Source organism: Plesiocystis pacifica SIR-1 (assembly GCF_000170895.1).
GTDB lineage: Bacteria > Myxococcota_A > Polyangia > Nannocystales > Nannocystaceae > Plesiocystis > Plesiocystis pacifica.
On the sequence record NZ_ABCS01000054.1, the window covers coordinates 1 to 57,671 of the forward strand.

45 protein-coding genes (1 of these 45 running past the window's edge) are annotated in these 57,671 nt (G+C 70.7%); 20 read left to right on the forward strand and 25 right to left on the reverse strand.

Translation table 11 applies throughout. The annotated features are described in order from the left end of the window. The first annotated feature begins 314 nt into the window (after positions 1 to 314). Positions 315 to 1,862, forward strand: coding sequence for a hypothetical protein (locus PPSIR1_RS24445; protein ID WP_006973849.1), 1,548 nt, complete (start codon positions 315 to 317; stop codon positions 1,860 to 1,862). Between the two features lie 6 nt (positions 1,863 to 1,868). Here PPSIR1_RS24445 and PPSIR1_RS24450 read toward each other — a convergent pair whose 3' ends face one another. Together PPSIR1_RS24450 and PPSIR1_RS24455 are read right to left on the reverse strand one after the other, a co-directional pair. Beyond that, positions 1,869 to 3,149 (reverse strand): hypothetical protein, encoded by a 1,281-nt coding sequence (locus PPSIR1_RS24450; RefSeq protein ID WP_006973850.1) that lies wholly within the window; start codon positions 3,147 to 3,149, stop codon positions 1,869 to 1,871. Positions 3,150 to 3,165: 16 nt separating this feature from the next. Then, positions 3,166 to 5,859: a LysM peptidoglycan-binding domain-containing protein gene (locus tag PPSIR1_RS24455; RefSeq protein ID WP_006973851.1), complete on the reverse strand. Its 2,694-nt coding sequence runs from the start codon at positions 5,857 to 5,859 to the stop codon at positions 3,166 to 3,168. Between the two features lie 366 nt (positions 5,860 to 6,225). Here PPSIR1_RS24455 and PPSIR1_RS24460 point away from each other — a divergent pair, with 366 nt between their 5' ends. Continuing rightward, on the forward strand, positions 6,226 to 8,094 hold the full coding sequence (locus PPSIR1_RS24460; RefSeq protein WP_232296540.1) for a DUF4215 domain-containing protein: 1,869 nt from the start codon (positions 6,226 to 6,228) through the stop codon (positions 8,092 to 8,094). Between the two features lie 16 nt (positions 8,095 to 8,110). On the opposite strand, the gene PPSIR1_RS24465 is transcribed toward PPSIR1_RS24460, so the two are convergent. Continuing rightward, positions 8,111 to 9,598, reverse strand: a complete 1,488-nt coding sequence (locus PPSIR1_RS24465; protein WP_157595934.1) for a hypothetical protein — start codon at positions 9,596 to 9,598, stop codon at positions 8,111 to 8,113. 223 nt (positions 9,599 to 9,821) lie between these two features. After that, positions 9,822 to 13,340: an amidohydrolase family protein gene (locus PPSIR1_RS24470; protein WP_086001661.1), complete on the reverse strand. Its 3,519-nt coding sequence runs from the start codon at positions 13,338 to 13,340 to the stop codon at positions 9,822 to 9,824. 475 nt (positions 13,341 to 13,815) lie between these two features. On the opposite strand from PPSIR1_RS24470, the gene PPSIR1_RS24475 reads away from it, so the two are divergent. The 5 genes from PPSIR1_RS24475 (at position 13,816) to mdh (ending at position 19,696) form a co-directional block, all read left to right on the forward strand. Next, complete coding sequence (locus PPSIR1_RS24475) at positions 13,816 to 14,559, forward strand: hypothetical protein (RefSeq protein WP_006973855.1); 744 nt, start codon at positions 13,816 to 13,818, stop codon at positions 14,557 to 14,559. 120 nt (positions 14,560 to 14,679) lie between these two features. Next, positions 14,680 to 14,898, forward strand: a complete 219-nt coding sequence (gene infA, locus PPSIR1_RS24480) for a translation initiation factor IF-1 (protein ID WP_006973856.1) — start codon at positions 14,680 to 14,682, stop codon at positions 14,896 to 14,898. Between the two features lie 23 nt (positions 14,899 to 14,921). Further along, positions 14,922 to 15,557 carry an RNA polymerase sigma factor gene (locus PPSIR1_RS24485; RefSeq protein ID WP_006973857.1) on the forward strand — a complete coding sequence of 212 codons (636 nt, stop codon included), beginning with the start codon at positions 14,922 to 14,924 and terminating at the stop codon, positions 15,555 to 15,557. Between the two features lie 76 nt (positions 15,558 to 15,633). Continuing rightward, a complete protein-coding gene (locus tag PPSIR1_RS43680) occupies positions 15,634 to 18,522 on the forward strand; it encodes a serine/threonine-protein kinase (RefSeq protein ID WP_006973858.1) in 2,889 nt (962 codons plus the stop codon). A gap of 226 nt (positions 18,523 to 18,748) precedes the next feature. After that, positions 18,749 to 19,696: a malate dehydrogenase gene (mdh, locus tag PPSIR1_RS24495; protein ID WP_006973859.1), complete on the forward strand. Its 948-nt coding sequence runs from the start codon at positions 18,749 to 18,751 to the stop codon at positions 19,694 to 19,696. 84 nt (positions 19,697 to 19,780) lie between these two features. Here mdh and PPSIR1_RS24500 read toward each other — a convergent pair whose 3' ends face one another. Then, positions 19,781 to 20,272: a GNAT family N-acetyltransferase gene (locus tag PPSIR1_RS24500; protein ID WP_006973860.1), complete on the reverse strand. Its 492-nt coding sequence runs from the start codon at positions 20,270 to 20,272 to the stop codon at positions 19,781 to 19,783. A gap of 74 nt (positions 20,273 to 20,346) precedes the next feature. On the opposite strand from PPSIR1_RS24500, the gene PPSIR1_RS24505 reads away from it, so the two are divergent. Beyond that, entirely contained in the window at positions 20,347 to 21,465 is a 1,119-nt protein-coding gene (locus tag PPSIR1_RS24505) for a hypothetical protein (protein ID WP_045116669.1), read from the forward strand. A 7-nt stretch (positions 21,466 to 21,472) separates the two neighbouring features. Here the strand turns inward: PPSIR1_RS24505 and PPSIR1_RS24510 are convergent, their stop codons facing one another. The 3 genes from PPSIR1_RS24510 to PPSIR1_RS49545 all read right to left on the reverse strand — a co-directional run bounded on the left by PPSIR1_RS24510 (position 21,473) and on the right by PPSIR1_RS49545 (position 25,739). Then, complete coding sequence (locus PPSIR1_RS24510) at positions 21,473 to 22,624, reverse strand: hypothetical protein (RefSeq protein WP_157595935.1); 1,152 nt, start codon at positions 22,622 to 22,624, stop codon at positions 21,473 to 21,475. 951 nt (positions 22,625 to 23,575) lie between these two features. Beyond that, positions 23,576 to 25,330 (reverse strand): serine/threonine-protein kinase, encoded by a 1,755-nt coding sequence (locus PPSIR1_RS43695; RefSeq protein ID WP_006973865.1) that lies wholly within the window; start codon positions 25,328 to 25,330, stop codon positions 23,576 to 23,578. Between the two features lie 88 nt (positions 25,331 to 25,418). Further along, the gene (locus PPSIR1_RS49545; RefSeq protein WP_198154603.1) at positions 25,419 to 25,739 is read right to left on the reverse strand and encodes a hypothetical protein; all 321 of its coding nucleotides are present in this window, start codon (positions 25,737 to 25,739) and stop codon (positions 25,419 to 25,421) included. A 65-nt stretch (positions 25,740 to 25,804) separates the two neighbouring features. Here PPSIR1_RS49545 and PPSIR1_RS24530 point away from each other — a divergent pair, with 65 nt between their 5' ends. The 3 genes from PPSIR1_RS24530 (at position 25,805) to PPSIR1_RS24540 (ending at position 28,961) form a co-directional block, all read left to right on the forward strand. Continuing rightward, positions 25,805 to 26,767, forward strand: coding sequence for a DMT family transporter (locus PPSIR1_RS24530; protein ID WP_006973867.1), 963 nt, complete (start codon positions 25,805 to 25,807; stop codon positions 26,765 to 26,767). A 480-nt stretch (positions 26,768 to 27,247) separates the two neighbouring features. Next, positions 27,248 to 28,183 carry a protein-disulfide reductase DsbD domain-containing protein gene (locus tag PPSIR1_RS24535; RefSeq protein WP_157595936.1) on the forward strand — a complete coding sequence of 312 codons (936 nt, stop codon included), beginning with the start codon at positions 27,248 to 27,250 and terminating at the stop codon, positions 28,181 to 28,183. A gap of 46 nt (positions 28,184 to 28,229) precedes the next feature. Beyond that, positions 28,230 to 28,961 (forward strand): redoxin domain-containing protein, encoded by a 732-nt coding sequence (locus tag PPSIR1_RS24540; protein ID WP_006973870.1) that lies wholly within the window; start codon positions 28,230 to 28,232, stop codon positions 28,959 to 28,961. Between the two features lie 457 nt (positions 28,962 to 29,418). Here PPSIR1_RS24540 and PPSIR1_RS24545 read toward each other — a convergent pair whose 3' ends face one another. The 5 genes from PPSIR1_RS24545 to PPSIR1_RS43700 form a co-directional block, all read right to left on the reverse strand. Beyond that, entirely contained in the window at positions 29,419 to 30,375 is a 957-nt protein-coding gene (locus PPSIR1_RS24545) for an STAS domain-containing protein (RefSeq protein ID WP_006973871.1), read from the reverse strand. Positions 30,376 to 30,550: 175 nt separating this feature from the next. After that, complete coding sequence (locus PPSIR1_RS24550; protein ID WP_006973872.1) at positions 30,551 to 30,991, reverse strand: hypothetical protein; 441 nt, start codon at positions 30,989 to 30,991, stop codon at positions 30,551 to 30,553. 225 nt (positions 30,992 to 31,216) lie between these two features. Next, positions 31,217 to 32,017: a helix-turn-helix domain-containing protein gene (locus PPSIR1_RS24555; RefSeq protein WP_045116678.1), complete on the reverse strand. Its 801-nt coding sequence runs from the start codon at positions 32,015 to 32,017 to the stop codon at positions 31,217 to 31,219. Positions 32,018 to 32,128: 111 nt separating this feature from the next. Further along, positions 32,129 to 32,881 carry a cupin domain-containing protein gene (locus PPSIR1_RS24560; protein WP_006973874.1) on the reverse strand — a complete coding sequence of 251 codons (753 nt, stop codon included), beginning with the start codon at positions 32,879 to 32,881 and terminating at the stop codon, positions 32,129 to 32,131. Next, positions 32,878 to 33,855 (reverse strand): helix-turn-helix domain-containing protein, encoded by a 978-nt coding sequence (locus PPSIR1_RS43700; protein ID WP_086001664.1) that lies wholly within the window; start codon positions 33,853 to 33,855, stop codon positions 32,878 to 32,880. The genes PPSIR1_RS24560 and PPSIR1_RS43700 overlap by 4 nt, the downstream gene beginning before the upstream one ends. Between PPSIR1_RS43700 and PPSIR1_RS24570 the strand changes: the two genes are divergently transcribed. Beyond that, positions 33,854 to 34,483, forward strand: a complete 630-nt coding sequence (locus PPSIR1_RS24570; protein ID WP_006973876.1) for a glutathione S-transferase family protein — start codon at positions 33,854 to 33,856, stop codon at positions 34,481 to 34,483. The genes PPSIR1_RS43700 and PPSIR1_RS24570 overlap by 2 nt on opposite strands. Before the next feature lie 12 nt (positions 34,484 to 34,495). On the opposite strand, the gene PPSIR1_RS43705 is transcribed toward PPSIR1_RS24570, so the two are convergent. Next, positions 34,496 to 35,770: a MopE-related protein gene (locus PPSIR1_RS43705; RefSeq protein WP_006973877.1), complete on the reverse strand. Its 1,275-nt coding sequence runs from the start codon at positions 35,768 to 35,770 to the stop codon at positions 34,496 to 34,498. Between the two features lie 163 nt (positions 35,771 to 35,933). Continuing rightward, complete coding sequence (locus tag PPSIR1_RS43710; protein ID WP_157595937.1) at positions 35,934 to 38,120, reverse strand: serine/threonine-protein kinase; 2,187 nt, start codon at positions 38,118 to 38,120, stop codon at positions 35,934 to 35,936. Positions 38,121 to 38,448: 328 nt separating this feature from the next. Between PPSIR1_RS43710 and PPSIR1_RS24585 the strand changes: the two genes are divergently transcribed. Together PPSIR1_RS24585 and PPSIR1_RS24590 are read left to right on the forward strand one after the other, a co-directional pair. Next, on the forward strand, positions 38,449 to 39,540 hold the full coding sequence (locus tag PPSIR1_RS24585; protein WP_157595938.1) for an L-type lectin-domain containing protein: 1,092 nt from the start codon (positions 38,449 to 38,451) through the stop codon (positions 39,538 to 39,540). Positions 39,541 to 39,564: 24 nt separating this feature from the next. After that, positions 39,565 to 40,419: an MYG1 family protein gene (locus PPSIR1_RS24590; RefSeq protein ID WP_006973880.1), complete on the forward strand. Its 855-nt coding sequence runs from the start codon at positions 39,565 to 39,567 to the stop codon at positions 40,417 to 40,419. 36 nt (positions 40,420 to 40,455) lie between these two features. Here PPSIR1_RS24590 and PPSIR1_RS24595 read toward each other — a convergent pair whose 3' ends face one another. The 5 genes from PPSIR1_RS24595 to PPSIR1_RS24615 form a co-directional block, all read right to left on the reverse strand. Next, entirely contained in the window at positions 40,456 to 41,550 is a 1,095-nt protein-coding gene (locus PPSIR1_RS24595; protein ID WP_006973881.1) for a PEGA domain-containing protein, read from the reverse strand. A gap of 176 nt (positions 41,551 to 41,726) precedes the next feature. After that, on the reverse strand, positions 41,727 to 42,527 hold the full coding sequence (locus PPSIR1_RS24600; RefSeq protein ID WP_232296541.1) for an STAS domain-containing protein: 801 nt from the start codon (positions 42,525 to 42,527) through the stop codon (positions 41,727 to 41,729). Positions 42,528 to 42,587: 60 nt separating this feature from the next. Continuing rightward, complete coding sequence (locus PPSIR1_RS24605; RefSeq protein ID WP_198154604.1) at positions 42,588 to 43,010, reverse strand: inorganic diphosphatase; 423 nt, start codon at positions 43,008 to 43,010, stop codon at positions 42,588 to 42,590. Between the two features lie 61 nt (positions 43,011 to 43,071). Beyond that, positions 43,072 to 43,866: an STAS domain-containing protein gene (locus PPSIR1_RS43715; protein WP_232296542.1), complete on the reverse strand. Its 795-nt coding sequence runs from the start codon at positions 43,864 to 43,866 to the stop codon at positions 43,072 to 43,074. A gap of 231 nt (positions 43,867 to 44,097) precedes the next feature. After that, positions 44,098 to 45,384 (reverse strand): hypothetical protein, encoded by a 1,287-nt coding sequence (locus PPSIR1_RS24615; RefSeq protein ID WP_045116673.1) that lies wholly within the window; start codon positions 45,382 to 45,384, stop codon positions 44,098 to 44,100. A 254-nt stretch (positions 45,385 to 45,638) separates the two neighbouring features. Between PPSIR1_RS24615 and PPSIR1_RS24620 the strand changes: the two genes are divergently transcribed. Further along, on the forward strand, positions 45,639 to 48,227 hold the full coding sequence (locus PPSIR1_RS24620) for an endopeptidase La (RefSeq protein WP_006973886.1): 2,589 nt from the start codon (positions 45,639 to 45,641) through the stop codon (positions 48,225 to 48,227). Here PPSIR1_RS24620 and PPSIR1_RS24625 read toward each other — a convergent pair. Next, positions 48,215 to 48,478, reverse strand: a complete 264-nt coding sequence (locus PPSIR1_RS24625) for a hypothetical protein (protein ID WP_006973887.1) — start codon at positions 48,476 to 48,478, stop codon at positions 48,215 to 48,217. The genes PPSIR1_RS24620 and PPSIR1_RS24625 overlap by 13 nt on opposite strands. Before the next feature lie 333 nt (positions 48,479 to 48,811). Here PPSIR1_RS24625 and PPSIR1_RS24630 point away from each other — a divergent pair, with 333 nt between their 5' ends. Then, a complete protein-coding gene (locus PPSIR1_RS24630; RefSeq protein WP_006973888.1) occupies positions 48,812 to 49,324 on the forward strand; it encodes a hypothetical protein in 513 nt (170 codons plus the stop codon). Positions 49,325 to 49,526: 202 nt separating this feature from the next. Here PPSIR1_RS24630 and PPSIR1_RS24635 read toward each other — a convergent pair whose 3' ends face one another. Then, positions 49,527 to 50,900 (reverse strand): serine/threonine-protein kinase, encoded by a 1,374-nt coding sequence (locus tag PPSIR1_RS24635; RefSeq protein ID WP_006973889.1) that lies wholly within the window; start codon positions 50,898 to 50,900, stop codon positions 49,527 to 49,529. A 331-nt stretch (positions 50,901 to 51,231) separates the two neighbouring features. Here PPSIR1_RS24635 and PPSIR1_RS24640 point away from each other — a divergent pair, with 331 nt between their 5' ends. Together PPSIR1_RS24640 and PPSIR1_RS24645 are read left to right on the forward strand one after the other, a co-directional pair. Continuing rightward, entirely contained in the window at positions 51,232 to 52,332 is a 1,101-nt protein-coding gene (locus PPSIR1_RS24640; RefSeq protein WP_006973890.1) for a fibrinogen-like YCDxxxxGGGW domain-containing protein, read from the forward strand. 10 nt (positions 52,333 to 52,342) lie between these two features. Beyond that, positions 52,343 to 53,419, forward strand: a complete 1,077-nt coding sequence (locus PPSIR1_RS24645; protein WP_006973891.1) for a fibrinogen-like YCDxxxxGGGW domain-containing protein — start codon at positions 52,343 to 52,345, stop codon at positions 53,417 to 53,419. Here PPSIR1_RS24645 and hemC read toward each other — a convergent pair. Next, entirely contained in the window at positions 53,416 to 54,384 is a 969-nt protein-coding gene (gene hemC / locus PPSIR1_RS24650; RefSeq protein WP_006973892.1) for a hydroxymethylbilane synthase, read from the reverse strand. The two genes, PPSIR1_RS24645 and hemC, sit on opposite strands and share 4 nt — an antisense overlap. Before the next feature lie 161 nt (positions 54,385 to 54,545). Here hemC and PPSIR1_RS24655 point away from each other — a divergent pair, with 161 nt between their 5' ends. Both PPSIR1_RS24655 and PPSIR1_RS48245 read left to right on the forward strand, forming a co-directional pair. Further along, complete coding sequence (locus PPSIR1_RS24655; protein ID WP_006973893.1) at positions 54,546 to 55,082, forward strand: hypothetical protein; 537 nt, start codon at positions 54,546 to 54,548, stop codon at positions 55,080 to 55,082. 297 nt (positions 55,083 to 55,379) lie between these two features. Beyond that, positions 55,380 to 56,210 carry a hypothetical protein gene (locus PPSIR1_RS48245; protein ID WP_157595939.1) on the forward strand — a complete coding sequence of 277 codons (831 nt, stop codon included), beginning with the start codon at positions 55,380 to 55,382 and terminating at the stop codon, positions 56,208 to 56,210. 50 nt (positions 56,211 to 56,260) lie between these two features. Here the strand turns inward: PPSIR1_RS48245 and PPSIR1_RS24670 are convergent, their stop codons facing one another. Then, entirely contained in the window at positions 56,261 to 56,851 is a 591-nt protein-coding gene (locus PPSIR1_RS24670; RefSeq protein WP_006973896.1) for a hypothetical protein, read from the reverse strand. 253 nt (positions 56,852 to 57,104) lie between these two features. After that, positions 57,105 to 57,671 carry the 3' portion of an RNA polymerase sigma factor gene (locus tag PPSIR1_RS24675; protein WP_006973897.1) on the reverse strand. 57 nt of this gene lie beyond the right edge of the window, so the window shows 567 of its 624 coding nt (coding positions 58-624); its start codon lies off the right edge, out of view; the stop codon is at positions 57,105 to 57,107.

Here is a 57,671-nt window from a genome sequence, read left to right on the forward strand (position 1 = left end):
TTCAGGCGACAGCGGGGGATCCGACCCTCCCGGCCCGTGCCCGCCCTCCATCGAAGCCCCGCTCGTTGCCAACCGGAAACTCGGCATCCGTGCGAAAAAGCGCACAACAAACAGACGAGTGACGGCATTGAAGTAGGCAATACCAAGCTGAGCTCCACTCGAAGTGACTGCCCCCAGACCTTCGTGGGACCTACCCACCCCCCACGTGGGAACAACCCCCGCGAATGGGAGCACTGATTCGAACCATCGGATGCTCGATATCGATAGCCCACAATGATTCGCACGAGCACAACATAAATGACTACACTCGCTCCATGGCCGTCATGTTGGAGCTCGCAGAGCTCAGTTCCAAGGTCGCGCGCAGCCTCGCCCAAGAGAGCGCAGGCCAGTCCTGGCAGGCCCTCTTTGGCGCCCGCCCGCCATGGCGAGGCGCTCGGAGCCTGGCCCGCGAGCGCTACCGCTACATGATCCGCTCGCCCTGGCCCCAGCCCAACCCCCACGCCCCGACGCGCCTGCCCCCCTCCGTGCTGCACCTGCCCTCCGCGGAGCTGAGCGAGTTCCGGCGCGTGACCATCGGGCGGCTGACCCGGGCCCTGCGTCAACACAGCGTCCCGGCCATGCGCTTCGCCGTCGAGCACGCCGAGTACCCCGCGCTCAGCGACGCAGACTTTGCCCACCACCTGACGCAGACGGTGATGTGCCGAGGGATGAGCCCCTCCTTGACCCCTGCCGAGCGCGCCCGCCTCGAGCTCCCGCCTGGGCTCGGGGGCACGGTCTACAAGTACGACACGACCCCGGCGGCCCTGCTGCGGCCCCTGCCCGGCCTGCACATCGCGGGGGCCATCACCTACCTCCTGCGCCCGCGCCCCGGGGCGCCCTGCGAGCCCCTGGCCGTCGCCATCGAACCCCGCGCTGGCGACGACGCGCCCCTGCTGATCCGCGCCGGAGACGGCCCCGCCTGGGAGCTCGCCAAGTACCACGCGATGCAGGGCGTGACCTACTGCGCCGTGTTCGGCCACCACCCCCTCAACCACTTCCCCGCGGACGCCATCAACGCCGTCAGCAAGACCGTGCTCCCGCCCGCGCACCCCCTCGCGCGCCTGCTCGCGCCCCACTTCTTCAACCAGCTGAGCCTCAACTTCTCGGTGATGTTCATCGACAAGTCCCCGCTCCACAACCGGCAGCGCGAGTTCTTCACGGGCTTCGCCAACGACGGGCCCGAGTCGCCCCTGGAGCTGTTCAGCGCCTACTACTGCGGCGATCTCAACCACGAAGACGTCTCGGCCTACCGCTGGCCCCGCGAGCCTCCCCGGCTGCACGGCGACTACGGCGACTTCGTCCGCGGCTACCACCGGGTGATCATGGCCTTCGTCGAGGAGGCCCTCGACGGGGTCGCCCTCGACGACGCGGTGATCGAGCGCTGGCTCGAGGCCGCCGCCGCCCACGTGCCCGGCTTCCCCGGCCCTGGGAGCGCCCGCGCCGACGTGCTCGCGGCGATCGGCCAGGTCATCTACAACGCCTCGATCGCCCACAGCGTCGACCACTACTCCTTCAGCACCATCCCGCTCCTCGATCTGTGCATGCGCCTGCGCCTGCCCCCGCCGCGCTCCCGCGACCTGCCGAGCCTCGACCGCGGCGTCCTCACCACCCTCGAGGACCGCTTCCGCATGTACCTGACCTACCTGATGCACGTCCGGCCCTCGACGCACCGAGCCCTGCGCGAGGTCGACTACGGCTTCGAAGACCCGCGCCGAGTCGCCGCCCAGGCCCGCTTCATCGCGGCCCTCGAGGCCTACGACGCCGACCCAGGCGTGACCCGCCACGCGCCCCTCGACGAGATCGCGGTCAGCATTCAGTACTGAGAGGGCCTACGTCGCGGCCTGGTGCGAGCCCGATCCCTGGGGCCGCGCGTCCTCCTGGGGCCGGCTCAGGTCCCAGCGGTGCAGCGCCTCGCCGGTGCTGGCGACCAAGCCCGCGGGGCGGTTCAGCCACGCCAGCGAGCGCAGGCTCGGAGGGCTGCCCTCCCCCAGCAAGAGCATGCGCGGCGGATCCAGCGGCAGGGTCGGGACGATCAGCCCGTCCTCGTCGCGCGGGGCGTGGTCGGGGTGGTAGAGGCGATCCAGGCGGACGCTCATCGCGAACAGGGCCTGGTCCGGGCCGGCCTTGGCGTTGGCCGTGTAGCTGGAAAAGCGCAGCCAGTCGGCCTCGGGGGACCACTCGAGGCCGCTGATTTCGCGGGCGAAGGTCACGGCCTCGACCTGGGGGCGCATGGGGTCCGGCCAGCTGATCAGCCACATCGCGTTGCCCCCCGCGCGCTCGGTCACGAGCACGGCCAGGGGCGCGCGCGGGTGGACGAGGAGCTCCTCGATGGGCTCGAGCATGCGCGCGTGGTCCTGCCCCTCCTCGCCCTCCCCTTCGGGCTCGCGCGCGCGCAGGGCCGGCGGCCGCGGGTCGACCCAGTCGACCGGGCGCGGGAGCACGGCGGGCTCGTCGAGGAGCATCAGCACCCCCGGGAGGGCGTGCTGGATGTCCTGGAGCTGGTGAGTCATGGGCACGATCGACTGGCGGTCGTAGACGAACATGCCCGGGCCGCACACGTGCACGAAGGCGTCAGCGGGGATGCTCCGCTCGCCCACCAAGCTCGGCGATCCGCCCTGCACGTCGAGGGTCAGCAGGCGCAGGGGCTCGCGGCCCATGCCAGACTTGGCGACCATGCTGAGGTAGCGGGTCGGGCCCAGGGCCTCGAAGGAGATGACCTGCTCGTCGAAGCGCCCGGCCAAAAAGTACGCGCGCGCGCGCGCTTTGGGGTCGCCGGGGTTGTCGGCGGTCACCGGCGACACGTCGAGGACGTGGGCCCGCCGGCGCCCGGCGTAGGCCACGACCCCCGGCCAGGCCTGGCGCGGGTACAGCTGCGAGCCCGTGTTGACGATGTTGGCGTAGTCGCGCATCACCACCTGCAGGGTCGGCGCGTCCGGGCCGTCGAGGCGGATCGCCGTCAGCCCGTTGTTGAGCTCGATGGTCCCCACGCAGGCCGGCCAGGGCGTGGCGAACACCCCGTTGACCTGGGCCGGCAAGAGGTGGCGGCGAGCGACCTGCCCGTCCGCGGCGCGAGCCTCATCGATGGGGTACCAGAGCCTGGAAGGATCCATCACGGGCACGGGGCTCCTAGCTGGGGTCGAGGTGATTCACGCGCAGGAACTGCGACAGCCCGCGGGTCAGCTCGTCGTCGTACTCGCTCTTGCGCCACTCGATGTTCATCTGCCGCGCCTTGCGGCTGATCCTGGCGTTGGACTCCTTGAGCCCAGCGACCCAGTTCTCGGCGCTGTCGAGGAGCCGGTAGCAGCGCAGCGGGTTGTCCCGGGTGAAGCGCTCCCACAGCGGGATGGGGTCATCGGGGAACACGGCCGCGTTCACCCGGTCGATCGCGCCCTTCATCTTCCGGCAGTACTTGTCGTAGCCCTTGATGTCGTTCTCGACCATGTACCAGTCGGTCCCAAAGTTGATGCGCCGCTTGAGGTAGGGGTAGGCCTTCATCAGCCAGGTGAAGGCCTCCTCGTGCTTCTCGACGTCGAAGTAGGAGATGTCCGTGTAGACGTTCTCGAAGTCCTCGATGAGCTTGATGATGGACTTGACCCACGGGCCCGTGCCCGACTCGTTCCACCACACGCTCGGGTCGCGGTGGCCCATGGCCCAGCGCGTCGCCATGTTGCGGCGGATGCTCCCGCGCCAGTCCTCCCAGTCGTCGCCCACGAAGTGGGCCAGGCACAGCTTGAGCTTGGGGTAGCGCGTCAGCACGGGGCGCCAGGCGTCGGGGCTGACGTGGGTGTCGGAGAACCACCGGATCCGAGCCTTGCGCTTGGGGTCCTTGCCCTTGCTGGTCTGGAGGGTGCGCTTGACCGCGTCCGAGGCGACCTCGTAGTAGAGGTCGCGCTCGTTGGTGTACATGCCGCCCGGCGTGCAGTGGGTGAGGATGGGGATCTCCTCGGCCTGGCAGCGCTGGAAGTAGCTGGCCATCTGCGGCAGCCACTTCTCGTAGTCGCTCGGCTTGTAGCCCAGGGGCGTGTACATCTTGAAGCCGATGTAAGGCCCGACGTGGCTCTTGGTCGCGACCTTGTCGAAGGGCTTGTCCCAGGCCTCGGCGACGCCCCGACCGCTGGCCCCGGGCGCGAGCTGCCAGCGCCGGGGGTCGTAGTGGAACAGCGGCATGTAGCTCCACGGGTTCTTGACCGCGGCCATCAGCGTGCGCTCTTGCTGCTCACCAAAGCCCTCGTAGAGGTCGTACTCTTCGTCGTCGACGAACTCCACCTTCCACTTTTGGGCCTCGTTGGTGTCCTCCCACGTGTCCATGTCGTAGGAGATGAAGTAGTAGAACTCGCCCGCGACCCCGTTGCGCTCGGCGAAGGTCACCGTGCGCATCTTCTTGCCGGCCTGCTGCGCCGCCGCGTCCCGGGCCGCCTCGGCCTGGGCCTTCTCGGCCGCGGTGTAGGGCGCCCCGGTGCTCGCGTCGACGTGCCGGGGGATGGCCGGACCCAGGGCCTCCCAGGACTCGACCGCCACGGGCATGCCCATGCCCATGCCCATGCCCGTGGACACGTACTCGGTGTACGAGCGCTCCTTGCGTTGGGCCACCGGATAGTAGATGGGCTCGCCGAGGTAGCCGTCGAGGTGGGCCATCTCCATGTCCATCTCGAGCACGATCATCGGCGTCAGCCGGACCTCCCCGGCGTTGGTCCGCGGGAAGGAGCGCTCGTCCACGAAGGTCTTTTTGTTGCGCGCGGCCGCGATGTCGCCGATGGCGTTGGTCGACTGCGTGCCGACGGTGCCGAACTCGCCCTTGAGCTGGGTGAACAGCCAGCTGCGCGCGAGCCAGTCGAGGCGCCGGCGCGGCTGCCCGTCGACCGCGCCCATCGGCACGATGCCCCAGACCAGGGGCATCGGCGCGCAGCTGTTGCTCTGGATGTGCATGTGCGCGTCGAACACCAGATCCGGCGGCGGCGACAGGCGCAGGGTGTTGAAGGTCGCGTCGGACTCCTCGACCACGGGCGCGACGAGGTGGCTGTCGACGCGCTGAGAGCTCTCGCGGCCCCGGGGGATCGGCTTGGGCACGCTGTCGGCGAAGCTCAGCCCCGACTTGACCAGGTTGTCGTGGACCTCGACGAGCTTGGCGAGGGTGTCGTCGTCGAGCTTGCCGTCGAGCTCGCCCTTCTCGGCCTTGTCCGCGGCCCCGTCGACCCAGTCGAGCTTGAACTTGTAGACAGCCAGGCGGGTCTTGTGGGTGTAGGTCTCGCTGATCTCGCCGAAGAAGTAGCCGAGGTTCTGGAGCCGGGCGTGGACGCCGGTCAGGTGGGTCACCGGATCGAGGTGGCCGACCCGCATCTTCCGCTCGTAGCGGGTCTTGCGGGCCAGCACCGGGCCGCTGCCGTCGAGCGGCGCCGGCTCGTCCGGGGTCGTCACGGCCACCGCCGCGCGGGTGATGTCCAGGGGCAGATCGACGTGGATGATGCCGTCGCCGTCGGTCGTGCCCTCTTGCTGCTCAGCCTTGCCGCGCTTGGCCAGGACCAGCTCGTAGGCGTAGTTCTTCAGCGGCTCGTTGGCGCCGTCGAGCAGCCGCAGCCGCAGCCAGCGGCGCGGCTTGGGGATGACGTACTCGTGCTTGGCGCGGGTCCCCGCGGCGTCGGTCTTGGTGTCGAAGTCGGGGATGACGACGACGTCCCCGGGGTAGAGCACCCCCTCGCGCCGCGTCTCGAACAGCTCCGCGTTGTCCGGGTGGTCGCGGACCACCTCCCACTTCGTGAACCCGTAGCGCCGAGCGATCTCGGGCAGGGTCTCCCCTTGCTTGACCTCGTGTTGTTTGGGCACGGGCGACCTCGGCGCGCATCATAGCCCAGCCGCGGCGATGCTCGCTCGCCAGTTTGGCAACGCAGCCCTGCGGCCTCGGCGGCCGTGCATTCCAAGCGAAGCGTCGCGCCCCCTCCCGGGCCCGCGCCCGCAGGCGGCGCACGCCGAGCCCGAACGCGCGCCGGATTCGAACACTGGGGTGATCGAAAATTCTCAAACTCGGATCGGATTCGAAGCACCGCCCCGAATTTCGAGCGCGCGCCCGTCCAGCGGGCTCCCAGGCTGCGGTGGTATCGTGGGAGCGAACTTGGACGCCGCGTTGCTTTGGTGGGCGTCTTCGAAGCGGGGACTTCTCCCTGGCTTTCACCCTGAAATTCGGAGTTGAGCATGCCGTCTTGGATCGTCCGTCAATCCCTCGCCCCTTGGGCCCTCCTCACGGTCGGCGTCGGCATCACGGCCGCCGCCTGCACGCCCACCGAGGGCGCGGGCAATGACGAGGCCGGGACCGCGCTGACCCTGACGACCGCGGGCAACTCCGACGACACGGGCATGGACACCGAGGACGGGGACGACGACGACGGGCCCGACACCCTCGACACGGACACCGACACGACCACCTCGGGCGGCGACGGCGAGACCTGCCTCGAGGGCGTGCCCACGCCGCCCAACTGCGGCGACGGCGTGCTGACCGACGACGAGGCCTGCGACGACGGCAATACCAACGACGGCGACGGCTGCTCCGGGGACTGCCTGTGCGTGGGCGCGGGCTGGCAGTGCCCGACCCCCGGGGAGCCCTGCGTGCAGTACCCCTTGTGCGGGGACGGGCTGGTCGTCCCGCCCGAGCCCTGCGACGACGGCAACGTCGAGCCCGGCGACGGCTGCTCCGAGAACTGCAAGATCGAGATCGGCTGGAAGTGCGAGGGCGAGCCGAGCATGTGCACCGAGACGACCTGCGGCGACGGCATCCAAGAGGGCGCCGAGGCCTGCGACGACGGCAACACCATGCCCTTCGACGGCTGCTCGTCGATCTGCCAGGCCGAGCCCAACTGCGACGAGAACGGCTGCACCTCCGAGTGCGGCGACGGGCTGATCATCGACGAGGAGTGCGACGACGGCAACAACACCGACGGCGACGGCTGCTCGGCCCAGTGCACCATCGAAGAGGGCTTCACCTGCGAAGAAGACGACGCCTGCGAGATGATCAACGGCGAGTGCGTGCTCCGGGTGCCCGCCGTGTTCCGCGACTTCCTCGCCGCCCACCCCGACTTCTCCGTGAGCTGCGACGGGCTCCAGCCCGGAGGCGTCCAGCCCATGCTCGACGGCCAGGGCAAGCCCGTGCCCACAGGCTCGCTGTGTCAGGCCGGGAGCCTGGGCCAGTGGTACACGGACTCGGCCGACAGCGCGACGATCGTCGGCGACATCGTGCTGTTCGACAACGGCCAGGGCGGCTACGTCAACCGCTGGGGCGAAAACGGCGAGCAGTGGACGGCCTTCGTCAACGCCCAGTGGGCCGCGAACACCCTCGCCGAGTGCGTGAACGATGGCTGCGTGCCCTGCCCCTGGGACCCCAACACGGGCTGCTGGGCCGACGAGGTCGCCTACGACGGCCAGCCCTTCTTCTTCCCCATCGACGGCCACCCCGACGCGCTCGCGGACACCCTGCACCCGGCCCGGGTCGGCCCGGCCTACGGCTACGACAGCTGGCCCTACGAGTCCGACATCATCCCGGGCGCGGGCAACCACAACTTCTTCTTCACCACCGAGGTCGTGTACTGGTTCCAGTACGACGCCGACGTGATCGCGCAGCTCGACTTCACCGGCGACGACGACGTGTGGGTGTTCGTCAACAACCGCCTCGCCGTCGACCTGGGCGGCGTGCACGTGCCCGAGAGCGGCTCGGTGACCATCAGCGCCGCCACGGCCGGGCAGTTCCAGCTCACCGACGGCGGCGTCTACCAGATCTCCGTGTTCCAGGCCGAGCGCAAGCTCGACGGCTCCTCCTTCCGCCTGACCCTCGACGGCTTCTCGAACACGCCCTCGAACTGCCTGGCGATCTGCGGCGACGGCATCGTCGGCCTGGGCGAGCAGTGCGACGACGGGGTCAACGACGGCGGCTACGGCGAGTGCGCCCCGGGCTGCGTGCTCGGGGAGTACTGCGGCGACGGCATCGTCCAGGAGCAGGAAGACTGCGACGACGGGAACTACAACAACGCCGACGACTGCCCGAACTCGTGCATCTACGTGCTCATCGAGTGAGCTCGAGCCCTGCGCCCTACCCCTGGTAAGTAAAGATGCAGCGCGTGATCGGCTGGATCACGTCGCGCGAGACGTAGAGGTAGTAGTCCTCACCCGGGACCAGGGCCGCCGGCGCGGCGCCCTCGGCCGGGAAGCGCTGGCTCGTCCCCGCCGGCACCTCGCCAAAGCTGACCGTGCCGCTGCCGATGGGATCGCCAGCCTCCGGGACGTCGACGCGCCACACCGTCCCCTCGGGCAAGTCGAGGTTGGGCGGCACGGTCGGGTTCTCGCTGCCCGCCTCGAGCACGTAGACGTAGCGGGCCAGGCCGCCGCCCCACTTGACCGTGCCGTCGGCGTCGACGCCCTCGCCCCCCTCGCAGGCCGTCGGCTCGTAGAGGCGCTGGGTGTGCAGCGGCCCCCCGGCGAACTGGCCCTCGAACTCGTCCTTGGTCCGCCCGCGGTGGGCCAGCTCGGCCTCGAAGAAGGCCAGCATGCGCTCGGGGTCCGTGCTCGGGATCCCGACCAGGTCGCGGTCGAAGCCGTTGTTGTCCTCGGCCGGGTAGGCCCCGAAGGCGCTCGAGTCGATCCACCCCGCCGCGAAGGCCAGGCCCGAGTCGTAGAAGGTGTCCGTCCAGTTGCCGAGGGCGTCGACGGTCCAGTTGCCGGGGCCGTCGGGGGCCACGTCGGAGTGGCAGCACACGCAGCCCGAGGCCTCGACCTGCTCCTTGACCCAGTCGAGCTCGGCGACGTAGGTGGGGTCCTCCATGCGCGGGTCCTCGGCGGGCTCGGCCGTGTTCGGCGGCGCGTAGTAGTAGGGCCGCTGGGTGTAGACCACCTCGCAGCTGGCGTAGTCCTCGAACTGCCGGCCCGGCTCCGTCGCGCCGCCGATCATCTGCCAGGTGCAGACTTGCCCGTCCGCGCTGGTCCCAGGGGCCTCGCCGGGCAGCGGGTCGACGCACTCGAGGGTCGGCTGGGTGAAGGTCGGGAAGGGGCCGCCGCCGCCGCCGTTGCCCGTGCCGTCGCAGATCGGCTCGGGCACCCACTCGCCCCCGCCGAAGGTCTCGCAGCCCACCGCCTGGACCTCGCAGCTGTCCGCGTCGAACCCGTAGATGACCGTCTTGACCTCCCCGGGCGTCCCGCCGTCGGTGACGCAGCGCCCGAGCACGTCCTGGGTCGAGCAGAACGCGTCGAGGGCCGACACGCCGTAGAGGGCCGCGCAGTCGTCGACCACCGCCTCGCCCGTCCACCCCGAGCCCGTGTACTCGCGGCACTCGGCCGACTGCGTGAACACGCTGACGTAGTCGCAGCTGCCCGCCGAGGACTCGGGCTCCGAGCCCGTCTCCCCGCTCTCCTCTCCTTCGCCACCGTCGTCGTCGAAGGAGTCGCCTTCGTCCCCGACCTCCTCCGTGCCGTCACCGCTCTCGCCGTCACCCGCGCCGTCGTCGGCGACACAACCCTGCGCCAAAAGCGCAGTCGGGAGGATGAGGGAGAGACGACGGAGTCGGCGCATGTCGGTGCTGGACATGAACCAAACATTGAACAAACTTTGTCAAACGCAAGCGCCTCGACTCAAAAAACCTCTAGCCGATCGAGCACTCACTTCGACATCGATACGGCGAAAGAGCCGTAATCTCCCCTCGAACATGGCGTGCACAACTGTTCTAACAGCCGAACGATCCATGAAAAAAAGCCTGACCGTGCCAAAAAATCACGGTCAGGCTTTGTTCAACAATCGCTCGAAAACGAGCTCAGTGGTGGCAGTAGGCGTCCTCGCCGAACACTTCCTCGCCTGGGCCGGCCACCGCCATGTTCGACGGAAGGTCGAGGGCGTCCTCCGGCTGACCGTCGGCGTCGATCTGCCACCACAGCGGGCTCGGGTCCCGGGGATGGTTGCCGACCTCGGCCATGGTCGCGGCGTCGAAGATGCGGCCGTTGACCACGGTGTAGGCCACGTCGTCGCTGACGCGGATGTCCGCGAGGGGGTCGCCAGCGATCACCGCGACGTCGGCGAGCTTGCCGACCTCGAGGGAGCCGAGGTCCGCGTCGAGGCCGACGTAGTAGGCCCCGTTGAGGGTCGAGGCGCGCAGGGCCTCGTGCGGGGTCATGCCGCCGAGCACGAAGCTCCACAGCTCCCAGTGCGCGGCCAGGCCCTCGCGCTGCCCGTGGGCGCCGAGGTTGACCTTCACGCCGACGTCGTTGAGCTCCTTGGCGATGGACGCCGCGCGGACGTGGTTCCAGTCGTCCTCGCCCACGTGCATGCGCCGGCGCGAGCGCGGGTCGACGTTTTGCCGGGGCACGAAGGCCATCAAGCGCGGGTGCGCCCACACGTCGTCGTGCTGATAGAAGTAGTTCTCGCCCCACACGCCGCCGTAGGCGACGACCAGCGTCGGCGTGTAGCCCACGTCGGTCCCGCCCCACAGCTGGCGGACGTCGTCGTAGATCGAGCCCACGGGGATGGCGTGCTCCACCCCGGTGTGCCCGTCGACGACCATCGTCATGTTGTGCATGAACAGCGAGCCGCCCTCGGGCACGACCATCATGTCCATCTCGCGGGCGGCCTGGAGCACCTTTTGACGCTGGTCTCGGCGGGGCTGGTTGTAGCTCTTGACCGAGATGGCGCCGATCGCCTTCATCCGGCCCATGTGCATGCGCGCGTCGTCGAGGGTCTCGATCTGGGCCCGGAACGAGCCCTCGGCCCCGTAGAGGATGGTGCCCGTGGAGTAGATGCGCGGGCCCACGGTCTCGCCGGCGTTGACCAGCTCGGCCGAAGAGAAGATCGACAGGCTGTCGTTGCTGGGGTCGTGGACCGTGGTCACGCCGAAGCTCAGCTCCGAGTAGTGCAGGTAATTTTGCTCGGGCTGCATGCCCCGGCTGGCCTGGGGGCCGTGGGCGTGGACGTCGACGAGGCCGGGGATGAGGGTGTGGCCGGAGACGTCGATGACCGTGGCGTCCCCGGGGACCTGGACCTGGTCCTTGGCGCCGATGGCCACGATCCGGTTGCCCTCGATGACCAGGGTGCCGGACTCGATGATCTCGTCGCCCTTCATGGTCACGAGCTTGCCGCCGACGAGGGCGAGCTTGCCCGTGGGCGCGTCCGTGGGCACGGAGAAGCCGACGTTGACCCGCTCGATCTTGGGCTCGGGCTCGTCGGCCTGCTTCTCCCCTTCTCCTTCAGCGGCTTCGGCTTCGGCCGGCTTCTCGGCCGTGGCCGAGCCGTCGAGGAAGTCGAACACGTCGTTGAGCGGCCGGGTCATCAGCTCGGGGCCGAGGATCCAGTGCAGCGCCTTGCCGTCGCCGGACCAGTGCACGAACCAGCCGGCCTGCTCGCTGACCTTGGCGCTCGGCAGCCCGCCGCCGTTGGGGCCCACGTCGACGGTGGTGCCCGTGGTCGGGAACGCGGCCACGTGCACGCGGAAGCCCTCGACGAAGGCGAGCCAGCGCCCGTCCGGGGACACGGCGAACTGCTCGGCGCGGGCGCTCTTGGCGTGCTCGCGGCGCTCTGAACCGTCGAGCGCCATGCTGACCAGCACGCGCGAATCGTCGGGGCCCCCGTCGATCAGGAACACCCGCTCGGAGTCCGCGCCAAAGTGCGGCTCGGAGCCGCCCCGGCTGACCCGGGTCTCGACGGGCTTGGCCGCCTCGGCGCCCCGCCGCCCGCGGCGGGCCGGCTTGCTGTCGAAGGGCACGGCGTAGATGCCGGTGTTCTCAGACCAGCGCGGCGACATCAGCCCGCCGCCGCGGGTCCGGCGGTAGACCACCGTCGAGTTGTCCGGGGCCATGACCGGCTCGACGTAGTGCCCCGGCGTGGGCGTGACCACCCTGCCCTCGGCCCCGCCCTCGATGGGGACGACGCGGACCGAGCCGAGCTGCTCGTCGTCCCAGCTGACGTAGGTGACGAAGCGGCCGTCCCGAGACAAGCTCGGGTAGTACTCCATGTGCTCGTCCTGAGTGGTCAGCCGCCGGACCTCGCCGCTTTGCATGTCGCGGACGTGGAGCTTGCCCAGGGCCTGGTAGACCACCTTCGATCCGTCGGGGCTCAGCTGCGGCCAGCGCAGCACCTTGACGTCGAAGCTCTCCGGCGCGACCTCGACGGCGTTGCGCCGGGCCTCGTAGACGGTCCGGGTGTGCTCGACGTGGAAGTCGATGATCGTCGCCTCCCCGCCCTCGCGCCCCACCTTGTGAATCTTGCCGCCCGACCAGAACACGATCGCCTCGCCGTCCGGGGTCCAGTCCATCTGCGGGTAGACCCCGTGGATGGCCCAGGTCTCCTGCATGTCGCGGTCGAGGGCGTCGTAGACCGGCCACTCCTTGCCCGACTCGAGCTCGCGCACGAACAGCACGGACTTCAGGCGGACGCGGCGGACGTAGGCGAGGTACTTGCCGTCGGGAGAGGGCGTGGGCCGGACCGCCCCGCCGGGGCCGCCGACGATCGACTCGAGCCTTCCTTCTTCCAGGTCGAGGCGCCGGATCGCGTAGATCTGGCCGTTGGGATCCTTGTTGTACTCGAACACCCCGCCGGGGGTCATGTCCTCGGAGAAGTAGAGGTAGCGCCCGTCCGGGGAGAACACCGGCTCCCCCGAGTCCTTTTGCTCGGTGCGCTTTTTGGTCAGCTGCACGCCCTTGCCCCCGCTGCGGTGGTAGAGCCACATCTCGCCCGAGCCGATGCTGCGCCGCGAGGTGAAGTGCTTGCGGCCCACGAGGTACTCGCCGTCGGGGCTCCAGGCCGGCGCGGTGATCAGCCGAAAACTCTCCGAGGTCACCGGGCGCGGCTCGTCGGAGCCGTCGGCCGGCATCACCCACAGGTTGTCGCCGCCGCCCCGGTCGCTGGTGAAGGCCAGCCACTGCCCGTCGGGGGAGAAGCGCGGTTGCATGTCCCAGGCCACGCCCTCGGTCAGCGCCTTGGCCTCCCCGCCGGCCATGGGCAAGCTATAGAGGTCTCCGAGCAGGTCGAAGACGATGGTCGCCCCGTCGGGGGACACGTCGAGGTTCATCCACGTGCCCGTGCTGGTGTCGAGGGTCACCTCCTTAGGCGTCCCGGGCGGGCTGTCGACCTTCCAGGTGCAGTCCTCGTCCGCCGACACGCTCGCGTCACCGTCGGCGCACCACTCGGGCGGCTCCATCCCGGCGTCGCGCACGGTGACCCCCGAAGGAGGGGCCCGCAGCTCCCCCGCGGGTGTGCTCGAGCCCGGCGTGCACGCGAGCGCGACCAGACCCAGGGCGCCGAGGAGAGCGAAGGGACGAGAGGGGGCGATCCGATCAGCCTTCATCGGGGGCACTCTCGCACAATCACTCCAGGAGAGCCGCCCGGGGCAGGGTCTGGCTGCTCGCTTTCGATCCCGGTCCACACCCTGGAATGGGGCCCATGACTGGCGCGTCATCGGCGCGTTGAAGCGGCGGTCACCGCGGACTCAAAGCGAACAAATTTGATAGGCGCGGGCTCACAAAGCTGCGCCCATTTTCGCGCCTAGAAGCTCGAAAATGATCGGGCCGATTGATCGAATTCACGCATTCCGGGCTCGAATCCAAACACTCCTGGTTCGATAGCGAACATATTGAGATCTCTCCACATCATTTTTGATCGAAAGCCAGTGATTTGAGCGAAAACGACCATATTATCTCCGCTTTTTTCTTGCACGCTTTCACGTAATGGGGCTTAACTGTTTTCAGCTCCTGATGACCCTGCGTGGCATTTGACCACCGCCCGCACCGAGCCCCCACCGACCTGAATTTTCGAGGCCCGCCATGTCCCCCAAGCGCCGCTTCTCCACCATCCTCCTCGCCGTCGTTCCCACCCTGGTCGCGACCACCGGCTGTGAACTCCTCGACGTCTTCACCGAGACCAGCGGCGTCGTCGACGTGTTCGCCACCAGCCACGGTAGCCCCGACGACGAGGGCAACGTCCCCGACCGCAACTCCAACCAGATCATCTTCGTCAACGACATGGGCTGGGAGGTCTTCATCGACGAGGCCGTGATCACCACCGAGGGCGTGAGCCTCGAGCGCTGCGACGGCGCCGACAACTTCGACGTCGAGCTGTACTGGGGCGCCCTCGCCGAGGACCTCAACGCGGCCCCCGACTTCGACGTCACCGGCCTCGGCGGCGTGCGCGTGGACTCCGGCGACTACTGCGAGCTGCTCGTGAGCTTCGGCCCGGGCGCCGAGGGCGAGGGCAGCACGGTCTACCTGGCCGGCTCGGCGGTCAACGGCGACACCCACGTCGACTTCGTGTGGCAGTCCAACATGGCCATCGAGGCCACCGTGGACATCAGCTCCGTCGAGGGCGGCGAGCCCTTCAACATCAGCTCCTCGGAGAACTTCTCCAAGAAGCTGACCATCACCAAGGACTACACGCGCTTCTTCTCGGGCGTGGACTTCAGCGCCGAGCTCAGCCAGGCCGAGATCGACGATCTCGTCATCGCCACCTTGGACAAGGACACCTTCGCCTTCCCTGGCACCGACGCGCCGATGATGCCCCCCAAGCCCTGAGTACGGTCCCCAGGCCGGCTCTGCGCCGATTTGGAAGAACCTCGCGCCTCACGCGCGAGGTTCTTCCAATTTCCGCCGCTTTGCCTTGCGCCCGGCTCCTGCCCCCCATACCCTCCGCCCGTGCCCAAGGACGACCATATCGAGTTTGACGGCGTCGTCACCGAGGTTTTGACCGGCGGTATGTTCCGGGTGAAGGTCGACGACGATCACCTGGTCATCGCCCACCTCGCAGGAAAGATGCGAAAGTTCCGCATCAAGGTCGTGCTCGGCGACCGTGTCAAAGTCGCCGTCTCCCCTTACGACCCCAACCGCGGACGCATCGTCTACCGCGTGCGCTGAGCGTCAGACGCTAGACTTCCCCCGTGGCGGACGATCGCAACGACTTCGATCTGCTCGAGGCCTGGCGAGGCGGGGACGAGCGCGCGGGGCGGGAGCTCTTCGCCCGTCACTTCGACGCCATCTACCGCTTCTTCCGCTCGAAGATCGAAGACGCCGCCGACGACCTGACCCAGCAGACCTTCCTCGGCTGCGTCAAAGGCAAGGATCGCTACCGCGGCGACGCGAGCTTCCGGACCTACCTCTACACCATCGCGCGCAACCGGCTGTACACGCACATCCGTGACCGCAACCGGCGCGACGCCGTGCTCGAGGTCGGCAACGAGTCCGTCGCCGACCTCGGCCTCGGCTCGCCGACCAAGCTGATCGCGGCCAAGGCCGAGCATCGGCTGCTGCTCGTCGCCATGCGCCACCTCTCCCTCGAGATGCAGATCGCCCTCGAGCTGCACTACTGGGAGGGCCTGAGCGTCCGCGAGATCGCGCTCGTGACCGAGACCCCCGAGGGCACGATCAAGCGTCGCTTGCAGCGGGCGCGGATGAAGCTCGACGAGCTCATCGTGCAGCTGGCCAACGACGACAAGCTCAGCGCGAGCACGACCGCCAACTTCGCCGAGTGGGCCCAGGGGCTGCGAGCCCAGCTGGGCAAGCCCGACGACGGTTGAGCCTGTCCCCAGGCGGGGCGGGCACCGGGGGCTTCCCTGCTCCCCCGCGCAGGCGAGCCGTGCGAGACTCCCCCGCGTGAACCCCTCGACCTCCCCCAAGCTCGAGGCCCTCGTCGGCGAGGTCCTGGACGAGCGCTACCGCCTCGACGCCCTGCTCGGCGCCGGCGGTATGGGTGCGGTCTATCGAGCCCACCACCTGGGCCTGAGCCGGGACGTGGCGGTCAAGGTGCTGCACCCCGACATCGGCGCGGACGCGGGCATCGCCAAGCGCTTCGACCGGGAGGCCCAGAGCGCGTCTCGCCTGTCCCACCCCAACTGCGTCCGCGTCGACGACTTCGGGACCACCAAGGCCGGCATCAAGTACCTGGTGATGGAGCTGCTCGTCGGCCGCGAGCTCGGCGAGGCCCTCGACGCGGGCGAGGCCTGGCCCCTCGACGCGGCCCTGGGCGTGATCGAGGACGTGCTCTCGGGCCTCGACCACGCCCACGCCCACGGCATCGTCCACCGCGACCTCAAGCCCGAGAACGTGTTCCTGGTCCGGCAGCTGCCCGGAGACGCGCCGACCATCACCAGCTCGTCTCGGGAGCGCGCCAAGCTGGTCGACTTTGGCATCGCCAAGCTGCTCGACAGCGAGGGCGCCGTCGAGGCCCTGACCCGCGCCGGCATGGTGTTCGGGACCCCGCGCTACATGAGCCCCGAGCAGGCCGCGGGCGGCAAGATCGACGAGCGCAGCGACCTCTACTCCGTCGGCGTGCTCGCCTTCCACCTGCTCACGGGCGCCCCGCCCTTCGACGCCGAGGAGGTCGGCGCCGTGCTGCGCATGCAGATCATGGCCGACCCCCCTCCCCTGCCCGAGTCGATCCCCGAGGCCGTCCGCGAATTCGTGGGCGCCCTGCTCCAAAAGTCCCGCCACGATCGCCCGGTCAGCGCCGAGCAGGCCCTGGCCAGCGTCCAGGCCCTGCGCGCGAGCAAGGGCGCGAGCGCCAGCATGGGCGCCGAGGTGCGCGTCGACGCGCCGGGGACCCGGGCGACGACGGAGCCGGGCGCGAGCCAGAGCGCGGCCCCGACAGGCGGCCTGTCCGACGGCATCCCCCGCCGGGTGACCACGGCCCGCGAGCTCCCGGCCAACCCCTCGGCGATGATCGGCCAGACCCTGGCCAAGCGCTACCGCCTCGACGCGGTCATCGGCGTGGGCGGCATGGGTGCGGTGCTCCAGGCCTTCGACACCCAGACCCAGACCACCGTCGCGGCCAAGATCCTCCACGCCGCGCTGAGCGGCGACCCAGACATCCACGCCCGCTTCCAGCGCGAGGCCGAGACCGCCGCCCGATTGTCCCACCCCAACATCGTCCCGGTCCTCGACTACGCCGTCACCGACGACACCCCTTACCTGATCATGCCCCTGTTGACGGGCTGCGAGCTGCGCGAGCTGATGGGCGCGCCCTTGCATGCCCAGCGCGTCCGCGAGCTGTTTCGCCAGCTCCTCGACGCCCTCGACTTCGCCCACGGCCAGGGCGTGATCCACCGCGACCTCAAGCCCGAGAACCTGTTCGTGACCCGGAGCGCGAACGGCCACGAGCGCCTCCAGCTCGTCGACTTTGGCCTGGTCAAGGTCACCGACGGCTCGTCCAAGGCGATCACCAGCTTCGGCCAGGTGTTCGGGACGCCGGCCTACATGAGCCCGGAGCAGGCCCGCGGCCAGGTCGTCGACGCGCGCACGGACCTCTACGCCGCCGGGGTCATCCTCTACGAGCTGCTCACCGGCGAGCCGCCCTTTCGGGCCATCGACCCCGTCGCCCTGGTCCGCATGCACCTCGACAGCCCGGCGCCGCCCTTGCCGGCGGGCGTGCCCGCGGACCTCGAGTCGCTGTGCATGGCGCTGCTGGCCAAGGATCCGGACCAGCGGGTGGCCAGCGCCGACGCGGCCCAGCGCCGCCTCGGCGACGGCGTGCGGCGGGGCGGCACGATGCAGCTGCCCACGGCCACGCCGACGGCGGCCCACACCGTGCCTCCGGTCCAGGGCCCGAATCAAGCCCAGCCCCGGCCCGCCTCCGCCTCGCCCTCGCTCCCCCCTGCGCTCATCTACGGCGGCGCCGGGGGCCTGTTCGTGCTCCTGCTCCTCGTGGTGCTCGCGGCCTGGCCCGACGGCGACGAGGGCAAGGACAGCGACGACGCGACGGCCCAGGCCGACGTCGCAGACGCGAAGCCCGACGCCCGAGAGCCCCTGACCAAGGAGAGCCTGGCCAAGGCCGCCGGCTTTGGTCCGCGACCCTCCGAAGACACCTACATCGCCATCGATCGGGCGATCACCGGCAAGCGCCGCGACGAGGCCATCGACCTCATCCGCCAGGCCAAGGACGAGTTCCCCGAGGACGCCGGCTTGCTGTGGCGCGAGGGTCGGGCCCTGGCCACGGGCGACCAGACCGATCGCATCAGCGCGCTGCACCGCTACGCCGAGGCCGTCGCCGCCGACGACAGCCTCGGCGATGACACGCAGTTCCAGGCGGAGCTGCTCACCTTGCTGCGCGACCCCAAGCTGCGCGAGATCGCCATCGACACCGCCGTGCGTGAGCTCGGTCGCCACGGCCGGCCCTTCCTCATCGAGCTCCTCGGCGACCCCAAGGTCAAGCTCGGCCACGGGGAGCGCCACCGCATCCTCGACGCCCTCGCCGAGCACCCCGCGGACTTCGAAAAGGTCGATCACGCGCGCCAGCGCGGCCTCGACCTGCTCCAGGCCAAGGACTCGTCCACGCCCTGCTCCGACTTCTCGGATGCGCTCGTTGCGATCGCCCGGGCCCACGAGCGCGGCGACGTCGCGGTGCTCTTCGACAGCAAGCTGCGCGTGCCCAAAAAGCCGGGCAAGGGCGAGTCTGCGGGCGACTGCGCCGAGCTCAGCGTGGCGCTCGAGACCACCCGCGGGGTCCTGGCCACGACCTACCCCGACGCCGCCGCCGAGCTGCATTAGCTTTGCCCCCGCAGGCGGCTCGAACCGGGGGCGCTTCGTCGCCGTCCGCTCCTCCGCTTTGGTCGTGGGGCAATGGGGTTCGTGCCTGGGAGGGGGCATGTGGTCGCCCCGGGGCGGGGCGTTGGCTACTTTGCCCCCGCGGGCGGGCAATGCGGGCGGACGGATGGTAGCATCCGCGCGCTCTTCAACGACGCTCAACATCGAGCCCATCGAGCCAGGAATCCCCATGAAAGTCGCCGTTCTCGGAGCCGCGGGTGGCATCGGCCAGCCCCTCTCTCTCCTCCTGAAGCACTCCCCCCTCGTCAGCCACCTCGCGTGCTACGACATCGCCCCCTTCACGCCTGGCGTGGCTGCGGACCTCAGCCACATCAACACCCCGGCGAAGGTGACCGGCCACGTCGGCGCGGAGCAGCTGGACGAGGCCGTCAAGGACGCCAACCTCGTCGTGATCCCGGCCGGGATGCCCCGCAAGCCCGGGATGACCCGCGATGACCTGTTCAACGTGAACGCCGGCATCACGATGACCCTCATCGACGCCTGCGCGCGCAACTGCCCCGAGGCCGCGCTGGCGATCATCACCAACCCGGTCAACGCCACGGTCCCGATCGCGGCGGGCGTGCTCGAGAAGCACGGCGTCTACAACCCCGCCAAGCTGTTCGGCGTCTCGACCCTCGACATCGTGCGCGCCAACACCTTCGTCGCCGAGCTCAAGGGCCTCGACGTCGCCGAGGTCAACGTCCCGGTCATCGGTGGCCACAGCGGCGTGACCATCCTGCCCCTGCTCTCGCAGGTCAGCCCCACCTGCTCGTTCACCGACGAGGAAGTGGCGGCCCTCACCACGCGCATCCAGAGCGCGGGCACCGAGGTCGTCGAGGCCAAGGCCGGCGCTGGCTCGGCGACGCTGTCGACGGCCTTCGCCGCGGCCCGCTTCGGCGTCTCCGTGCTCGAGGCCCTCAACGGCAAGCAGGGCGTGGTCGAGTGCGCCTACGTCCAGTCCGACGTGGCCGAGACCGCGTTCTTCGCCACGCCCCTCGAGCTCGGCACCGGCGGCGTCGCCAAGAACCTGGGCATGGGCGAGCTCTCCGACTTCGAGAAGCAAAAGCTCGAAGAGGTCTTGCCCGCGCTGAAGGCCAACATCGAGAAGGGCCGAGCCTTCGTCGCCTCGAAGGCCTAGCTCTCACGCGCTGGCCGAGCTGTTCGGCCGCCGACGCCCGGTACACCCCAGCGCCCGCGCTGCAGGTCGACCGGGCGTCGCGCGTCAACACAGGCGCTGCAGCAGCGCGACGTCGACCCAGGCGCCGTCGCGCCAGCCGATCTGGCGCTGGATCCCGACGAGCTCGAAGCCCAGGCTCGAGTAGAGCGCCATGGACGGCTCGTTGTCGACGAAGATCCGAGCGACGAGGTGGTGGGCGCCGCTCGCCTCGGCCTCGGCGATGAGCGCCGCGGTCACGAGGCGCCCGAGGCCGCGGCGGCGGTGGGCCTGGGCGACGAAGGTCGAGAGCTCGCGGGTCCGGGCGTAGCCGCGCTTGGGCGACCACGGCTTCGCGCGGCCCCACGCGGCGACGGTCGTGCCCTCGCGCTCGGCGACCACGACGTGCACCTTCGGATCGGCGAGCTCGGCGGCGAAGTGCGACGCGAGCGGGGCTTCGGTGTCGAGGGTCGAGCCGCCCGCGTCGACGGACTCGGCGTAGATGGCCGCGATGGCCTCTGCGTCGGCCTGCGTGGCCTCGCGTACTCGGGCAGCGCTCACGGATGCATCCTAGCGCCACCATTGGACCCAGCTCCCTTTGAACCATCAGCGGCCTCCCCGGGACGGGCACCGCGATGCTTGCCTTGCTGTGGACCCTCTCCCTCGCGCTGTGGGGCGGCGCGGCTGGACTTCAGGATGACCCAGAGTCCGTCCCAGCCCCGCCTCCGGCCCTGAGCGAGGGCGTGGACCCGCAGGCGCGCTTCGAGCCCCCCGCGCTCGAGCCGGTGCCGCTGCCCGACATCGTGCCCGAGGAGCCGGCGGGCGCGGTCGCCAGCCCGGCGATCGAGCCCTTCGGCCCGGGCACCATCGCGGACGCCCCGGGCCCGACCCAAGACCGTCCCTCGAAGCTCCGAAAGGATCAACGCATGGGCTTGGGCGCGGCGGCCATGGGCACCGTCGGCCTGGCGGCGCAGTGGGGCGCGCTCGGGGGCACGGGCGCGCTCTCGGCCGACCGACCCCGGCGCGGCGACCCCAATCCCGGGATGGTCATCGGCCTGGCCCTCGGCGGCGTCCTGACCCTCGACGCCGTGATGTTCTCGGGCTTCGCCGCCAAGGAGCGGGGCAAGTACGACCGTGGCATCTTCGACGAGGCGACCCGCCGACGCCGGGCCCGGACCGCGAAGGCCAGCGGCGGCGCGCTGATGGGCCTGGGCGCGGCGACCATGCTCGGCACGGGGCTGGCCTGGCCGACCCTGCGCGAGGCCTGCCCCGCCGGCATCGGCTGCAACGTCGCGGGCCTCCACGCCGGCGGCCTGCTCCTCGGCGGCGGCGTGGCCCTGCTCAGCTACGGCAACAACCTGTCCCCCGATCGCCGCCGCCCTCGCCTGAGCGCGACCGAGCGCAAGGCCCGGACGCCGATCTACGTCGGGGCCGGGCTGGTCACCTACGGCTACGTCATGGCGGCCTTCACTGGCCTCATCCCGGCCCAGAGCGACCCCGACGACGCCCGGTTGCGACGCATCCGCGACCGCATGCTGATCCCCATCGTCGGCCCGTGGATCGTCGCCGCCGGCCCGGACGCGCCGCTGTTCTTCGCCATGTTCACCGGCGGCATCGGGGCCCTGCAGATCGGCGGGAGCATTGCCATGCTGGCCGGCGGGATCCGCCTGGGCGTCCAACGCAAGCGCCGCTCGCAGACCGAGATCGCGGTGCTCCCGAGCGCCAACGGCGTGTCCGTGGTCGGACGCTTCTAGCGAGCCCCTAGAACGAAAATTGCAGTCCGTAGAGGCCGAGCAGCGAGACGTTGGGGAAGGAGCGCACGATCGGCGTGTTGTTGTTGAGGCCGATGGCGATCTGAGTCCGCTCCCGAAACACCGCGCGGCCCTGGACGACCAGCGAGATCCACCGTCGGATCGCAAAGCGGGCCTCGGCCGAGGGCGAGAGCACGAAGGCGAAGCGGTCGGTCTGGGCGACGTCGGTGTTGTTGATGGGCCACGACCCGCCCACGCCGAAGCTGGCCGCCAGGGACAGGGGCGAGATGACGTCCACGACCACGCCGGCCTCGAACAACAGGCGCGCCCACGGGAGCTTGGTGGTGACCCGACGCTCCTCGTCGAGGAGCGAGCCCGGACCATAAAAGCCCCACTGGCCGATCGAGCCGCCGATTCGGGCCTCGTAGGCGACCCGAGACCAGCGCGGGTTCCGAGGCCGAAAGTTCGCCCCGAGGGTGGCCAGCGCCGTGAAGTAGGTGGGATCGCGGACCTTGTCGTCCACCCCGCCGTAGGCGATGGCAGGCCCTCCGCCCTGGACCAGCGTGAGGTTGAAGGTCAGCAGCCGCGCGGTCTGGTGGACGTCGCCGGGCTCGGCCTTGCCGTCGACCACGGTCGCCGCGCTCTCTTTGTAGCGGCGGTCGCCGATCAGCGTGTAGCGCAGGGGGTCGCAGGTCGCCCCCGGGGCGAGGATGCGCAGGCGCTCGGGCTTGCCGTCCTCGCCCGCGCTGCGGCTGGCCTCTTGCAGCGAGTAGCGGCGCATGCCGCCGCCGGGCTCGAGGAACTCGACGTGGGAGATGCGGCTGCCGGGGATGTCCGTGGCCCACTCGCTGACGTCCACGTCGAGGTAAATCTCCTCGCGGTCGACGTAGGACGAGAGGGTCTGACCCGCGCGCTGGAGGATGTCGGTCCAGCGCTGGTCCGGGTCGTGGCGCTCGAAGGTCACCGCGAGCGGCGGGGTGAGCTGGACCCACTCGTCGCCGTCGGAGCCCTCGCCGGGGCACAGGTACTGGCAGTTGCCGTCGTCCAGCGCCGTCGCCGAGCAGCTCAGGCCGCCCTCGATGGTCACGTCGGGGCAGGTCCCCGAGGGCCACACGCACGCGGGCGGGCTCCACAAAAAAGCCACCCGGTGCGGCTCGAGCACGAGCTTGCCCTGGGGCCAGGCCGAGTCCCAGTCGGCGGCGAAGCGCGTGGCCGTGGGCCGCTCGTCTTCTGTGGGGCGGGAGCTCGATCTCGAGGCGCCCCGAGCCCAGCTCGCCCACGCCGCTCGAGCTCCACGCCCGGGGCAGGTGCACGCGCATGCGCCCGTTGCCGCGCAGCGGCCCGACGCAGGTCTTGGGATCCAAGCTGGCCTCGCCCGCGCGCAGCACCAGGCGCTCGCGGTCCGACTCGCGCAGGCGCATGCCGGGGAGCTCGACCTCCACGGGGTGGCAGCGCGGCGCGATGGGCAAGGTGACGAGCTCGCCCTGGTCGCTGTTGGTCGCCCGGAACGAGCGGCCGTGGGCGGCGTAGTGGCCCCCGAGGCTGCGCGCCGTGACCACGATGCGCGACAGCTCGGCCTGGACGCCCACGGTGACCACGCCGCCCGTGAGCTTGAGCGACTCGAACAGCGGCGGCGAGCCCTCGAGGTGCTCGAGCATGAGCACGAGGACCCGCGGGTCTCGGAGGTTGTCGCTGGCCAGGCTGTCCGTGGCGCAGGCGACCCACAGGTCGTCCGCGGCCGCGCCGGCGAGGAGCTCGACCCGCGGGAGGCACTCGCCCCCGGCCTCGCAGACCTGGTCGCTGGCGTCGCCGCCCCAGGTCTTGGGGTCGAGGACCAAGGTCTGTCCGCCTGCGCCCTCGCCCTCGCCCTCGCCCTCGCTGGGCAACAGGATGTCGCTGAGGCGCTCGCGCGTCCGCGGGCCTTGGCCCTGGGAGACCACGCACAGGTGCGTGGGCACCTCGCCCACCTCCGGGCGCAGGTCGACGGTCACGACCCCGTAGGGCCGCGCGGCCTGGGCGAGGCTGGGCAGCGCGAAGGCGACGAGGAGGAAGGCGAGCAGGCAGCCCACGCGAGCGAGCGGGCTCGGGCCCAGGGGGTGGCGAGGTCGCGCGGTCATGAACAGTCCTCCGCGGGCGCGGGGCCGCACAGCGAGAAGCCAGCGCAGTTGCGCTGGGAGAAGTTGCGGGTTCGGCTGCGCCGCCGCTCGACCCGACACACGAAGCACTCGCTGCCCTTGCTCAGGTGCCCGCGGCGGCGGCCTCGGGTCAGCAGGGTGTAGCTGTCCTCGTGGAGGTGGCACCAGCCGTCGATCTTGACCGGGGGCGCGCCCACGCCCGGATCTGGCCCTGGCCCCGGCCCGGCGTCCGTGACTGGCTCGCCCTCGTCGGCAGCTCCGGTCTCGCTTCCAGTCTCGGAGGCCGCTCCCGTCTCGCCGCCGGTCTCACCGTCCGTGTCCCCGGACGCCTCCGTGCTGGTCTCGGCGACGGCCGCGGCCGCGCCGGTCTCCTGCGCGACGACGTCGCCCCCGGCCTCCAGCTCGGCATCACCATCGACTTCGACCTCGGCTCGTGACTCGAGCTTCGACTCCGAGCTCGCCGACGCCGCGTTGGCCGGGCCCGCGGGCCCCCCGGAGAGCATGCCGAGCTCGAGGGCCACGAGCGTCCCCGCGAGCGCGACCACGGCCGCCCCCGCCACGAGCCAGCTCCACGGAAAGCCGCTCGCCGGCGGCACCACGATGCTCGACCCGGACACGCTCACCGTGGCCGCCGACGCCCCGGGCACGGACACCCCGGCGGGATCGCGGAGCAGGGCCTCGAGCTCGGTGAGCAGCTCGGTGAGCTCGGGGTAGCGCGCGCTGGGATCGGCCGCCAGGCCCCGCGCGACGATGCGCCACAGCTGCGCGGGGACCTCCGATCCGCGGGCCTTCGGCTCGACCAGTCGACCCGCCCGGACGGCCTCGACGTGGGCGGCCATGGTGTCCTCGCCGAAGGGCCGCGCGCGGTAGATCCCCTCGTAGAGCGAGGCACAAAAGGCGAACTGATCGCTCGCCGGGCCTGCCCGACCGCCGGCGTAGAGCTCCGGAGCCATGTACAGCGGCGTGCCGATGAGCGCTCCGGTCTCGGTCAGCTGACCGGTGAGCGCCGAGGTCGGGAGGTAGGTCGGCATGCTGCCGAGCTCGTCGACGCCCTCTCCCGTGGCGAGGGCCTCCTCTGGCAAGCTCGCCCCGTCCCCATCGGTCTCCAGGCTCGTGTCGGCGCCCCCTGCCATGGCGACTGGCGACCGCGCCCGCGCGAGGCCAAAGTCGAGCACCCGGACCCGGCCGTCGTGGCCGACGAGCACGTTCTCGGGCTTGAAGTCGCGGTGCACCAGGCCGACGGCGTGGGCCGCCTCGAGGCCCCGGCCCGCGGCCAAAAAGACCTCCAGCACCCGCCGCCAGTCCCTCGGGTCGACGCCTTGAAGCCACTTGCGCAGGTCCGGCCCCGCGACGAGCTCCATGGCCACGAACACCTGCTGGTCCTCGACGCCGACGTCGTAGACGGTGATGACGTTGGGGTGGGAGAGCTTGGCGAGGGAGCGGGCCTCTCGCTGCATGCGCGCCCGGGCCCGATCGTCGTCCGCGGCGTCCGCGTGGAGCAGCTTGACGGCCACGGGCCGATCGAGGTCGGGATCGTGGGCGCGGTAGACCACGCCCATGCCGCCCGCGCCGAGGCGAGACTCCACCCGGTAGCGACCCACGAGGATGGGCTCGGCCTCCTCGGGCTCCGAAGCAAACAGCGCCGCCGCAATTCCCGCTCGGGCTCGCTTGGCTTCGACGTCTTCGTACTCCGGCGCAGCGTCGCGCAACGGATCTCCGGCTTCCTCGCTCATGCCTCCGCGGGGATGGTACCCGCTTTGAGGCCAGCGCAGCCATGGGGCCAAAGGGCGGCGAGTCGCCTTGCATCATGGGGAGGGCGGCTCAATCGAAGACGGGGCCCTCGGAGGTGCACCGGCCCGCCCCCGGGATCGTCTCCGACCCCGCCACGCACCACGCATGGCGGGCCCAGCCGACCCGGCCCCAGCGCGCGCGACGGGCCTCCTGAGCGGCCAGGCAAGCCGCCGCCTCGGCCTCCCCGGCCGGCTCCCGTGCGAGCGCGAGCAACCCCCGAATGTGCTCGCAGGTCCGCGCGGGCGAGGGCGCGGCGAGCACGAAGATCAGCGCCCCGACGCCCGCGAGCGCGGCCAGGGCTCCCCCGACCCCGAGCGCCACGAGGCCCCTTCGCCGTCCGCTCGGGCTCACCCGCGCGTTCTACCATCCCCACACTTTTCCGGGCATCGGGCCCCGCCAGCGTCTATGGTCTCGCCGTGATCGAGCGCGCGGGCGAGTTGGCGGCTCTGGGCACGGCGAGCTGCTGGGTCATCACGGCCCTGTCCTTCGAGGCCTCGGGCAAGCGCATCGGCTCCCTCAGCCTCAACCTCGTGCGCCTGACCCTGGCGATGGTGCCCCTGGCCGTGTGGGGCTGGTTCACCCGCGGGGCCGCCCTGCCCCTCGACGCCGATCTGCACACCTGGCTGTGGCTGGGCCTGTCCTCCCTGGTCGGCTTCGTGTTTGGCGACCTGTGCCTGTTTCGCGCCTTCGTCTACCTGGGCCCGCGGCTGACCACGCTGGTCATGGCCTCCGTGCCGGTGTGGGCGGCCCTGTTTGGCCTGGTGTTCCTCGGCGAGACCCTCGAGACCCGGGAGGTGCTCGGCATGGCGGCGACCGTGGGCGGCATCGCGTGGGCCGTGGCCAAGCGCGAGCGCCCGGCCGAGCCCGCTGCGGAAGACGAGAGCGAGGACGAAAACGAGAACGAGAGCGAGGGTGACGGGCCGCCCGCGCTCCCCGGCGGGCTCTTGGGCGTGCTCACCGGCGGCCTCGCCATGGCCCTCGCGGGCTCCCTGGGCCAGGCCGGCGGCCTCGTGCTCAGCAAGTACGGCATGGCCGACTACGACGCCTTCGCGGCCACCCAGATCCGGGTCATCGTCGCCGTGGCCGGCTTCGCCGTGGTCGTGACCGCGTCGAGCTGGTGGCCCAAGGTCCGCGTCGCCCTGCGCGACAAGCCGGCCATGGGCTTCGCCGCGATCGGGGCCATCTTCGGCCCCTTCCTGGGCGTCGGGCTGTCGCTCATCGCCGTCAAGCTGGCGCCCACCGGGGTCGCGGCCAGCCTCATGGCCCTGACCCCGATCCTGATGCTGCCGATCTCCTGGCTGCGCGGCGAGAAAATCGGCCTGGCCGGGCTACTGGGCGCGCTCATCGCCGTCGGCGGCGTCGCCCTGCTCCTGCTCTAGACCTCCTCGATCGCGTCGGCGAACTTGGCGATCACGTCGGGCCTCCGCGCGCCACGGCAAACCACCACGGGCCGGCCGACGACTTCGAGAACCCCGAGGGCGAGCTCGGCTACACCTGCCGCTTCACCGACCCCTACGGGCTGCCGCCGGAGACCAGCTACAGCATGTCGCACAACCTCGACGCCATGATCGCGCCGGAGCGGGTGGTCGATCGCTTCACCCACGCCGTGCCCCCGTTCACCGTCGACGCCCTCCGGACGCGCCCGAGCATCCTCGCGGCCAACGGCCACAACCGGACCTCCCACCCGGGGCCGACCTCAGCGACGCCACGCACGAGGGGGCGGTGCGCTCGGCGGTGGGCGTGTCGACTGCCCTCGGGACCGCTCGATCGAGCGAGGATTTACAGTCCGTTCACGCCCAGCCCTCCCCAATTGGGGGTACGCGGGCGCGCCTCGCCATCGATGGCGATATGGTCGGTCCGTGCGACCCCCTAGCTCGACGCCGCTCCTCGCTACCTGTGCGCTGTTGACCGTGGCCGCGGGGGGCTGCAAGAGCGAGGGCCCGGCCTCGGACACCAAGCCGGCCGCGGCCGCCGAAGCGAAGGCCGAGGCCCCCGAAGCCCCCGAAGCGTCTCCGAGTGAGGCCGCACCGAGCGAGGAGGAGGGCCCCAAGGTCCAGCTCGCGTTCAGCCGCGTCGGCCCCGAGCAACAGGCCGCCCTCGCCGAGCGCACCGGCGACGCCAAGCTGGCCGAGGCCGCCCTGCTCCTCGCGGTGCGCTACGAGGTCCCCGAGGGCTGGCACATCTACTGGCAAAACCCGGGCGAGACCGGCCTGCGCACCCAGATCAAAGCCCAGGTCGCAGACGGCAGCGGCGAGGCGGGCGAGACCCTCTACCCCGCCCCCGACGCCCTCGTGGGCCCTGGCGGACAGGTCAGCTACGGCTGGCACGAGGACGCCGTGCTGTTCGTGCCCGTGTTCGGCGAGACCCCCAGCGTCGACATCGACAGCCGCTGGCTGGTGTGCCGCGAGAGCTGCATCCGCGAGAAAAAGAAAGCCAGCCTGAGCCTCCCCGAGCTCGCCCAGGCCGAGGCCGCCGATCCCCTGCTCGCGGACATGCTGTCGCGAGTCCCCGAGCCCGCGGCTGAGCGCGTGACCGGGACCTGGCGAGCCGAGGCGGGCAAGGACAGCGCCCTGGTCCTCCAGGCCGAAGCTGGCGCCGTCGAGGCCTTCTTCCCCTTCGCCTCCGACGCCGCGCTGTTCGTGGCCAGCGAGGCCGAGGCTGGCGACGGCCTCGCCGTGCGCTACCGCTTCCAGGGCGCGCGCGAAACGTTCCCCGAGGGTCAGGGCGTCGTCCGCTGGAAGGACGGCGAGACCACGCGCTGGCTGACCCTCGCTCTCCCCTGGCCCGAGGCCTGAGCTCGGAGCCGAGCACCCCCTCAACCACACACCGCGAACGGACACCATGAAGCTCATCCACACCCTCCCCTGCCTGGCCCTCGCCCTGACCTTCGCCTGCTCGCAGCAAGCCGAAGAGCCCGCCAAGGAGCCCGCCGCCGACGCGGCCGAGGCCGAGCCCGCCGACGCCAAACCCGAAGCCGACGCCAAGCCCGAAGCCAAGGCCGGCGAGGCGCCCGAGGGTTACGAAGCCTACCTCGCCAACGCGCTCGGAGACCTGGGCGCGGGCAAGGCCGTGGCCATGGCCGAGAGCCAGCCCTACGGCTGCAGCGTCAAGTATGCCGACGCGGGCGGCGAGGCCTCGGCCAAGGTCGGCGAGCCGGCCCCCGCCTTCACCCTCAAGGACACCGCTGGCGCCGACGTCTCGCTCGCCGACTTCAAGGGCAAGACCGTCATCATCGAGTGGTTCAACCCCGACTGCCCCTTCGTGGTCTACGCCCACGGCGACGGCCCGCTCAACGACATGGCCAAGAAGACCGTCGACGCCGGCGGGGGTGAGGTCGTGTGGATCGCCATCAACTCCGGCGCCACCGGCAAGCAGGGCCACGGCGCCGAGCGCAACGAGCAGGCCCGCAAGGACTGGAAGCTCGACCACGCCGTGCTGCTCGACGAGGACGGCGCGGTCGGCCACATGTACGGGGCCAAGACCACGCCGCAGATGTACGTGGTCAACCCCGAGGGCGTGCTGGTCTACGCCGGCGGCCTCGACAACGCCCCCATGGGCGAAGTCCGCAGCTAGCACGGCGTAGGAGCGGAGCGACGAAGCGCCCCCGGCCTGGGACCGTGGGGCGTCGTCCAACTTCATCCCGCTGACAGCATCCCGCCTGACAGCATCCCCGCCTGACAGCATCCCCGCCTGACAGCATCCCCGCCTGACGGCACCCCCACCAAACAGCAGACTTCGACGACGCCAACTACCGCTCGGCTCCCCGCCTGACAGCGCCCCCGCCTGCGGGGGCGACCACACGCCCTCTCCAAGGCACGAGCCCCATTGCCCCACGACCAAAGCGGAGGAGCGGAGCGACGAAGCGCCCCCGGTCCCAGCCGCCTGCGGGGGCCTAACTGAGCGACGAAGCGCCCCCGGTCCCAGCCGCCTGCGGGGACCTAACTGAGCGACGAAGCGCCCCCGGTCCCAGCCGCCTGCGGGGGCCTAACTGAGCGACGAAGCGCCCCCGGCCCCAGCCGCCCGCGGGGGCCTAGCTCAGCCGCTCCATGCAGTACTTGAGCCCGTCCCGCAGCGTCGCGCAGGTCCGGACCTCCTCGAGGTTGGTCTCGAGGGTCACCAGGGTCTGGGCGACGGCGGGCTGAATCCCGGTCACGATGCACTGGGTCCCGAGCATCGCCGTCGCGCGGACGACCCGGAGCAGGTGGTCCGCCGTCGCGGTGTCGATGGTGTCCACGCCGGTCACGTCGATGAGCGCGAAGCGGGTCGACGAGGCCTGAATCGCTTCGAGCAGCCGCTCCATCAGGGCCTGGGCCCGCGTCGTGGTCAGCGATCCGAGCAGCGGAAGCGCGAGCACCCCGTCCCAGATCTGCAAAAGCGGAACCGAGAGCACGTCGAGGTCGCGCTGCTGCTGCTCGATGAGCTCCCTGGCCTGGTTTTGCGCTGCCGTGCGCACCTCGTTCTCGTAGCGCAACTTCTCGAGGGCCACGGCCAGGTCGGCCCGGGTCGCGTGGTCCGAGCCCAGCAATGCCTCCAGGGACTGCTCGATGGTCGTGTCCGAGGGCTCGACCACGAACTCGTCGTAGGGCTCGCCCTTGGCCTGGAACTTGGTCTGCTCCGCCCAACAATTGACCTCGAACAGCTTCGCGCACAGGCCCGAGAGCTTGCCCGCCAGCATGCTCGACCCCCAGCACAGCCCGAGGGCGCGCTGGTAGAGGGGCTCCCAGCCGTTGGTCACCCGGAACACCGCGCGCGGGGTCTCTCGATCGAGCGACACGACCTCCCAGCGTCCCCAGCCGCACGGCCACGCGACCCCGGAGAGCACCGCGAAGCCCTCCTCGAAGGTCGGCGACTGCGAGATCAGGGCCCAGTCCCCCTCGACGCTGTCCCGCCCGCCGCCTTGCATGGCGAGGTTGAAGCGCTCGGTCCCGACCATCCGCTGCATGCCTTGCATGAGCCCCGCGAGCGAGCTCTCGATCCAGATCGTCAAGGATGTACTGCCGCTGACTCGCAACAAGCCTTCGCCGAGATCCCAATCGAACTCGTGACCATGGACCTCGTGGGTAACTCGATTCGCCGCCTTCACCATCGACCCCTCGAGCCTAGCAAGCTACGCGGCCGCTCGCACTCGAAGGGCCTGTCGCAACCACCGCAACAATGACGATTCAACCCGCGCGTTCTTGCCGACGACCGAGCATGTCCAGACCCCAGGCACGGGCTTCGTCGAGGGTCTCGAAGGTCGAGACGTTGAACTCTGGATCGACCCAGTGCAGCGCGTCCATGGCGGCGTGAATCAGCGGGTTGGTCAGGACCATCGCGTCGCCCACGCGGACCCGATCGAGCAAGGGGCGCAGGCGAACGGTTTCTCGCAGAATCTGGCGACGGACGTAGCCTCGGGGCCGCTCCGCATCGAGCGCAACGGTGATGATGACGACCGATCGGCCCTCGGCCTCGAGCTCGTGGATCACGCGCTCTTGGAGCGCGAAGAAGTCCCTGACCAGCGGCGCCGTGGCTTCCCCCGTCCAGTGCACCAAGAGCAGCGGCAATTCGCGCGTGTCCATGACCACGCGGTGCTCGCCGTCTTCGACGGTGTAGAGCGAGTCCACGACGCAGGCATGGCACAACCTGCGCGCCTTGTCACCCCTCCGCGGAACACGCAGGTGACGCAGCCGTCGTTCATTTCGACAGTTCGCTTTCGCCCTGCCGACACGCCGCTCCAACTCCGCGCATAGCCATCATTGGGTGCCGTCATTCACCCCAATGACAGATCACCACACTGCCACCTTCGATGCGCAAACTCCGACGGCATCGACGCAGGCATTGCGGCACCTTCAGGGCCGCAGGAACTCGCCGCAAAAGCGCTCGGTCGCCGGGTCCGCAGGCAGGTAGGTCTCGATCACCAGCTCGTCGAGGGCCACGTTGCGCGACTCGCTAAAGCGCGTGAGCAGCATGGTGAAGGCCAGCTCGAGCCCCCCGGGCAGGGCGAGGCGGAGCAGCTGCACGGGCTCGCCGTCGGCCGAAAAGTCCGGCTCGCGCCAGTTCGCCGGCACGCCGGGGTAGGCCTGCATGGCCGCGATCAAGCTGCGCATCTCGGCGTCGCCGGTCAGCAGGGCGCGCTCGTGCAGGCGCGTCAGCATGACCCGGGCGAGGGCCTCCCAGTCGCGCACGAAGGGCCGGGCGAGCTTGGGATCGAAGAGCGCGTGGAGCATGTTGGGCGGGTCTTGGGTCGGCTCGGCGAAGACCACGGCGAACAGGGCCAGGGCCGCGGCGTTGGCCTGCAGCACGTTGTAGCAGCGGTCCATGACGACGACGGGGCAAGGCTCGAAGCGCCGCAGCATGTCGTCGAGGACGGCCTGGATCGCCGCCGGCACCTCGCGGGGCTCGGCGAAGGCCGGGGCGAAGCCGGCGGCCGCCAGCAAGGTGTTGCGCTCGCGCAGGGGCAGGCCCAGGACCTTGCCCAGGCGCAGGACCATGGCCTCGCTGGGCTTGGCCCGGCCGGTCTCGAGGAAGCTGATGTGGCGCGCGGACACGTCGGCCGCGACGGACAGATCGAGCTGGCTCTGCCCTCGCTTGCGCCGCCAAAAGCGGAGCTGAGCCGCGAACAAACCAGCGCCTTCGGGGACCTCGGCCATGGTCCACGAGTAGCGCATCGTCGAGCGCCGCGCACTTACCTGATCAGGTCATGGCCCCGAGCCAAGCTCGCCCCGTGGCCAGGCGAGACGGCTGTGGGGGTAGAGCAGCACTCAGCGGTAGGGGTCTCCGATCCAGCGCGCGTCGTAGATGCCGCGCTCGCGGTCGCGGGCCTCGAGGTAGATGTCCAGGGCCGAGAACTGCCGCGGGCCCGGTCCAGGATCGGGGAAGTGCAGGCCCACGTCGAGGACCCGCGCGCCCTCGGGGCCGGCGCGCAGCCAGTGGATGTTGGCGCGGGCCCGCGTGAGGCTCGAGCAACGCCCGGGGGACAGGCGCACGCGCTGCACCTCCGCGACCTGAAACACCCGGCCGTCGACGCGGGCCGGATCGGGGTCTGGCGCGGGCGCCCCCGCGAGCGGCTCGTAGTGGCGGACCTGCGCCTCCCCGCTCAGCCCCACGCTGACGAAGTCGTAGCCCACATGGTTGTGCGCCGGGACCACGGCGTGGGGCCCCAGCTCGAGCTCGACGAGCAGCAGCGCGCCCTCGACCCGCACCGGGCCCGAGCGCAGCCCCTCGCCAAAACTCGTCAGCGCTTCGGCCCGCGGCACCCTGCCCGGCTCGAAGCGGCTGAGCGAGGCGCACAGCTCGTGGACCAGGGCGTCCTCGGCCCGGGCGTCGTGGGGCTGCCCCGCGGCGATGGCCCGGCCCCGCTCGGCCCACGCGTCCAGCCAAGCGTCAAAGCCCGAGGGGCCGATCGGCGCGCCGCCCCTGCCCCCGCGTCGGCTCGCGCAGGCGGACAGGGCGAAGATGGCGGGCGCGGCCAGGGCACCGCGCAGCAGGTGTCGACGGCTGCGGACGAAGCTCATGGCCCCACTGTGGACCGCGCCCCCTTCTCCGCGCTTCTTCGAGCTTGCGAATTTGCGTCCCGGACCCGCGCCGGGCTCACGCCAAAGCGGCGCTTGAAGGCCGTCGAGAAGCTGCCCAGGCTCGACCAGCCCACCTCGAACACGACCTCGCTGACCGCCAGCTCGCGAGCGCGCAGCAGCTCGTGGGCCCGGAGCAGGCGCTGCTCGCTGACGTAGCGCGCGGGCGTCGTGCCCACGACCGCGCGAAAGGACCGGTGGAAGTGGTAGCTCGACAGGGCCGCGACCCGGGCCAGGGTGTCGAGGCACAGATCGCCGTCGAGGGTGGCGTGGATGTAGTCCCGCGCCCGGTGGACCCGGCGGTAGAGCTCCTCGCGGGTCGCCGCGCGCGCGGCCGGCAGCTCGGCGATGCGCTCGCGCTCGTCGACGAACTCGAGCAGCACGCGGTCGAGCAAGCGCAGCAGCGCGTCGTGGGCCTCCCCCTCGCCCTGAATCGCGCGGCGCAGCCGCTGGGCGTCCGCCAACAGGTCGAGGCTGGGCTGGCGCAGGCGCTCGACGAACTCGGGGGTCCGCGCGTCGACGTCCCGCGGGCGATCGAGGAGCGCGCCGAGGTCCAGCCTTCGCGCCCGGACCGCCTCGCGGACCAGCGCGTCGGCGAAGAAGGGGCACAGGGTCTCGATGTCCTCGTCCTCGATGGTCAGCGAGTAGTGCTGGCCCGCGTTGAGGATGAGCACCGATCCGGGCGTGACGAGGTGCTCGGTCGTCCCGGTCCGCCAGCGCCCCCGCCCCCGGAGCATCATCTTGAGCGAGAGCGGCCCGGCGTAGCCTGGCATGTGGTAGCGCCCGACTCGACCCGACATCACCCCGCCGTGACACGCGAGCGCAGCCCCGCTCGGGTTGACCAGCACCCTCCGCCCAGCCTGCGTCACGGCGCCATTGTAGCCCTCGCCCCGCTCGCGGGTGCTAGGAAGGGCCATGGCCCTCAACCTCCACTACCACCCCCACTCCCGCGCCGCGGGCATCGTCTGGGCCCTCGAAGAGCTCGGCCTCGACTACGCGCTGACCTTCGTCGACTTCCCCAGCGGGGCGAACCAACGCGACGCGTTCCGGGCCCTCAACCCCATGGGCAAGATCCCGACCCTCGTCGAGACCCGCGACGAGCAGACCGTCGTCGTGACCGAGGCCGCCGCCATCGCCCTCTACCTCGGCGACCGCTACGGCCTCGGCACCCTCGCCCCCGCCCCCGACGACCCGGCCCGCGCCGACTACCTGCGCTGGAGCTTCTACTCGCCCTCGGTCATCGAGCCCGGCGCCATGGCCCAGGCCGCGGGCTGGGAGTTCAAGGCCGGCTCGGCGGGCTGGGGGACCTACGCCAACATGCTCGACACCATCGAGGCCGCCATCGGCGACGGCCCCTTCCTGCTCGGCGAGCGCTTCACCATGGCCGACGTGGTGTTCGGCGGCACCGTGCGCTGGATGACCGCCTTCGGGATGCTCGAAAAGCGGCCGAGCTACGTGCGCTACGTCGAGGCCCTCGACGCCCGCCCGGCCTACCAGCGCTCCGAGGCCGTGCACGCCGAGCAGCGCGAGCAGCACGGCTTGTAGAGCCTGCGCACGTCAGCGCACCCAGACGACGTAGGCGACGCCCGGGTTGGGGTAGAACACCGTCGGCCCGGCGCCGTAGTTGGCGTACATCCAGGTCGAGGCATCGCCGCCGCACATCGTGAGCCCGAGGTTGTACTCGCCGCTGAAGCCCGTCAGCGAGAAGTCCCAGCCCGAGCCCAGGGAGGCGTGGCCCTTGCAGTCCGCCGGCGCCCCCGGAGGCTGGTTGACCTGGCTGACGCCCGCGTCGGTATAGGACGCGTCGCCGCCACACCAGTAGTAGCCGTTGGGGTCGTTCCACAGCAGGTAGCCGTCCTCGCCAAAGTCGATGCGCAGCTCCTCCCGGTCGATCCACTCGCTGACGTAGGTCTCGGCTCCGCTGGCGTAGGCCGCGAGGCGCAGGTCCTCGTAGCCGAAGGAGTTGAGGTCGAGCCAGGCCTGCACCGCCCCCGCGTTGTCGCTCGAGGCCAGCGCCGGATCGACGGCCAGCGCCGTCGTCGAGACGTAGCCCGCCCCGAAGTCCCCGATGTAGGTGCCCTCATTGACGGAGTTGATGATCAGGGCCGCGGTCGCGCTCTCGTCGACGGCGCACCACACCTCGAGGGGCGCCTCGCCCACGTCGACGCCGTCGGGGTCGATCAGGTAGAGGCCGTCCTCCCCGGCCGCGCCCGTCTCGACGATGGTCCGGCAGCTCGCGCCCAGGGGGCACAGGTCGTCGGCGTCGGGGTAGGCGTCGGGGTCGTTGTCGTTGCAGTCGCCGCCGACGGTCGAGGTGTCCGGGGGCTGCTCGCAGCCCATCGTCCCCTCGCCGACGCCGAAGCCGTCCATGTCCGCGTCGGTGTAGAAGGTCTGCGCGTCGACGGCGTCGTTGTCCGCCACCTCGTCGCAGTCGTTGTCCTGGCCGTCGCAGACCTCCTCGTTGCCCGGGTAGTTGTCCGGGTCGTCGTCGTCGCAGTCCATGCTCGCCGGGACGCCGTCCATGTCCATGTCGGGGTCGTCCTCGGTCTCCGTCGACTCGGTCTCGGTCTCGGTCTCCGTCTCCGTCTCCGTCTCCGTCTCGGTTTCGGTCTCGGTCTCGGTCTCCGTCTCGGTCTCCGTCTCGGTCTCGGTCGTCTCGGCCTCCGTGCCGGCTTCCGCGTCCCCGCTGGTGCTGTCCGTGCTCGACTCGGTGTCCGTGTCGGTCTCCGTCGCGCCGATCTCATCGCCGCCGCCTCCACCACCGTCGTCACCACATCCAGCGATCGCGGTCGCACCCAAGAGCAGCGAGGTCAGGAAGATGTCTCGTTTCATGACTCTAGAGTGCGCGCAGCCCGGTTGCCGATCCATCGACATTCATGGCAGGCGGCCATGATTTTTGGACCGCGCGCGCGCTGGCGCTCACGGCTGGGCGCCGCCCAAGCCACGCGGCTGGGCCTCTTTGGCGCCCCCCACCAGGCACCGCCGCCAGCGCCCGTCAGCGGGTCAGCTCGTCGAGGCGGGCGAGGCGTTTCTTGGCCAGGGGGCTCCCGAGCGCCTGCGCCTTTTCGTACTCGGCGCGCGCGTTCGAGTAGCGCAGGACCTTGAGGTAGGCGTCGCCGAGCAGCAGGCGCACGCCCTCGTCCCGGGGCCGCAGCCGGCTGGCCTTCTTGGCGTAGCCGAGGGCCTCCCCGTAGGCCCCGAGGTCGAAGTGGATCCGCGCCAGGCCCTCGACGGCGCTGGCGTTGCGCGAGTCGGCGGCGATGGCCTTGTGGAACAGCCGCTCGGCCTTGTCGCGCTTGCCCTTGGCGAGGGCGTCGTTGCCCTGCTTGGCCAGCGCCCGGGCGCGCTGGCGGTCGGCGGCCGAGTCCTTGCTCCCGGTCTCCTCGATCCCCGGAACCGCCGCGGCCGCGGCCGCCTCTTCGATCTCGGCCCGGAGCTCGTCCTCGCCCACCAAGTCGACGAGCAGCCCCTGCGTGTGCGCCCCTCCAGGCCCGCGCTTGGGGTCCTGGACGATCGAGCGCACCTTCTTGCGGCGCTTGCCTTCGTCGCGCTCGGCCAGGGCCGCGAGCATCTCGCCCGCGGCCAGCTCGGCCTCGCTGAACTCGCCCCGGGCCGCCCGCGCCCCCGCGTCGGCGAGCTGGGCGTTGGTCAGGGCCACGCGCCCCCCCGCGTGCTTGTTGTCGGGGTCGAAGATCAGCGCCTGGGCGTAGTATTCGACGGCGAAGGGGCGCCCGTGGTCCTTGTCCCAGTACTCGTCGCCGAGCCGGATCAAGGTCGCGGCGAACTCCGCCCGCAACAGGTCGGCGTAGCTCCACGCGATGTAGTCCTTGGGCGCCGCCCGCTCTTCGATGGCGAGCACCCAGGTCTGGGCGGTCTTGAACTCGCGGTCGCTGGGCGGCGGGTAGACCCAGTAGGCCTGGGCGCCGGCGGCCCGGGCCTCGGCGGCGTAGTCCTCGACCCACTTGCGGCTGTTGACCACCTGCTGCTGCTGAGGGTCCGGGCGGCTGCGCGTCGCCAGGCCCACGATGACGAGCACGGCGAGCAAGGCCGCGACCACGCCAGCGCCGATCAAGACTCGCCGATCCAGGGCGCCGCCGATGCGCGGTCGGGGCATCGAGGCCGCGAGCTGCTCGCGCCGCTCCTCGTCCACGGGCGGCAGCGCCAGGTCGTCCCAGGGCGTGGTGAAGCCCGCGGCGATCTGGATCTCGCACAGCGCGGCCTCGAGCTCCGCCGCGCTCGCGTAGCGGTCCTCGGGGCGCTTGGCCAGGCAGCGCGTGAGCACCTCGTCGAGCTCCTCGGGCAGATCGGGCAGGCGCCCCGTGAGCGAGTCGGGCTGGGCCTCGAGGTGCTGATCGAAGATCTCGAGCAGCTTGCCCTGGAAGGGCGTCTCGCCGCTGATCATCTCGTAGGCGAGGCAGCCGAGGGCGTAGATGTCGAGGCGCCCGTCAAAGCCCTCGCCCATGATCTGCTCGGGCGCCATGTAGGGCGGCGTGCCAGCGATCAGCTCGGCCTGGGCCTTGAACTCCGCCGCGATGCCAAAGTCGACGACCCGGACCATGTCCTCGCGGTTGCCCTCGTGGAGCTGCAAGAGCACGTTCTCGGGCTTGAGGTCGCGGTGCGCGAGGCCGCAGGTGTGGATGGCCTCGAGGGCCTTGCACAGCTGCCGCAAGATCGGCAGCGCGCGCTCGAGGGGCAGGCGGCCGTAGTCTTCGAGGACCGAGTGCAGGCTCAGATCGCGCAGCAGCTCCATGGCGTAGAACGGCCGGCCGTCGGGCAGCTCGCCAAAGTCGAGGACGTCGACGACGAAGCGCGACTCGACGCGCGCGATGGTCCGCGCCTCGTCGATGAAGCGCTCCGCGAGGGCCGCGTCTGCGCCGTGCTTGATGACCTTGATGGCCACGGAGCGCTCGATGTCGACGTGCTCGGCCTCGAACACCTCGCCCATGCCGCCCTCCCCCAGCCAGCTCGTCAGGCGGTAGCGCGTGTTCGGAATGCGCTTGCCCATGCCCAGCCGGATCTGCTTCTCGACGGGCCGCCAGTCGTCGCTGCCCTCGGCGTCGGCGAATCTCGCAAAGGTCTGACGCTCGCTCGCGCCCTCCCCCCGCTGCTCGTTCGTGCCCGTGAGGGTCTCGCTCGCCTCCGCGTCGTGCTCGGATTCGGACGTTGGATCGAACTTGGGCACGGTCCCGGCGTCCGCGCTCGCGCTTTCGGGCGATGGCGAGGCGGCTGGCAGCGTCGGGCTCTCGTCCGGCGCTGGTGGGTGGCGGGTGGCGACGGCGGTCTTCACAGCGTGAAGCGAACATATCCTGATATGGGAGTGCCCCACAACACGTCGACAACAGGGCACTATCGCGCTGGCGCCTGCTCGAGCGGCGCCAGCAGCACCGTCGGATCCCAGCGGATCCGACTCGCCTTCGGGCCCACCGATCCCCTCGTCCGCCGGACGGGGACGCGCGCGCGTGCCTCTCAGCCGCCCGAGCCAGGCACCCTCGATGTGCTATGCGATGTCCATGTCCGTGTCCCGGTCCCGCCTCGCACCGACCGCGGCGTCCCTGCTCCTGGGCTGTGCGAGCTTGAACCCGGACTACGACGGCGGCGCTGAGACGGGCGAGTCAGACGCGGCCGAGATCGGCGACGCCGACGAGGGCACGGGCTCGACCGGAGGCAGCGGCACGGCGGGCACGACCGACTCGACCGACTCGACCACCGCCGACACCAGCGAGACCGACACCGGCGGCGCCGGGATCTGCCGCGGCTCCGAACGCTTTTGCGACGAGGTCGGCGCCTACTGCGACGAGCAGGGCGACCTCGTGCGCTGCGAATTCCTCGAGGTCTCGGGCTGCATCGGGCACACCATCACCGACTGCGAGACCCAGCTCGGCCCCGGGGCGATCTGCCAGGTCGAGGGCGAGGGTGCCGCCTGCGCGCAGCCGGGCACGAGCTTCTCCCTGACCGAGCTGTGCGCCAGCGGCCTCGAGCTGTTCGGCGACGCGGGCTGCTACTACGCCGGTCAGGCCCCCATCGGCGTGACCGTCACCCAGCCCCTCGAGGACACCCGCGGCGGCGTGTTCTACCCAGCCCCCATGCCCCTGGCCAAGTTCTCGACGAGCTTCAGCTTCGAGCTGCGCGACGTCGGCGGGGGCACGGACGCCAACGGCATCTCCGGCGCCGACGGGCTGTCGCTGATCATCCACGGCGACCCCGGCTACACCACGGGCTTCCTCGGCTACACCATGCTCGACAGCTACGTGGCCGTGGAGTTCGACACCTGGAAGAACAACAACGACGACTCCTCCAACCACGTCGGGGTCATGCTAAACGGCTCGAGCCACGGCCCCAGCCAGCCCGAGGTGGCGATCCCCGGCAGCTTCGAGGATGGCTCGGTCTGGTACGCGTGGGTCGACTACGACGGCGCGGCGCTCCGGGTCTACGTCAGCTCGGGGCCCGACAAGCCCGGCGCGCCGGTGCACAGCCAGGCCGTCGACCTCAGCGCCCACCTCGGCGCCAGCTCGGGCCGCTTCGGCTTCGGCGGATCGACCGGTTCGGGTTGGGAGAGCAGCATCGTGCGCTCTTGGACCTACGTTGGCCAAGACGCGCCCTGAGCCCCCGTGCTATGGGGGCCCGCGATGGTCCACACGATCCTCACCCACCCCGGCGGCGCCCACAAAGATGACCTGCTCGCGGTCTGCGTGCTGATCGCCGAGCACGGCGCGCCCGTCGTGCGCCGCGATCCGAGCCCCGAGGAGCTCGCCGATCCGGGCGTGGCGATCGTCGACGTCGGCGGCAGCCACGACCCGGCGCGGATGAACTTCGACCACCACCACTTCGAGCGCGGCCACCCGCCGACCTGCGCCCTGAGCCTGGTCCTCGACGCCCTCGGCCTCTACCGCGACGCCCTGCACTTTTGCGACTGGCTCGAACCCGCCGAGTGGTTCGACTCGCGCGGGCCGACCAAGACCGCCAAGTGGCTCGGCGTCCCCCGCCGCGCCATCGCCCAGCTCCACTCGCCCATCGACGTGACCTTGCTGCGCCGCTTCGCCGCCTGCTCGAGCCTCGCCCCCGGCGAGACCCTCTACGAGTTCATGCGCCTGGTCGGCGAGGACCTGCTCGCCTACCTCCGGGGCATCCGGGCGCGGCTCGACGCGATCGCCGACCAGGTCGAGCGCTGGGAGCTCGACGAGGGCCTGGTCGTGTTCTTGCCCCGGACCGAGCCGCTCATCGACGAGCCCAGCGCGGCCGCTCACCAGTACGTGCGCAGCGAGGAGCTCGGCGCGCGGGTGATCGCGACCGTCTACCCCGATCGCCGCGGCGGCGGCTACGGCATCGCGCGCTACGAAGACCACCCCGACCTGGACTTTGGCCGGGTCGAGGCACAGGCGGACGTCCACTTCGCCCACAAGAGCGGGTTCATGTGCAAGACCAGCGCGACCCAGGCCGAGCGCCTGCGCGCGTTGATCTCGGCGGCCTGGACCGCCGGGTAGGGCCTACTGACCCGGCGCCTCGGAGCGGAGCGGGCGTCAAAACTGACCGGACAGCACGAAGCCGCGCAGACCCACGCCCACGCGCAGGCTGTCCGCCCGCGCTCGCCAGCGCGAGGCTGAGGCCGACTCCGACTCCGCCTTCGTGCGCGTGCGCTGGCGGTCGAGGATCAGCATGGTCGTGCCCACGTTGGCCAGGGTGATGCCGACGGCCAAGGCCCCCGCGCCGGCGCCGATGGTCTCGTAGAGCCACTTGCACTCGCCGTTGGCGTCGATGTTGGAGAAGTCGGAGCAGCGCTGTTCGTGGGGTCGCCCGTGAATGGTGAGCAGCCCGATCCCCGCCCCGACGCCCGCGATGCCGACCCCGATCGCGGTCCAGCCGACGGGGCGGAACCAGTCTCGCGCGCCGACCGAGCGCGCCCCCGAGTCGACCTCGAGCTCCACGGACACGCGCTCCGTCGCGCCGCCGCTGATGTTCACGGTCACGAGCTCGTCGAAGTAGCCGCGCTCGCTGACGCGCAGCTCGTGCTCGCCGGTGGTCAGCTCGCCCTCGTAGGGCAGCCGACCCACGCGGCGCCCGTCGACGCTGACCGTCGCCCCCTCGGGGTCGCCCTCGACGACCACGCGCCCGGGCTGGATGTCCGCGAGCACCCGGTCGCGCAGCTGCGCGGCCTGGGCCGCGACGCGATCGCGGACCTCCGCGATGCCGCACACCGGGCACTCGACCTCGGCCTCGCTCGGCTGGCGCGAGCCCGCGACGCTGACCACCCGCATCTCGACCTCGAAGTCGCGGTTGGACGCGCGGACGACCACGGCGAGGGCGTGGGTGACCCCGAGCTCGCGGCCGAGCTTGCGCAGGCAAGCCGCGGTGGCCTCGTCCGCGCAGCGCTCGGCGTAGGCCCGCTCGACCTTCGCGCCCGTGACCAGGTCGAGCTCGGGGTGCTCGAAGGCTTGCTCGATGGTCTCGGCGAGCTCGCGCTGATCGCCCTCGGGGAGCTCGCCCTCGAGCACGATCGGGAGCACCGCGACGCTCGAGTTCTCCGTCGCCTCGACCTCGTCGCGGCTCGTCGGCGCTGCCGCGCTCGCCGTTGGCGTCCACGCCTCGAGGGCCACGCACAAGCTCGCGGCTCCCATTCGCCGCAGCGATCGCCGCAGCGGGACTCGACCCCAGCGCCTCTCCATGCCTGAACGAGGCTACCACCAGACCCGCCGAACGCACGCATCCTCGCGCCCACCGTCTGCTCGACGAGCCCCCGAGCCTGCGTGCGCGGAGCGTGGCTTCGCCCCGTCCCGAGGGCGCAGGTCTGCGATCAACCCGACTTGGGGCCCAGCTCGCCGATCGCCCAGCGCAGCGCCTGGTTGAGGGCCCGGAAATAGCGCAGCTGCTCCGAGGCGGCCTCGAGGCTGATCATGGTCCGGGCGACCACGGGCGAGATGCCCGACAGGGCGCACTCGGCCCCCAGCAGGCCGAGCGAGCGGGTGATGCGGAGCAGGTGGGCGACGGTCGCGGTGTCGATGTCGGTGATGCCCGTCAGGTCGAGGATGGCCACGCGGATCTCTGCGCTGCTCACCTTGCTCAGCAGCGCCTCGGTCAGCTTCTCCGCCCGGCGATCGTCGTAGCTGCCCTGCAAGGGCACGCACACGACCTGCTCCCAAACCTCGATGATCGGCACCGACAGGCTCATGACCGTGTCCTGAGCGCGGCTGAGCTCCCGCCGCATCTGCGCCTCCTCGGTAGCCTCGAACATCACGCCATGCCAGATGACGCCCTCGGGGTGTTTTTGCGGCATCGACTCGGCGCGCACGAGCCGGGTCCGATCGTTCATGGTCTCGAGGCGCCCGGACCAACGAAAGCGCTGCATGTCGCGCATCGAAGCTTCGAGCGCGGCCTCGAAGCGGTGCATGTCCTCGTCGACGATGGCGTCGATGGCGATATTGGCCGAGCTGCGCAGGGCCTCCGGCTCGATGCCGTAGAAGTAGCGGCACATGTCGCTGACGTAGGCGAAGTAGCTCGTCCCGTCCGTACGCAGCACGAAGCTGTAGACCATGCCCGGGATGCCAGACACGATCGCCTGAAAGTCGGGCTGCGCATCTCTGGGGTCATCAGCCATGCCGACCAGTGTAGCAACGCAGCGCGGCCGGCCGGGCGTCCTGTTGACCTCCGAGCTCGATCAACGCCGTGGGTGACGAGTCACGCCGAGCAATCGAGTGGGTCGCGCGGCACCGCGCACCCAATTGAGCGCGGACTTGAGCCGCACGTAGCGGGCGAAGAACGCCCAGACCCGGCGCCAGTCCCGTTCTCCGGGTGGGCCCCCTCCCCGGATCGTGCACACGCACTTGGGATCGGGGACGCCCGCGTCGAGCATGTCGACCCGCCCCCAGACCTCGACCTCCACCCGCGCGCCCACGACCAATCGCTGACGCCCGAGGATGAGCGCGTCCATGGGATCGCCGTCGGGGGCGAGGGTGTCTTCGATGGAGCCGTAGTCGAAGGGCGAGGGCAGCGGGGACACGAAGTCGACGCTGCCGTCGGGCCGACGTTTGACGAAGCTCCCCCGCGGGACCTCGACGCGCACCCAAACTGGCCCCTCCACCCCGCGATGATGCCCGACCTCGCCCGCCAAGCAAGGGGCTCCGACCTGGCTCCGACCTGGCTCAGGCAGCGCCTTCGAGGTGCGCGATGGCCCAGCGCAGCGCCTGGTGCAGGGCCCGGAAGTAGCGCAGCTGATCCGAGGCGACGTCGAGGGTGACCATGGTCTGGGCGACCACCGGGGAGATGCCGGACAGGGCACACTCGGCGCCGAGCAGCGACAGCGCGTTCATGATCTGCAGCAGGTGCCCGACCGTCGCCGTGTCGACGTCGACGATGCCGGTCAGGTCGAGGATGACCACGCGGATCGACGCGCCGCTGACCTTCTCGAGCAGCGCCTGCGTCAACCGCTGGGCGCGATCCTCTTCGTAGGATCCGCTCAGCGGCACGGTCACGACCTGCTCCCAGACCTCGATGATCGGCACGGACAGGGCCTGGACCTCCCCCTGGGCGCGCAGGAGCTCGCGCTGCATCGCGTGCTCACCCCGGGCGTCGAAGATCAAGCCGTGCCAGATGACGCCCTCGGGGTGGACGTAGGGCTTGGACTCCGCGCGGATCAACCGGTGCTCCCCCCGCGAGTTGACGAAGCGCCCCGCCCAGCTAAACAGCCGCATCGCGCTCATCGAGCCCACCACCTCGGCCTCGAAGGAGGGCAGGTCCTCTGGAAGGATGCGAACCATGGCCGCCTGCGCGTCCGCGTTGAGCTCCGCCGCCGAGACCTCGAACAGCTCCTCGCACTGATCGCTGATGTAGGGGAAACAAGTCGTGCCGTCCGCGCGCAGCAAGAAGCTGTAGAGCACCCCAGGGATCGACGCAACGACCGAGTCCAGATCCGCCGGCTCCCCACGCTCCTCAGCCATGCACCAAGTGTAGCGGAGTCCCGCTCGACGCCGCGCTGCCCAAGCTCCAACCGACCAACCGGCCGCTCCCTCTCAACCGAGAACCAGCGCCAGCCGATCAGCCCCCAACCAACGAGAACGCCCCCAACCAACGAGAACGCCCCCCTTGGGGGGCGACCACATGCCCTCTCCCAGGCACGAACGCCTTTGAGGACAAGGCGCCCCCAGTCGAAGGCGCCTGCGGGGGCAAGGTTAGAACTCAAACTGGAGCGCAGCGCCGTTGGTCGTGCCGAACACCGGCGCGACCTGCAGGTTGCTGACGGCGCGGAGCTCCTTCTCGCGGGCGATGAAGTTCTTCGCGTCGTTGCGGTCCTGGTAGATGATGATGGCCAGGACGCCGGCCAGCAAGACCGTGGAGCCGAGGAAGACGTCGCCGACGATGGCCCGGCTGCGGACCTGGGAGCTCGCCTCGCTCGCCGCACCGGCGAGGTCGGCGTAGCACTCGCCGGAGCTGCAGTCGCCGGCCGCGCCCGGATCGACGCCGGACACGCCCGCGTCGGTCAGGGCCGTGTTGGCGTCGTTCCACTGGCTGCGCGAGGCCGCCGCGAGGCCATACATGGCGCCCATGGTCACGGCCGAACCCAGGGTCAGGGTCAGGGCCACCCAGGCGCGAGGCTGCCAGTAGCCAAACGCGGGGCCGCGCGAGCACTTGGGCCGCAGATCCCGCTCCTTGGTCGTGGTGCCGTCGGGGTTGGCGATCTCCTTGTCCTCGCGCTTGCCCTCGCGGCAGAACTCTTCGAAGTCGGCGACCAGGTCGACCTTCTGGGGACCCGCGTCCAGGGACTCGTTGTAGCCAGCGACGGCGGCCGCCTCGGCGTCGGCGAGGCGCTTCTTCTCGGCCTCGATCTCCTCGGGGGTCTTCTCCGGCTCGTCGAGGGTGGCGAGGATGGTCTTCTCCTCGTCGGTCGCGGCGGTCGGGGGCTGCTGGTAGTAGCTCAGCTTGCGGGCCACGGCGCCCGAGACCACCTCGGGGAGGATGTAGTCGTCGGCGGTGACCGAGAAGGCCATGTCGACGGCCTTCTTTTTGTTGGCGATGTCCCAGATGACCAGGGAGCCCGAGCCCTGGTCGGGCAGGTTGGCGAACACGAAGAAGTCGTAGGCGGTCTTCGAGTTCTTGTTGAGGTAGGCCGCGATCTTGTCGAGGCAAGTGTCGCTGGAGATGTCCTTGCACTTGACCTTGGCGGCGGCCTCGTCGGCCGAGCGCTTGATCTTGTTGGCGACGTAGCCCTGGGCCTCGAGGCCGGTCTTGACCTTGTCGCGCCAGGCCTCGAACACCGCGCCGTCGCCGGTGAACTTGAGCACGGCGACGTTGCCACCCACGGTGGCCGGGGCCGCCTCGGCGGCGTCGCCCGCAGCGTCGCCCTCGGCGGGCGGGGCCGAAGCCAGCACCGGCAGCGGAGCCATGGCCATGCCGACGGCCAGGGTGACGCCGAGGGTGCGGTGAGCGAACTGGGTGAGGATCGAGGTGGGACGCGTCATGGGTGGGATGGCGGACAAACTCAGGTCCTGGTCCGTGGGGCGGGATGATAGCCAGGGCCCGACTCGATAGGCAACCGGTGCGGGCCCGGGGCGAACACGAGTCCGGGGGCGGCTCGGCCAGGCCAACGCGGGGCTGAAAGCCGGCTTACGCTGTGTTCAGCCTCACGGGCCCTGCGCGGACTCGGCCGCCCTCCGCGGGTTCGAGCGAGCGCCGCGATCCCACCCTGGGCGCCGGACTGCTACCCTCGCCCTCCATGTCCGACGGCTCGCCCGAGACGGGAGTCCTCCCCCTCCTGCCCCTGCGCAGCGCCGTGCTCTTCCCCGGCGTGTCGATGCCCGTCGATCTCGGTCGCCCCTCCTCGGTCGAGGCGGTCCGCCAGGCGACGGCCCACGGCAAGCGCTTTGGACCCCACAACCACGTGATCGTCGCCGTGCAGCGCGATCCCATGAACGACCACCCGCGCCTCGCGGACCTGCACCCCGTGGCGACCCTGACCCGGGTCGTGCAGGTGCTGCGCGGCCTGCCCGGGCGCATGACGGTGATCGTCCGGGGGATCGAGCGCGTCCGCCTCGAGTCCCTGGACCTGGCCCCCGAGGCGAGCTGCGACCTCGCCCGCTACGTCAGCCTGCCGCCCACCCAAGGCGAGCTGACCATGGTCATCGCCCTCAGCGGGGTGCTCCGCGACCTGACCCGCCGCCACGAGTCCCTGCTGCCCGCGTCGCGGGCCACGCAGCAGCGCCAGGAGACCCTCAAGGAGCTCGCCGCCGAGCGGGACCCCGCGCGCATCGGCGATCTCGTCGCCAACCTCGTCGAGCTCGAGACCGAGCAGCGCATCGAGCTGCTCCAGCAGCTCGACCCGACCGAGCGCCTGCGCAAGCTCATCGAGCACGTCGCGGCCCGCTGCAACGAGCTCGAGGTCAAGCGCGACATCGATCGCAGCGTGCGCGAGCACCTGTCCCGCCACGAGCACGAGGCCGTGCTGCGCCACAAGCTGCGCGCGATCCAGGCCGAGCTCGGGGACGAGGGCGGCGACACCTGGCTCGAGGAGCTCGCCGAGCGCCTCGACCAAAAGTTGCTCCCCGAGGAGGCCCAGATCGCCGTCGACCGCGAGCTCGGACGGCTCGAGCGCATGAACCCGCAGAGCAGCGAGGCGATGATCGCCCGCACCTACCTCGAGTGGATCGCCGACCTGCCGTGGGTCTTCCCCGGCCGCCCCACCGAGCGCCCCGAGGTCGACCTCGAGGCCGCGCGCGTGCGCCTCGACGCCGACCACCACGGCCTCGAGAAGGTCAAAAAGCGCGTGCTCGAGTACCTCGCGGTGCGCAAGCTCGCGCCCAACCAGCGCGGCCCCCTGCTGTGCTTCGCGGGCCCCCCCGGCGTCGGCAAGACCACCCTGGCCAAGAGCATCGCCGCGACCTTGGGCCGCGAGTTCGTGCGCATCTCCCTGGGCGGGGTGCGCGACGACGCCGAGATCCGCGGGCACCGGCGGACCTACGTGGGCGCCCTCCCCGGCCGCCTCGTCCAGGCCATGAAGACCGCCGGGACCACGGACCCGGTGATCCTCCTCGACGAGATCGACAAGCTGTCCGGCGCGGACCTGCGCGGCGATCCGGCCTCGGCCCTGCTCGAGACCCTCGACCCCGAGCAAAACGACGCCTTCGAGGACCACTACCTCGGCGTGCCCTACGACCTGTCCCAGGTGGTCTTCATCTGCACGGCCAACGAGCTCGGGGCCATCCCCATGGTGCTCCGCGACCGCCTCGAGATCATCAACCTCAGCGGCTACACCCTGGCCGAGAAGCTCGCCATCGCGCGCGAGCACCTGCTGCCCAAGGAGCTGCACGAGAACGGCCTGGGCGGCGTGGCCTCCATCGAGCCCGGCTCGCTCCGGGAGCAGCGGGCGCGCAACGAGAGCTTGCTGGCCCGCTCGCGCCTGGCCGCCGAGTCGGGCACGGCCTTCGAGCTCGCCGAGGTCCTCGAGAAGGCCGAGGCCGAGGGCCTCGAGCGCCTCGACTCCGTGCTCGTCGACGACGCCGTGTTCGAGCGCCTGGCCACGGAGTACACCCGCGAGTCCGGGGTCCGCAGCCTCCAGCGCCAGCTCGCGGCCTTGCTCCGCGACGTCGCCATGCAGCGCGCCGAGACCCCGGCGAGCGAGCTGGTCACGCCCCAGCGCATCACCGTCGAGGACCTGCTGCGCGTGCTCGGGCCGCCGCGCTACCGCGAGGAGCTCATGGGCCGCGGGCCGCGGGTCGGCGTGGCCACGGGCCTGGGCTGGACCGCGACGGGCGGCCGCCTGCTCTTCGTCGAGGTCACGACCACCGCGGGCAAGGGCAAGCTGCGCATGACCGGCCGCCTCGGCGAGGTGATGAAGGAGTCGGCCCAGGCCGCGCTGAGCCTGGTCAAGAGCGACGCCCGGCGCTTCGGTCTGGACATCGACGACCTCGACCGCCGCGACATCCACATCCACCTGCCCTCGGGGGCCGTGCCCAAGGACGGACCGAGCGCGGGCATCACCCTGGTCACCGCGCTGGTCAGCACCCTCGGCGGCTACGCCGTGCGCCACGATCTGGCCATGACCGGAGAGGTGACCCTGCGCGGGCACGTGCTCGCGGTCGGGGGCATCCGCGAGAAGGTCCTGGCCGCCCACCGGGCGGGGATCCGCGACGTGATCCTCCCGGCGCGCAACCGCAAGGACGAGCCCGAGATCCCCGAGGCGGCCCGCGCGGACCTGCGCCTGCACTTCGTCGGCCACATCGACGAGGTCCTCGAGCTGACTCTGCGCGCCCCGGAGTCCGCCCGATCTACGACCGCGTCAGCAGATGCGGCCGCTCACAGTCCGTAGCCGACCACCGGCTCCGGGAAGGCCTCTCGACCCGTGGGTCGAAGGGGGTCGGGGTCGACGCCCTGCTCGCTGGCCGGCTCTCCTTCAGCCCCCTCGAGCCCCCCCACCTCGCCCTCGATGGTCGCCGCGGGCGCGTGGCTCGACCCCTGATCCTGGGACCAACGAAGCGCGAGCCCCTCGACCACCTCGACCCCAGCCAGGGCGAGCAGCAGCAACAGCGCAACGGCGTTGATCGTCGGTAGCCAGCGCATCCAGGCCGGTTCTGGAGAAGACCCTCGCTTGCGATCAGCGGTGGTTCCTTCAGGGATGTCTTTGGGGGCCCCAGGAGCCCAAAGCTCACCGGTTTGGCCATCCGCGCAGGAGTCTCGATCTCGAGCCACCCCGTCGAGTCAACGGCCATGGGGTGTTGGTTCCCCATCACTCGATGCCAATGCGAGCTCTCAAACTCGGCCCTGCTCACGCGCGCAGACGCGCATCCCGGCCAAAGTTTCTTCCCTCGCCCTGGAGTGGGGTCCATTACAGCCCGTGGAATCGGTATTGGGGAACGCCGGTGCCCACCCCCAGGGATGGGTATTCAATCACCCATGTTGCGCTCCACTAACATCGTCACCGTCCTGACCGCAGCCGGCCTGGGGTTCGGGATCTACTTCGCTCCGACAGCACCGACGACCGCCGTCGCCGCCGAGAGCTTCACACCGCTTTGCAACTCCGTCGCAGACGCCTGCGAGTACAGCGGTCCCAACGCGCCGGTGCTCCGAGAGGACGTGTGCTGGGACGGGAGCATGGCGACCCTCAAGGTCGGAGACTGCCCCACCGACTCCCGGCCCTACAGCGTCACCTATGGCGAAGTCGCCAACCCGACGACCCTCGAGATCATCGCCTACCAGCCCCTGCCCAACGCCTGCGATCTCGGCTACTGCCTGCCCGCTCCTGGACCGATCATCGTCGAGGTCGCGGGCTTCTTGTGCTGCGACCCGCAAGGCAACTGCACCGTGCTCGAGGGCAAGTACTGCCCCATGGGTGACTTGGTCTACTGCTTCAACTACACGCAGAACGAGGAGGGCGACGGCGTCACCTGCCACGACGACGAAGACTGATCTCCGCCTTTGCCCCGCGCGAGCCGGGAGCGCTCGTCGCTTCCGTCGCCTGTGCGGGCACTCGCGGGGCTGGTGGCCGAGGGGTGGCCGCCAGTCTCACGTCCTTCCCTTCTTTGCCTCGAGGTCGGCGGTTTGGTGACCGCCGGCCTCGGCCTGGCGTTGCTTGGCGTTCGCGCTGCCGCTGCCGCTGCCGCGCTGGCGATCAGCGGTCCTGCCGGCGAGTGCGGGCTTGGGCCGTGCTGAGCTTGCGGGCCAGGCGGACCTGGGTGACCTCGCTGGCCCGAGACTCCTCGGCCAGGGCCAGCGCGGCGGCGAAGACTCGCGCGGACTCGGCCCAGGCCGCGCCCTGATCGAGGTGATCGCCGAGGGCCTCGAGATCCGTGGCCAGAGAGCGCTGCTCTTCGTAGGTGGCCTTGGCCGCGCGGAGCATCGCAAACTCGAACAGCTCGGCGGCGCGGTTGGGCTCGGAGTCGACGGCGAAGCGCTGGGCCTGCTCGACGAGGGCGTGGGCTTCGAGGGCCGCGCGCGAGCTGGCCTGCATGTCCAGGGCCGGCGCCTCGCGGCTCAGGCCAAAGGCCAGCACGAAGGCGGCCGCGAGGGCTCCCGCCGTGGCCGCCGTCGACAGGCCGTGGCGGACGAACTGACCAAACACGCGGCTGCGCTGAGGCGGGGCCTGGAGCGCCGCGAGCAGGCGCTCCATGGTCAAGAAGCGATCGCGCGGCTCGACGGCGAGGCCCCGACGGAGCACGGAGAGGACGGCGCTCGGGGCGTCGGGGCGGCCTCGCGGGCCCGCCTCGATCGAGGCGTAGCGCGCGTCGGCGTCGGCCCCGGAGAAGGGGTGCTCGCCGGCCAGCGCCTCCCACAGCGCCACGCAAAACGAGAACTGATCGCTGCGCGAGTCACCCGCTGCGCCGTGCAGGCGCTCCGGAGCGATGTAGCGCATGGTCCCGAACGCAAAGCGCGGGGCCTCTCGGCGATCCACACCCACGCGCGAGCGGACGAGGCTGTTGGGGGCCGCGAGCTGGGCCCGCCGCTCCTGGCTCAGCTCCACCGTCTCGAGGTGGCGCGCCAGACCAAAGTCGCCGACCGCGACGGTGCCGTCCGGCCGGATGAGCACGTTCGCGGGCTTGAAGTCGTGGTGGACCAGACCGGCCCGATGTGCCGCGGCCAGCCCCCGCCCGGCGGCGAGGAAGTGGGCGCAGATGTCCGCGGACGCGCGTGGTGCATCGTCCAACCACCGGCGTAGATCGGTCTGCGCGAGCTCGAGGGCCAGGAAGGGCCAGCCGCCGTGCTCTCCGATGTCGTGGACCGTGAGCACGTTTTCGTGTCGCAAGCTCGCCGTCAGCCGAGCCTCGCGCAACGCCGAGGCCATCTCGTTGGGCGCACAGCGGTTGAACAGCTTGACCGCGACGCGACGCTGGAGCTGGCGATCGTAGGCCTCGTAGACGGCGGCGTAGCTGCCATCGCCCAGGGCCCGGCGCAGCTCGAAGCGACCGCCGAGCACCGTCGCGTTGCCACGCACGTGCTCCCAATCCTGGAAGATCGGCGCATCGGCGTGGCTGTGTTCGGCGCTCATCGCTGAAACCTGGGGGACTGTACCGACTCCGCGACCAGATCACGAGGGGGGCCCGCGGGGACGCTCACATGCGCCTGTCGCGGGGTTGGGCCGGCCCGGCGCGGTCCGGCGGGGGCTCTCGCGCCAACGGCCGCGTGCTTGGCTCCGCGAGCCGTGTACTGCGTGAATGTGCGAAGTCGCGAGATCTCGGATCACCCATGGCCAGGATCCTCCCGAGGGCTTGGCCCCAGCGCGGGGACTTCCGTCGGCGCGAGGTTCGCGGTCTGGAGTGACGCAAAGCCGTTGCCTCGACAGTCCTGGAATTGTCCGGGGGTCCGACTAGCATCCCCCGATGCTCCGCGCAGCGCACACGCTCCGCTCCGCCTCGCTCGCTGCCCTCGTCGGCCTGCCCCTCGCGGCCTGCGGCTCGTCCCTCGTCGAGTCGGCCACCGACGGCGCCGACGAGGTCGGGTCCGACGCGAGCGACTCCGAAGACGACGCCGACGTCGACGCCGACGCGGGCTCGAGCGAGTCCGGGACCGACACCGACACCGACACCGACACCGGCACCGACTCGACCGAGACCGAGGCGACGGACACCGACAGCTCGAGCGAGTCCGAGGCCGGCTCTACGGAGGAGGAGTCGAGCTCCGAGTCCGAGGACACCGAGACGGGCTGCGAGGAGCAGGCCGAGTGCGCCGCGGGCAACTGCGTCAACGGGGAGTGCCTGCAGGTCGTCTCCTGCCAGGAGCTCCAGAACTTCGACCCCCTCGAGACCCTGCCCAGCGGCGTCTACGAGCTCGACCCCGACGGCCCCGGGCCCGCGGCCCCCTACGCGGCCTACTGCGAGTTCGACCTGTTCGGCGGCGGCTGGACCCTCGTGCTCAAGGCCGACGGTGGCGAGTCGAACCTCGGCTGGGACGCCCCCCAGTGGACCTCCGGCGAGACCTTCAACCCCGGCTTCCCCGACCGCGATCGCAGCGAGGCCCTGCTCGCCAGCTACACCTCCGTCGAGGTCAGCGAGCTGCTCATCGGCGTCGAGTCGCCGGTCCTCGCTGGCGCCGAGCCCCTGGTGCTCAAGTGGGAGACCCTCCCCCTGCCCCAGCCCGGCGCCTCGCTGCACGAACTCATCGCCCCCGGCGAGTGGATCGAGACGGACCTGGGCCGCGACACCTGGAAGAGCCTGATCGCCAACAGCTCGCTCCAATCGAACTGCAACCGCGAGGGGCTCAACGCCCGCAACGACAACGACAGCTACGCCAAGGTCCGCGTCGGCATCATCACCAACGAGCAAGACAACTGCAACACGCCGGACGCGTGGCTCGGCGTCGGCGGGGACTACCCGGGCGGCTGCGGCATCGCCACCGACGGCACCGTCGGCAACTTCGCCGGTTGCCAGGCCGACAACGGCACGCAGAACCTCTACGCCTTCGCCCTCGTGTTCGTGCGCTAGCATCGCAGCGATGATCCGCGTAGCGCCCCCTCTCCGCTCCGCCTCGCTCTTCCTGCTCGTCGGCCTGTCCCTCCCAGCCTGCGGCGAGCCCCTCGCCGAGTCGGTCAGCGACGGCGCCGACGAGGCCGGCCCGGACGCGAGCGACTCCGACGACGGCGAGAGTGGATCCACGGAGGCAGGCGAGTCCGAGACCAGCGCGGACTCGACGGACGCCACCGACTCGACCGAGACCGACAGCTCGAGCGAGTCCGAGACCGACTCCACCGAGGACAGCGAGTCGAGCTCGGAGTCCGAGGACACCGCGGCCAGCTGCGAGGAGCAGGCCGACTGCGCCGTGGGCAACTGCGTCAACGGGGACTGCCTGCAGGTCGCCTCGTGCCTGGAGCTCCAGGGCTTCGACCCCCTCGCGACCCTACCCAGCGCGGTCTACGAGCTCGACCCCGACGGCCCCGGGCCCGCGGCCCCCTACCTCGCCTACTGCGAGCTCGAGCTGTTCGGCGGCGGCTGGACCCTCGCCCTCAAGGTCGACGGCGACGAGCCGATCCTCGGCTGGGACGCGCCCCAGTGGATCTCGGGCGAGGCCCTCAACCCCGAGCTCCCCGACCGCGATCGCAGCGCGGCCCTGCTGCCCAGCTACGCCGCCGTCGAGCTCAGCGAGGTGCTCATCGGCTTCGAGTCGCCGATCCTCCCCGACGCCGAGCCCCTGGTGCTCAAGTGGGAGACCCTCCCCCTGCCCGCGCCCGGAAGCTCGCTGCACGCGCTCATCGCCCCCGGCGAGTGGATCGAGACCAGCCTCGGCCGCGACGCGTGGAAGAGCCTGATCACCGACAGCTCGCTCCAACAAAACTGCGTCCGCGAGGGGCTCAACGCCCGCAACGACGCCGCGACCAACGCCCGCGCGCGCATCGGGATCATCGCCAACGACCAGAACAACTGCAACACGCCGAACTCGTGGCTCGGCGTCGGCGGGGCCAACTCGAGCAGCTGCGGCCTCGCCACCGACGGTACGGCCGGCAACTTCGCGGGCTGCCAGGCCGACAACGGCGACCAAAACCTCTACGCCTTCGCGCTGGTGTTCGTGCGCTAGGAGCCCGCAGCGCCCAGGCGATCGATGACGCCCTGGCCGCCCGCGGCGAGCACCTCGCGGGCCACGCCCGCCCCGAGCTGGGCCGCGTCGGCGACGGGCCCCTCCGCCTCCGAGGCGTAGACCGTCGACCCGTCGGGCTCGACCACCAGGCCCTCGACGCGGACCCGCCGCCCGTCCTCGCTCAGCCGCGCGTGGCAGGCCAGCGGCACCTGGCAGCCGCCCTGCAGCGTCGCTAGGTAGCTGCGCTCGGCCGCGGCGACGATCGAGGTCGGGCCGTGGCCCAGCGGCTCGAAGAGCGCGGCGATGTCCGTGTCGGCGGCGCGCAGCTCGATGGCCAGGACGCCCTGGCAGGCCGCGGGCATGAAGGCGTCGGGGTCGAGGCGCTCGGTGATGGCCTCGCCCTTGCCGAGGCGATCCAGCCCAGCGGCAGCGAGCAACACCGCGTCGACCTCCCCCTCGGCGATCTTGCCCATGCGCGTCGGCACGTTCCCGCGGATCGGCACGATCTCGAGCCCCGGGTTGATGCGCTTGGCCAGCGCGCCGCGCCGCAAGCTCGAGGTCCCCAGGCGGCTCCCCGCCGGCAGCGTCGCCAGGGTCACGTCCCGCCCCGGCGCCGCCAGGAAGGCGTCCCGCGGATCCGCCCGCTCGGGGGTCGAGGCCAGGGTCAGACCCTCGGGCAGGGTGCCGGGCATGTCCTTCATGGAATGCACGGCGAAGTCGATCTCTCCAGCCAAGAGCTTGTCCTCGAGGCCCTTGACGAACAGGCCCATCCCCCCGACCTGGTTGAGGGGCCGATCGGTGACCCGGTCGCCCTTGGTCACCACGCGCACCAGCTCGACCTCGAGGCCCTGAGCGCCCCACGCCGCCAGCAAGCGATCGCGGATCATGTTGGCCTGCCACAGCGCCAGCGCGCTCCCTCGGGTTCCCAGACGCAGCTTGCGCGCCGCCAGCTCGGTGCTCGTCACGGCCCGGACTGTACTCCACGCCAGCCCACTCTCGGCTCGGCTCGAGCGTCCCCGCCCTGCGCGATAGCGCGCAAACTTTCGCCATCGAGTGCCGCACCAAGCGCAACCGAACTCACAAAAAGACCTTGATGCGTGACATGCGCTACGTAAACTCCAGACTCATGCGAGCCATCCGTTCCCTTGCCCTCGCCCTGCCCCTCGCCCTCATCGCGCCCATGGTCGTCCAGCCTGGCACCGCTCGAGCCGACGCCGGCGCGACGCAGATGGGTGAGGACGGCGAGAAGAACTACGACTTCGGCCTCAAGGTACGCATCGAGCTGCGCATGGAAGATGGGACCACGGTCAAGCACCGCGGCGACATGCGGACCATGGGCATGGACTGGCGCTTCGAGTTCGACGGCGCCGACCATCACCACGTCCTCGTGCTCAACGCCGAGGGCAAGGAGGGCGACAAGGTCATGCCCCTGACCCTGTCCTACGAGCGCGACGGCATGGACGTCATCGCCCCCTACAAGTCCGACTGGAAGACCCGCAAGCGCGAGACCCTGTGGACCACCGACGGCAAGCTGGCCATCGCGTTGACGCTGATCCCTTACAAGTTCGAGCACGAGGACAAGAGCCGCGACGACAAGGACAAGATCATCGGCAACGAGGGCGAGGACGACGACGATCCCCTCGGCGGCAACTTGTTTAATTGAGGCCCCCGCAGCCGCCTAGGACCGGGGACGCTTCGTCGCTGCCGCTCCTCCGCTTTGGCTTGTCCTCAATGGTGTTCGTGCCTTCTAGGGGGCATGGGGTCGCCCCCTAAAGGGGGCGTTTGTTTGGCGGGGGTGAAGAACGAGACGGTGTTTTCTGGCGGGGATGAAGAACGACGGCGCTGTCTGGCGGGGATGAAGAACCCTGGCGCTGTCTGGCGGGGATGAAGCACCTTCGGTGGTCTTTGTCTCCGCCAACGCAATTCAGTTCGTCAGTCTGACGCTGCTACCGTGCTCGCCATGGCGGACGAAGCCGCTGGAGGCGAGCACTGGCTCTTGTACGCCGCCGAAGCGGGTGTCGTCCTTGGTGGGCGCGTCGACCTGACTCCTGGGTTGCGTGAGAGCTCGGCGCACTTCGCTGCGCCCGTGCTCTCGCTCGATCAGCACCTGGAGCTTCCGGCGTTGGGCTACGCGGCCACGGAGCACGCGCTGGGTCTGCGTCTGCTCTGTACTGCGATCCGTCGTGGGCTGCGCTCTGGGGCGCGGCGTGTCGAGCTGCTCAACCTCGATGAGCTCGGGGCGGGCTTTCGGGCGAGCTTCGAGAGCGAGCCGGGGCGCACGCCAGATCATGTCGAGATCACCGTCGACGTTCAGCCTCACCGCAGCGAGCGGGACTGGGGCAGTCGGTTGACCGTGGTCCATGGTCGTCCGAGCTGGGCGCGGCGCCGGGCTGAGCGGGCGCTGCTCGAAGGCCACTGCCGCGGAGGCGAGGCGGTCGCCCCGTGTGGGTTCGCGGCGCGGTGCGTGGGTGGGTTGTCGGGGCGGCTCGGCGACAGCCACGTCTCCTGGGAGACCCAGCACAAAGACGCGCATCGGCTCGAGCTGGGCTACGAGCCGTCGGCGGAGGGCTCGGTGGCGCTGCTCTACGCCAACGAGGTGCTGATCGAGATCGTCGAGCTCCAGGGGCCCCGAGGCACGGCCGTGCTCGTCGATCGTCCGTGGACGCGGGCGCTCCACGGCGACGAGCCCCTGCGCCGGGTCGTCCGCGGCCCGGAGCTCGAGGCGTGGCTCGGCTGGGCGCGCGCGTGGGCACAGCGGTCAGTCGCAGGCCTCTCGCCGCGGGCAAAGTGAGCGCGCCCCAGGCCTGGCGGACCCCGGGCGCGCTCGCGGTCTGGTCGGGCTCAGAGCCGCGGCCAGGGGCAGGCGTCGACGTTGGCGTCGGGGAAGGTGGGCGTGTAGCCCTGGTAGCCGTACTGGATCAGCTTGCTCTCGATCTTCGCGGCGCACGAGCTGCTGTCGAACAGCGCGCTGAAGTTGCTGCAGCTGACCTTGCCCATGTAGCGCTTTTTGTAGTGATCTTGCTGCCCTGCGCAGCTTTGGTCCTCCCACACGTCGGCGGTGTAGAACTCGATGTCGACGTCGAAGAGGTGCTGGTCCACGTCGAGGTGGCAGATCTGGTAGCTGGGGCTGGCGTACTGGAAGTCCTCGTTCTTGCAGGTGTCGAACTCGTCGTAGCACTCCTCCCAGCACGGGTTGGACATCGGGCCGTCGGGGCCCTGGACCAGCGCGCCGCCGGGGCAGGCCCAGCGGCACTGCTGAAACTCGGAGCTGCAGGCCTGCTCGCAGGTCGAGGAGCGCTCGCTGAGCTCCTCGTCCTCGAAGCCGAGCTCGGAGAGCTCGCCCGCGTCGGACTCGGCGGGGTCGCAGCCGGTGACCAAGGCGGGGATCAGGGCCAGGCCGAGGAGGATGGTGAGGGTCGATTGGTGCTTCATCTGTCGTCTTCGTTCCTGGTCCGCGCACGGGCGAACCGTGGACGAGAGGCAAAAGCTCGACCCGCGGTTTCAAGCTCTGGTCATTGAATCATCATAGACACCGGCCGAGGAGAATCCACTCGCCGCGGGCTTGGACACTTCAAGTGGGGCCTGCGAAGGCCCACGGGCGCTCTGCTCGATTGACGACACTTTGTCACCGAGCTCCACCGCGCTCGTCCGCCATCACCAAAGTGACGACGCTCCCATCGGACCCTCAGCGGGTACCCAGTACCCGCTCGCGGACGCCAGCGGCCCAGCCTTCGAGGTTGGCGAGGGTCCGCTCCACCCCGCGCGGCGCCTGAGACAGCGCGGCGACGTGCTCGGCGACGAGCTGCCGCGCCCGGCGGATCCGGCTCTTGACCGTGCCCAGGGGCAGGCCCAGGGCGCCGGCGATCTGCGCGTCGGACATCTGCTCCCAGTAGTGCAGCTCGAGGGCGACCTGGAGATCGATGGGCAGCAGGCGCAGCGCCGCCAACAACAGGCGCTCGTCCTCGGACCGGCCGACGATGGTGCTGGGCGTGGGGTCGAGGTCGTGGACCGAGGTCACGGCGGCGTCGAAGCGCCGTCGGTCGCTGGCCTGGGACCGGTAGTGCTTGCACAGCTGGCGGTAGGCGATGGCGAACAGCCAGCTGCGGAAGCTGTTTTGGTTGCGGTAGCGATCGGCCTCGATGCCCTCGACCACGGCCAGGAAGGTGCGCTGCGCCAGGTCCGGGCCGTCCTCCCCCGCCTTGTTGCGGAAGAAGCGATCGACGGCGTCGTAGTGGCGCTCGAACAGCTCGCG

Coding starts and splice junctions, on each gene's coding strand:
- mdh (WP_006973859.1), top strand. CDS start 18,749: ATGAAAGTCGCCGTTCTCGGAGCCGCGGGTGGCATCGGCCAGCCCCTC.
- PPSIR1_RS24600 (WP_232296541.1), bottom strand. CDS start 42,527: ATGGCTGATGACCCCAGAGATGCGCAGCCCGACTTTCAGGCGATCGTG.
- PPSIR1_RS24615 (WP_045116673.1), bottom strand. CDS start 45,384: ATGACGCGTCCCACCTCGATCCTCACCCAGTTCGCTCACCGCACCCTC.
- PPSIR1_RS24555 (WP_045116678.1), bottom strand. CDS start 32,017: ATGGCCGAGGTCCCCGAAGGCGCTGGTTTGTTCGCGGCTCAGCTCCGC.
- PPSIR1_RS24645 (WP_006973891.1), top strand. CDS start 52,343: ATGATCCGCGTAGCGCCCCCTCTCCGCTCCGCCTCGCTCTTCCTGCTC.
- PPSIR1_RS24655 (WP_006973893.1), top strand. CDS start 54,546: ATGCGAGCCATCCGTTCCCTTGCCCTCGCCCTGCCCCTCGCCCTCATC.
- PPSIR1_RS24570 (WP_006973876.1), top strand. CDS start 33,854: ATGGCCCTCAACCTCCACTACCACCCCCACTCCCGCGCCGCGGGCATC.
- PPSIR1_RS24630 (WP_006973888.1), top strand. CDS start 48,812: ATGTTGCGCTCCACTAACATCGTCACCGTCCTGACCGCAGCCGGCCTG.
- PPSIR1_RS24475 (WP_006973855.1), top strand. CDS start 13,816: ATGTCCCCCAAGCGCCGCTTCTCCACCATCCTCCTCGCCGTCGTTCCC.
- PPSIR1_RS24450 (WP_006973850.1), bottom strand. CDS start 3,149: ATGGATCCTTCCAGGCTCTGGTACCCCATCGATGAGGCTCGCGCCGCG.
- PPSIR1_RS24540 (WP_006973870.1), top strand. CDS start 28,230: ATGAAGCTCATCCACACCCTCCCCTGCCTGGCCCTCGCCCTGACCTTC.
- PPSIR1_RS24595 (WP_006973881.1), bottom strand. CDS start 41,550: ATGGGAGCCGCGAGCTTGTGCGTGGCCCTCGAGGCGTGGACGCCAACG.
- PPSIR1_RS24670 (WP_006973896.1), bottom strand. CDS start 56,851: ATGAAGCACCAATCGACCCTCACCATCCTCCTCGGCCTGGCCCTGATC.
- PPSIR1_RS24590 (WP_006973880.1), top strand. CDS start 39,565: ATGGTCCACACGATCCTCACCCACCCCGGCGGCGCCCACAAAGATGAC.
- PPSIR1_RS24470 (WP_086001661.1), bottom strand. CDS start 13,340: ATGAAGGCTGATCGGATCGCCCCCTCTCGTCCCTTCGCTCTCCTCGGC.
- PPSIR1_RS24460 (WP_232296540.1), top strand. CDS start 6,226: ATGCCGTCTTGGATCGTCCGTCAATCCCTCGCCCCTTGGGCCCTCCTC.
- PPSIR1_RS24560 (WP_006973874.1), bottom strand. CDS start 32,881: ATGAGCTTCGTCCGCAGCCGTCGACACCTGCTGCGCGGTGCCCTGGCC.
- PPSIR1_RS24585 (WP_157595938.1), top strand. CDS start 38,449: ATGTCCGTGTCCCGGTCCCGCCTCGCACCGACCGCGGCGTCCCTGCTC.
- PPSIR1_RS43705 (WP_006973877.1), bottom strand. CDS start 35,770: ATGAAACGAGACATCTTCCTGACCTCGCTGCTCTTGGGTGCGACCGCG.
- PPSIR1_RS24505 (WP_045116669.1), top strand. CDS start 20,347: ATGCTTGCCTTGCTGTGGACCCTCTCCCTCGCGCTGTGGGGCGGCGCG.
- PPSIR1_RS24465 (WP_157595934.1), bottom strand. CDS start 9,598: ATGTCCAGCACCGACATGCGCCGACTCCGTCGTCTCTCCCTCATCCTC.
- PPSIR1_RS24635 (WP_006973889.1), bottom strand. CDS start 50,900: ATGAGCGCCGAACACAGCCACGCCGATGCGCCGATCTTCCAGGATTGG.
- PPSIR1_RS48245 (WP_157595939.1), top strand. CDS start 55,380: ATGGCGGACGAAGCCGCTGGAGGCGAGCACTGGCTCTTGTACGCCGCC.
- PPSIR1_RS24620 (WP_006973886.1), top strand. CDS start 45,639: ATGTCCGACGGCTCGCCCGAGACGGGAGTCCTCCCCCTCCTGCCCCTG.
- PPSIR1_RS43700 (WP_086001664.1), bottom strand. CDS start 33,855: ATGGCCCTTCCTAGCACCCGCGAGCGGGGCGAGGGCTACAATGGCGCC.
- PPSIR1_RS43715 (WP_232296542.1), bottom strand. CDS start 43,866: ATGGCTGAGGAGCGTGGGGAGCCGGCGGATCTGGACTCGGTCGTTGCG.
- PPSIR1_RS24640 (WP_006973890.1), top strand. CDS start 51,232: ATGCTCCGCGCAGCGCACACGCTCCGCTCCGCCTCGCTCGCTGCCCTC.
- PPSIR1_RS24625 (WP_006973887.1), bottom strand. CDS start 48,478: ATGCGCTGGCTACCGACGATCAACGCCGTTGCGCTGTTGCTGCTGCTC.
- PPSIR1_RS43695 (WP_006973865.1), bottom strand. CDS start 25,330: ATGAGCGAGGAAGCCGGAGATCCGTTGCGCGACGCTGCGCCGGAGTAC.
- PPSIR1_RS24445 (WP_006973849.1), top strand. CDS start 315: ATGGCCGTCATGTTGGAGCTCGCAGAGCTCAGTTCCAAGGTCGCGCGC.